This is a genomic window from Flavobacteriales bacterium, from assembly GCA_025210295.1.
Lineage (GTDB): Bacteria > Bacteroidota > Bacteroidia > Flavobacteriales_D > Parvicellaceae > S010-51.
The window spans coordinates 57,672-115,342 of the sequence record JAOASC010000028.1 but is presented as its reverse complement, the minus strand read 5'-3'; the positions used below and the strand labels follow the sequence as shown (position 1 = coordinate 115,342).

The following is a 57,671-nucleotide window of genomic DNA, read 5'->3' as shown; positions in this document are numbered from 1 at the left end:
TAAAGGACATTCCTAATAATAAAGTCGGGCTAGTTTTAGGCACAAGTAAGTATAATCGTAATGGTTATCTGAACTACTATTACAAATACAGAATAGATGCTGCAATTGCCTTATATAAAGCTGGCAAAGTGACTTCTTTCATTGTTTCTGGAGACAACAGTAGAAAGGAATACGATGAACCTACTCAAATGAGAGATGACTTAATGGCTGCTGGTGTTCCAGAAGATGCAATCTATTTAGACTATGCTGGCTTTAGAACATTAGACTCTATTGTTCGAGCTTTAAAAATTTTTGGACAAAAGGAATTTACTATTATCTCCCAAAAATTCCATAATGAACGTGCTATATTTTTAGGAGAAAGTTATGGCTTAAAAGTTATTGCTTATAACGCCAAAGATGTGAGTATGCGCTATGGTTTTAAAACGCACATTCGAGAGAAACTTGCTCGGGTAAAAATGTTATTGGATTTAACTTTTGGTGTAAAGCCTAAATTCTTAGGAGATCCTATAGTGATTAAATAGCCTTTTTTACATTCAAAACGAAGTCAAGACGGTATCATTTCTATACAAAAACACCAGTTCTACAATATAAACAGCTACTTTTAGCTTGTAAATACCAAGAGTTTTAATACTTTTGTTGTTGCGTTCATTTGCAACAAAATCTGGGGTCGTTTTTGGATTTGACAGCGAGCGTAACGTTATTGTAAGCATGTAGAGCTTTGTGAATAAATCTCTTAAAACTAAATTCTCAATCTCTTAATTGGAGAAAACAACTACGCGCTTGCTGCCTAATCACGAGATGTGATTCGGCTTAATCGAGCTACTAGGTAGCCGACAAGCACCCTGGTTATGACTCCCGTTCATCGGTTATAACTATATGGGTTCGTTGGTATGAACTAGGGTAATTAGTGTCTTTATGATTGCCCGAAGCTAATAAAGAATAAGCATAAAAATTGGGGGCTTCTCACCGGTTTTATGACGAAAATTAATGAGAAGATAAACATGTAGAAAGCTCTAGTGTGCCTTGTTTGGACGAGGGTTCGAGCCCCTCCGACTCCACTTTCGCCCTCCATAGTTATACAGCTATGGAGGGCTTTTTTTTTATACTTACCTCTGTTACCCTATCAATATTAACGACTGATAAATCGAAGAAATATGAATCTATTAGACATACAGAGCCCTCTGTCTAAAACAAAGCTTTTTCTAAAAAATAGCATTACTTCACACAATAAAAGACTAGGTATTCCTACCAATTATCCTAACGTAAAAAACTAGCCTACTTTGTGTTTTTTACTTAGTTACATTATTGGATTTGATTGAAATCAGGTATTTCAATTAGAAAAGACGGGAATAATGAACAGATATTTGCTGTGTAGTAAACAATAGATTTTACTACTTGGTGGAATCCGAAAAACCATGAAACAGAGTAGGAAAATCAATATTATAACTTATATATTATGCCAACGACAATCCCTTATGATCCGTCACTAGTTTTGGGAAATATTGTTCATCCCGATAGACTTCAAAACCTTTTAGAAATTAGTGCTGCTGAAGCTCCTGTTGATGCTGCTGAAGAAACGCTTAACTCATACATTGCTATGAAACGTAGCTTGGATATGACCATCCAAGAAATGGTAAATATGAAAATTGATGCTTCTGACTTAATGCAAGAGACCGAAAAAGTAGGAAAACAAGTCCAACAAGCAGCTGTTAATTTTGCCAATACTAAACTAGCAGCTGAGCAAAAAATCCAACCATTAAAAGCAAAAGTACAAGGCGTACATGCTAATGTAGAGAGCCCAGTAGATTATAATAAAACACAAATTAAGAAAATGCCACTTTCTGCAGATTCATTAAAAATGAACTGTCAATACTTTGCCTATGATAAAAACACACAAACTTCAGGCACTCACTCTGCTGCTGTAAGTGGATTTGCAGCAGATGAAGTATCTTGGTTTGGCGATAGTTATGGTGGACAAGTAAGCTCAAGCGTACAAGCCCAAATGAATAGCCAGCATTCTCGTCACAGTATAGCCGGAACGTTGGTTGTAAGTATTACTTGTACTCATAAAGAAGCCGCATTATTGGCCCCTTTCATTTTAGATGTTGATAAAGGGATCCGTGTTTGGAACTCCATCTATCCTGATGACATGATTAAAACCAATAGTATTACGAATATGGCTGAAACAGCTATGCTTTCGGCTACAGAAGGAGAAAAATCATTTTCTGTACTTTCTGGAGCTACTTATGGTTCATGCTTTATAGGTATGGTTCACATCCTAAATACTAGCCAAACAACTTCTAGTCAAGTCATGGATACTATGGCAGAGTCGATAAAGGCTCAATTTAAGTATGGAGGTTGGTTTGCCGAAGAAACTGGAAGTTTTGGTGTAGACTCAAGTTTTTCAAATGATGCTAAAAATTTATTGAGCACGCAGAAAATTTCGTCACATTGTTCGTTAGTTTCTATGGGATCCATTCCGTCTATTAAATCTAATCAAGTAGAAATGGGAGTTCAAGGATTTACGCAAGACGATGCTGCAAAATCAATGAAAGCTCTACAAGAAATGCAAAATGCCAATGCAGGAACAATGGACACTGTAAACTCAGCTGCTCAAAAAGCAAGAGATGGGAAGCGGTTAGTCAATATCCAAGCTACCAAGGTAAAATCAGTATTAAGCGGCCTACATCAAATTGACAAAGAGTCCAATAAGATGATTGATACCAACTCATTGATGGATGCTCTTCAAGACTACGTAAATAAATGTATCAAAGGAAACATTGGTGTACCTATCAACTATTACCTTAAACCAATCACTAAGTCACAATTAGCTGGAATGTGGATGACCAAATACTACCCTGATCAATACCAAAAAGTGAGTGGAGACGATAGCAAAACTTCATAATTGATCTACTCTTATGTTAATTCTTGTTTACATTGGTTTTCTGGTGTAAACAAGAATTCTACAACCTATTTAAATGCTACGCTCTAATTTTTAAAACTATTGTATATGCCTACTTCTATTCCTTACGACCATCCCTCATTTGTTTTAGGACATTTAATTGATACTAATTTATTACAATTCTTTCAAAAAATCGAAGCTCAACACAGCAAGATTAATGCCGCTCAAGATAAGATGAACGGGTTATTAACAATGCGTAGAAGTTTAGCAATGACGATCAATGAACTAGCTGATTTGGAAATCAATATCGACAATTTAAAAACAGAGATAGAAGCGCTTAATCAACAAATAACAACTGCTGCACAGAATTACCTTTCAATTCGAGTTGCAGGGGAAGCAACTATACAGAAAATCCGAACACAAATAGCCGACTCTCCAATAACTGAGCAACTGGAAAGTCCTGTCGACTATAGTTTAAGTAACATCACCTCTTTTCCTATTGCTTCAGAATCAATAAAATTAGACTCTCAATATTTTTCATACGAAGGCAGAGCAGAAGATGACCTCATGGCTGGTATCGAATCATACATTAAAGAAGCAACCAGTAATATTGGATCAAATTCAGCAGAATTGGGAAAAACAACTACTGCTCAAATTAGACAACAAAAACTGAATCATACACTTTCTGGAACGCTAATAATTACTGCTAGTTGCACACATGCAAACGCACGATTAATAGAACCTTGTTATATTGATGTAGAAAAAACTCTTCAAGCATGGAATGCTTATTTCCCCGAAGATCAACTAACTGAAGCGTATTTATCGTCCACAACAAATGCTAACTTACCCACGAGTAAAAACCAACTGACTTTTATCTCAGGAATGACCTTGGGCTCAAGTTTTATTGGAATGGTCCATTTCCTAAAAAAAGAAGAGTCCAACCTTGGACCAGTTAATGCTATAGCGAATGGTCTAAAAGAAAAACTAGAATTGGGTGGCTGGCTAGAAAACACAAAAGGAGGATATGGTATAGCCCCTGAAATACAAGAAGAAATTAATAAAATTATTAACGACAACATGGTTTCTTGCCATGTCAATCTTATCACCTTAGGTGCATTACCATCAATTTCTTCCAATCAAGTTGCCGAAGGCACTCGTCAAATTTTACAAAAAAACACCGTCAAAGAAACACTAAATCTAGTTGAACAAAAACAAGATTCAGAAGAAAAAAAGACTGTGGCATCTAGCGCTAATGCTGCTAGAACTGGACAACAAATATTAAAAATTCAAGAAGCAAAGACAAAAAGCTTAATTGAAGGGCTCGCCAATATTAAACATACAGAAAATCAAACAATAGATGTCAACTCTCTATTGGAAGCTTTTAAGAATTACCTAGAACTAATCAAGACCAAAGAATCAAACTGTGGATTCCCTATTGATTTCCATCTAAAAAAAATTTCCAAAACGCAATTAATTAAAGCTTGGAAAAATAAATACCATCCTAATAATAATACAATTCAAAAAAATAAGAAATGAGGCAATTCAACAATTTTGAGCAGAAAATCATTTCAGAATTAATTGCAACCTCGCACAGTGAAATGATTCGTATGACCGATTTTTTAAAACAAGTTTTTTTCACTTTACATGATCAGCAGTCCATGATTATTCAAACTAAAGCAAAATATGCTGTTTTTTATATCCCCGTTGAAACCTATTCTGATCATGCTCAAAAAAAGACCGCTGTTCAGAATTTATTGAATCTTATTTCGCTACTATCTTATTTACGTTCCAATGGCTATTTGACGGTATATATCGATGATGAAACAAGGGAAAAAACAATGTTTTTTATTAACGAGGGTTTTATTACCCCCAAACCTTCTACCAACAAAATTATATTAAACCCTGATGGAGATTACACCAACCAGCCTGAATTCATTAGAAACAATAAAGATGAAGTAATCTATAAAGGTGTAATATTTAATTCAGCAACTTACGAATTAATCGTTCATTTATTTACAGGAGTTTTATGTGTTTCCGACACATTAAAAGAGGCACTGAATCCAGATAAAACCCCAGCAATAATTCAACATTCAAAAAAAGTCAACTCTGATACACCTATAGAAGACCCCCACGTCAAACCTCAAAAACATGACACCTACTTTAAGTCAGGAATTGTTATTCTATTAGCCTTGTTATGTGGTATTACAACATTTACTTACTTTAAATCAACTTCACATGCTCATCAATTAACAAGTCTTCAATCACAACAACATATAACAACCTCTTTAGTTGATAGTACTCTAAAAAAAGTGACAACCACAGCTCAACTCCACCAACAACTAACTACTAACACTATAGATGATGAAAAACGTAAAAAATATTATGGCGTAGACCTCTCACGTTGGAATGGAAATGCCCTTGAGGAAATCACTTCAAAAGATAGTATTTCTTTTGTGATATGTAAAGCAACACAAGGAGTAAGCTATCAAGACCCAGACTTTGAGCACAACTGGAAAACTACCCGTTCCAAAGGATGGATTAGAGGGACTTATCATTTTTATATGACTAATGAAGACCCCATACAACAAGCTGATCATTTTTGGAATGTGATTCAAACAATAGACAGTACCGATATTGCTCCAATTGTAGATATTGAAGAAAAGAGTTTACCCGAACACCAAACAGTCGACCCTGTAAATTTACAAGTTGATTTACTACAATTTTTAAAACGACTAGAACAGAAAAGTGGTCGAACCCCAATTATTTATGCCGACTTATCATTTGCAAACAAATACCTTTCCAATGCATCTTTTGCGCAACACCCACTTTGGTTGGCAGAATATACACGATCAACAACACCAAAAATTCCCAAAACATGGGAGAAAAAAGGCTTTAAAATTTGGCAAAAATCTGATCATTATTCGATTGACTCACATCTTACTGACTTTGACATTTTTGTAGGAAAACGATCTCAATTATATGCAAAATAGAAGTTAACCTGTAGCTACGTTAACCCCTAATAAAAAGGTGGATCCCGAAAAACCAAATATTGAACAGAGTAGGGAAATTTAAAAATTAAAATTATGGCAAATTGTTTATCGTATGCAATCAACAGTGTTGCATTAAGAGGAACTGCACCTCCAGCAACATCTGTTTATCAACAATCCTATTGGATTGAATATCTTCAACCCAATCAAGATGGGAGCTCTAAAGGCCCAACAGGCCAAAACTGGACCGGATTAGCAGGGTGCTTGGATTGGCTAATAAATGTCAGTAATGACACTGCTAATGCCACAGCCATGATTAGTGAATTAACAGGAATAGGTTTTGAATGGCGTTCTAGAGGTGATGCCAACCCCAACCCTACTATTGATTCAGAAAGAGATGTAATTGTAGTCGGTAATTACAATGGAGGTGGAGGAATTCACTTCTTTTCAAGTCTAGCAAATTCTGATGTTTATATGGGAATACCGAGTGCTGATAGTGGAGGGATAACTGCTTATCTTGTTAATGTAAATGGCGGAAACGGTGGCCAATTCACTCAAAATACAGCTGGTGTACAAAAAAACGGCATCATAACAGGTTGGTTTCGTAGAATATAACTAACCTATCATTACCAACTGATCTAAATCAACCAATCGCTGCTGGGCTGCAAAAACAATCAGTCCAGCAGTATTTTTACAACCTGTCTTTACCAGCAAATTAGTTTTATGTGTTTCCACTGTCTTTACTGATATAAATAGTTTTTGAGCTATTTGTTTACCTGTATATTGCTGGCAAATTAATGCTAATACTTCCAATTCTCTTTTGCTTAGTTTATTATTACCAAATACCACAACTTTTTCAACGCGATTAGACACCTGTTGACGTAAAATTGCCACCTGATCAGCTGATAAATAATTTCCATCTTGCATCACTTTTTCAACAATAGTTACCAGCTCATCCAGGTCTGTTTCTTTTGATAAAAAAGCATTAGCGCCCAATTGTAATAAATGACCAGAAAAAGAAGGCTTATAGTAAGAGGAAAGGACAATAATTTTAATTGTAGGATAGGTTACTCTTAAAATATCCATCACTTCTATCCCCTCACCATTTTTCATTTTTAAATCCAAGAGAACTACATCAGGTAAAGTGTTGTTTTTTTCTAATTGTTTTATAAAGTCATTCCCACAATTAGCAGTAGACCATATTATAACATCACCTTTTTCTTTTAAATATTTACCTAACAACTGTACAACTATTGTATCATCATCTACAATCGCCAATTCAATTTTATCTTTCATCGTTGGATTTTTTTAATACCAGTAAAAATTTAGTTCCTTTATTAACAGTAGAGACCATTCGATAACTTCCTCTTAGAAGTTGACTGCGCACTTCAATATTCTGAAGACCTGCTCCTTTTTTTTCGGTACTCTTAAAGCCTACACCGTTATCTTCAACTCTTAAACAAATGTACTGCCTAGAAACTCTATACTGGATGTATAACATATCGGCTTGAGCATGTTTAATACAATTTGTAATTAACTCTTGTAATATTCTATACAAGTTAAGCTTGGAGTAATTAGATAAAATAGTATGATCAATAACTAAGAAATGTAACTGGATATTCAACTCTTCTTGAATTGGAGAAACATAATCATACACGATATCTTGAAAAGCAAGCCGTTCTATTAAAGGCGGAGAGAGATCGTGAGAAATATGACGTGCTGTTTGAATACTCTGGTTTAAAAGTTTACTTAGTCTTTTATCTTTATTTAGTAGTTTAATTCGATATAACTGACCAATTAAATTATCATGAATATTACCAGCTATTCTAATTCGCTCTTCTTCCTGAACTAGAAAGGTGTTTTGTAATATTGCATGATATTGTTCAGATTTTAATACAAAACGATGTATAAAGTTGAATCTATTTTTTTCAAATCTAAATAGTATAACACACAATAGAATAGTCTCAATTAATGTAATAATAAACAGCATAAATACTATTACATTAACTAGGGACATTCTAAATCCATAACTTAGGAGTAATAAAATAAGTGATCTTTTAAGAAAAATTAAGTGTAAAGCCTGAAGAATTTATCTCCTATAAGCGTTTCTATTCCATACAAAGGAACGAGTACCACAAAAGCACTTCAACGAATTATTTTCACTTTCTTTTCCTAAAGGGGCTAAGTTACTTCCCTTGATAAACAACCTCAACTCTTCTGTTTTTCTTTCTATTTTCTTCAGAAGTATTTGGGTATCTTGGCTGTGTTTCACCTTTAGCTTCTACATTAATTCTTTCTCCCGAAATACCTTTTTTAACAAAGTAGTCCATAACCTGATTTGCTCTATTTTTAGAGACTTTTAGATTTCCCTCCTCAGAACCGATATCGCAAGTATGTCCACTCACTAATACAGATAACTCAGGGTTCTCTTTTAAAACCTTAACAATTCCCTCTAACACCACTATACTTTCATTTGAAAATTGATTTCCAACATTGTAATCAAACAATATATCCATAGGCTTTTCAAAAGAAATATTTTGGTACTCTTTTTCAATAGGTTCTGGTTTCACCTCTTCTAACTTAGGCTCTTCAACCACTATTGGCTCTGGCTTTATTTCTTTTTCCTCTTTCAATACAGGAGGAGGAGAAACTTTTTCGACAGGAACTATTACCTCAGGTTCTGACTTTACAGGTTCAGGTATTTCTTCCACGATAGCCTTTTCTAAATCACTTGGCTTCTTTAGTTGAGGAGTCTTACAAAACTTAACTCCTAACATTATTTCATGTGAACCTGTTGAATAAGAAGATATATTTGCTCCTGAAAATTCGTAGGCATATCCTAAATAAACAAAGTCCTTTATATTTAATCCTAATCTTCCAATTACACCAACATGCGTTCTGTAACCAGCTCCAACAGACACCATTTTATTATAGGTTACCATTCCATTGAAATCAAATTGGTTCAAACCAGACTGCGCTGTTTTATATAGCATCGATGGTTCAACACTCCATTTTTCATTTAATTCCTCATCATATCCAGCATAAGCAACAAAATGCCTTTTACTACTAAAGCCATCCATCCCCTCAAACTGAAGTTCAGCATTCGTTTCAAAAACTTGAGGAATTGAAACCCCAAGTTCCAAACCTTTCAAGTTATAAAAAAGTCCAAACTCTGAATCAAAATTGACTCCACTTTGAGCTCCATTACTTACTATCTCATCTGTTACATCATTCACAACTGCATTTGTAGCATCCAAGTTAATTTGAAATAGACCAGCCGAAAGGCCAAACCTTAAATTATGCTCCTCTCCTAACTTTATTTTATAGGCGTACGAAACTTTAGCTGAAAATCTACTAATAAAAGAAGCTCGATCTAAAATCACTCCTCCTCCTATTCCCATATTTTCACCTATACCCGAATGAATGGAAAAGAAATTGGTATTAGGAGCCCTATCAATCCCAACCCATTGATTTAAATGACTACCATATAACTCCAAACACTGATTATAGCCTGAGTATGCAGGATTAATGTTATACTTATTAAATGTATACAAATTCGATTCTGGTAGTTGTTGAGCATTAATTGAAGAAGCTCCCCATACTACTAATACTGTTATAATTATTAACCTTAATTTCATAATCTACACTTTTTTAATGGTACTTACTTCTTCAATTTTAAAATACTTAAATCTCCTTTATACTTAACCTCTCCACCACATAAAATCACGTAATAGTACGCCCCATCAGGCAATGGTTTCCCCATATAGGTTCCTTCCCAAGTATTGTCATAATTAATTGACTCAAACACTTGTTTTCCCCATCTATTATAAACAATCACTTGACACCCTTCAATGTAGGCTGCTTCATTAATGATCCATTGGTCATTCTTTCCATCACCATTTGGTGTAATTAAATCACTTACAATTAAATCATCTATACAACCACTATTAGCGTCAGCATCAACCCTAACATTAAAAGTACATGAATCAATATTACCACTAGCGTCTTCAGCTATCAAAGTAACAGCTACTGTATCTAATTTCTCATAAACACTACCAGCGCTAGGAGTCTGCGATATACTCAAATTATCGTCACAATTATCATAAATTGTTCCTTCTTGAGTATAATCTGGTAATAGTACCTGGCAGTTTTCATCCAAATAAATGGCTTCATCAGCTAAACAGTTCACAACTGGTTTGGTTGTATCATTCAAACTTAGATTAAATGAACAGTTAACAGTATTTCCATTTCCATCATCAACAGTTAAAGTAATCAACGTATTAGCAGTTACTACAGTTCCAACAACAGGACTTTGAGTAACAACAGGCGCTCCACAATTATCACTAACAATTGCTAATGCTGTATAATCTAATAAAGTAAATTCACAATTACCATCAAAGCTATCTACTTGATCGACAGGACAAGTAATTGTTGGTATAATGCTATCCGCTACATTTAAATTAAATGTACAATTTCCTGCATTTCCATTAGCATCAGTTCCTGTTATCGTGATTACTTGAGTTCCTACTCCAACTACTGTACCTGCTACTGGACTTTGTGATAATGTAATATTAGATGAGCAATTATCTGTAGCGGTAACTAAAGCAGTATAATCAGGAACAGTAAATCCACAGTTAGCATCTACAAACTCGCTTTGATCTCCTAAACAAACTATTGACGGAGCTAAATTATCTGTAGGAATAACATCAAACGTACAGTTAGCTGTATTACCTGCTCCATCCGTTGCTGTTAAAGTAACAGTTGTTGTAGCGGTGATAATTGTCCCAACAGCTGGGGATTGTGAGATGCTTATTCCCGAGCAATTATCTGTTACGGTAGCTAATCCAGTATAATCGATCAACGTATAATCACAAGCTGTACTCAAATCTACATTTTGATCTCCTGGACAAGATATTGTTGGAGGAATTACATCTTGTAAAATCACATTAAATGTACACGTCGATGTATTTCCATTTCCATCATCTGCTGTAATGGTAACCGTTGTTGTTCCAGAAATTGTTGACCCTATTGCAGGACTCTGGGTTAAAACAGGAGATGAAGAGCAATTATCTGTTGCACTAGCCAAACCTGTATAATCAGGCAAAACAAAATTACAAAGTGCATCAGGATTTTCCGTTTGATCTCCAGGGCAAGTCACAATTGGAGCTAAAGTATCAAGGACTGTCACTACAGCGGTGCAATTATCAGTATTCCCTACCCCATCAGTTACAGTTAGCGTTACATTATTAGCTCCTAAATTAGAACAAGTAAATGATGTAATTGATGCACTAAATGATACTCCACTACAGTTATCGCTTGATCCTCCATCAATAGCTTGTGCTGCAATAGTTGCATTTCCAAGATTATCTAGGTAAGCATTGATATTTTGACATACAGCAGTAGGAGAAATAGTATCGATTACTGTCACAACAGCTATACAGTTAGAAGTATTTCCATTTCCATCTGTTCCTGTTAGCGTTACGTTATTAGCTCCTACTTGCGAACAATTAAAAGATGTAACTGATGCACTTAAAGTAACACTTCCACAATTATCTGTCGTTCCTCCATCTAAGTCTGTAGCTTGAATGGTAACACTTCCTGAATTATCCACATAAACATTAATGTTTTGACATACTACAATTGGAGCTATAGTATCCACAACTGTTACAACAGCAATACAACTATCTACATTAGCACTTCCATCTGTAACTCTTAATGTAACATTATTAGCTCCTAAATCTGCGCAAGTAAATGCTGTTTTACTAGCGACCAATGAAGCGACACCGCAATTATCTGTTGATCCATTGTCTATGTCTGATGAAGTTATCGTAGCGTTACCAGAACCATCTAAGAACACCGTAACATTCTGACATGTTGCTACAGGAGAAACAGTATCCAATACCGTTACTACGGCTGTACAATTATCTGTATTAGCATTCCCGTCTGTAGCAGTAAATATAACATTGTTTGCTCCTAAGTCTGCACATGTAAATGCCGTTTGTGATGCTCCAAAAACTAGCCCTGAACAATTATCAGTAGAGCCACCGTCTAAATCACTTGCTACAATAGTTGCATTACCTGAACCATCCAAATATGCATTGATATTTTGACATACAGCATTTGGAGCTATAGCATCATTCAATATTACATTAAATGTACATGTTGATGTATTTCCATTTCCATCATCTGCAGTCATAGTTATTGTCGTTGTCCCAGCAATAACAGTTCCAGCTACAGGACTTTGAGTAATCACTGAAGACGCTGTACAGTTATCTGTCACTGTAACTAACCCTGTATAATCTGGCAGTGTAAAATTACACGAAAGATCTGGGTTTTCAGTCTGATTCCCTGGACAAGTAATAACAGGAGCTATGGTATCTAACACTGTTACTACAGCCGTACAATTATCTGTATTTGAATCCCCATCAGTAACTGTTAAAACAACATTGTTTGCTCCTAAATTAGCACAAGTAAATGATGTCATTGATGCTGATAACGAAACAGTTCCACAATTATCTGTTGACCCTCCGTCTAGATCTGCAGCAGTAATTGATACATTTCCTGAAGCATTAAGATAAACACTTATATTTTGACATACAGCAGATGGATTGACATTATCTTCTACAGTAACAGCTATTGATACATTTGAAGATTCACAGCTTCCGTTATCTTCTGTAACATAATAGGTATAAGAACCATTAGCAAGAGGACCAAGATTAAAGTTTTGTGTTGTGACTCCTCCCATTGTAACTCTTCCTATTTCTGAAAAAGTATTATCATAAAAAACTAAATCTCCTGTTCCAGAACCGGTACCAGTAAGTATTACATCTTGACTAGAACATGAAGTAATCGGTGTAGTAACAACCGGATCTGATGGTAGACTCAACACTTCAACATTATCAGAATTATTATTGGCACACCCATTAACATCTGTATAAGCGTAAGTAATTGTATGTGTACCAATACCAGCAACCGATGGGTCAAAAGAATATGTCATCCCATTTCCATCATCAGTAACACCTGTCCCCGAATATACACCACCCGTAGGAGTTCCTCCTCCTAAACCAGCCTGTACACCATCATTTAAACATAAATCAGCTAATGCGACATAAGAAACGGTTGGCAAAGCATTGATTGTTACAGAAACATTAGAACTATTCGGACAGGTTCCAGAAGTCGTATAAGTCACCGTATAATTTCCTGGAGTAGACGAGGCAATATCTATTTCCCCTGAACTTCCATTAATAATTAATCCCGCTGGTGAGCTGGTAAACGCTCCTCCAGGCAAACCAGTTATCGTTGGTGAGGGATTGGTAGCATCCACACAATATGACGCTGCTCCATAATTAAACCCTGCGTTGTCTAATGGGGTGATGGTTACAGTAATTGTCATCACACTATCACAGCCATCGGAATTAGCGATAGTATCCATGTATGTACCACTACTTGTATAAGTTTCATCTCCACTTGGTACGACATAACTTCCACATGCTGTCTGTGAAAAAGAACTTGTCGTTTCAGAACAAGGCGCTCCAATAAACCCAAATGCATGATACCTCCCAACATTTGAATTCACAAGATTATATGCACCAGTTTGTGTATTCAATTCATATAATCTATTATAATTTTGAACCCAAGCTGTTGTAGAATTTAATATCGCTACCGCTTGTGTTTCTCCTGGGGGTGAAGTTGCATTTAACGTAGTTTGAGTACTTGCACTATAATTTATTTTATCAATATGATTGGGTTGACAAAGGTGAATAAGTTCATCTGAATAAGGATCATAACCTAGTGTATTTCCCCAGTCTCCACTTGCAGGAGAGATAAAAAATGTTGTTGCTGCTGTGGTTAGATTTATCGTTACTATATCATGTGTTGCTCCAAAATTCCCTATTACCCCATACAATGTTCCATCAGGAGTAAAAGTAATATCTGTTAAATTACCACTGTTCCCAATATCAGCGATCACATTTGTATTTAAATCCAAGATCCCTAGTCTACGAGCTCCTGCTCCCCCAGTTGACTGATACAAAAGATAAACATCTCCAGTAGATGGATGTTGTGAAATTCCATAAACTCCTTGAACAGGTCCAAAGGTAGATGTTACGGTTATTGAACTTGTTACAGAGAAAGCCAATCCAGCAGTATCAATTAAATCAATTTGAGATGGCGTACCTGAAAACCCTTGATATCCTGCATACAAGGTTGACGGAACTTGCGCTTTCATTTCATTTCCCAAAAAAGCTAAAAAAACAAGAATGAGTAATCCATTCTTTTTACAGCAATTCAATAAAGATATAATCATATTTAAATATTTTTCACCGGTCCAAACATATACAAATTATGTCATTTATCTAAAAAATTGTTGCAAACAACTAAAAAAATGTTGCAAACACATAAAAAACTGTTGTAAAAAAAAGCACAATTATTATTTCACCATTTCCACTGAGAATACTACTTAATAATTTGATTATTAAATTCACCTATTTTCGACGCATTATTCTATATTTGCTCCAATAATTAACGCTTTACACCTTATGGCTAACATCAAAAATCTCTTTATTTTTTTATTCTTTATCGCCAATATTATTGTTGGTTGTAGTAATGAAGAACATCGAGAAAAAGAGCTGGAACATTCCTCAATTCAATTCGATTTTTCAATTGAACTAAGCAAAGCTCATTCCTGTTTAGATTCTGCAATAATTGATGACTTTTTCTCTCCTCCTGTTGCTGCCAGAATATATATGTACCCTTTTTTAGCGGCCAATGAATGTTATCAATTAGCCACCAACCAAAAAGGTTATGTGCTAGATTCAGTGGATAGTAAAGCTATTAAATCAAAGGCTAAATCAAGTGCTAGTTCAATCTTCGCTTTTTACCACGTTAGTCAAGAACTTGTTTATACCAACACTTATCTAAAAAACGGTGTGCGTAATTTTGAACAAAACCTTCTACGATCAGGATATAGTCAAGAATCAATTGATCAAGTCAAAGTATATGGAGAGGCTGTAGCTCAACAAATAATAAAAAAAATTCAAACAGATGGTTATCTAGAAACAAGGTCCATGAAGATTTATGAACCACTTCAAGAAGTTGGACATTGGATACCTACACCTCCTGAATACGCCAATGCTTTGGAACCTCATTGGGAAGTTTTAACCACTATTTGTTTAGACTCAGCATCTCAATTTAGATGTCCTACACCACCACCCTATTCTTTGGATAAGAACAGTCTTTTTTATCAAGAACTCATGGAAGTTATAGAAAAAACAGCTAGTATAAAAGAGGTCAATGATCCACATATTGCCATAGCAAAATTCTGGGATTGTAATCCTTTTGTTCCTATACACCAAGGTCATGTTACTGTTGCTGAAAAGAAACTAACCCCTGGAGGACATTGGTTAAGAATTGCACAAAATGCAATGCAAGATCAAAAGCTTAAATTTTCTGATCGCTTAAAAATATACAACGTACTATCTATGGGAATTTACGATGGTTTTATTAGTTGTTGGGAAGCTAAATATCACTATAATTATATCAGACCAATAACTGTAATAAAAAAAGACTTTAATGAAAGTTGGGAAATACCATTATACACTCCTAACTTCCCTGAATACCCAAGTGGTCACAGCGTTATTTCTGGGGTTTCTGCTAAAATTTTAACCAATTATATTGGAGAAAATTATGCCTTTGTTGACAGTTCTGAATTAGCATTTGGAATGGCACCAAGAGCTTTCTCTTCCTTTAACGAGGCTAGAGATGAAGCTGCCATGAGCAGACTTTATGGAGGAATACATTTTAGATCAGCAATAGAAAATGGTGTTGATCAGGGAAGCTTAATTGGTGAATTTGTTCTTAGAAAATTTGAAGATGAATAAAACAACTCTCCCATACTTGCTTATCCTTTTTTCTCTATTGGCTTGTCAAAATGAAGAGAACAGTAATACAAAAGCGATTGCTCAACAAGAGCCCCCTGAGACTCATCAAACGAAAGCTTTATTCAAAAAGCTCGACAAAGATGAATCTGGTTTGTACTTTGAGAACCAGCTCATTGAAACAGCGGAATCAAACATCTTAAATTATGAATATCTCTACAACGGTTCTGGGGTTGCAATTGGAGACATCAATAACGATGGACTACCTGATATATTCATGGGAGGAAACTTTTTTGGAGGCCGTTTATTTTTAAATAAAGGAAACTTAAAATTTGAACAAATTTCCGAAAAAGCGGGAGTATTTTTTGAAGGATTTACAACAGGTGTCTCTTTTGTAGATATTAATAACGATGGATATGATGACATATACATGTGCAGATCCAAATCTGCTTCACCAAATGAGCGGAGAAACATTTTGTTAATCAATAACCAAGACTTAACTTTTACAGACCAAGCCAAAGAATATGGTATAGATGATCCTGGTTATTGTACCAACTCCATTTTTTTTGATTACGATAATGACAACGATTTAGATTTATACGTTTTAAATCATCGAACAGATTTCAAAAACGCAGTTGTTATACCAATTAGAGGAGCAGCACTCCCTTATACACAATCTGATGTAAACTATACTTCTGATAGATTGTATGAAAATAAAAATGGAAAATTTATAGATGTCACTCAAAAAGCTGGTATCGCTAACAATCGATTTGGGCTAGGTGTTTTTGCTGCAGACCTTAATGAAGATGGATGGCTTGATTTATATGTTGCCAATGATTTTAATGATAAAGACCAAATCTTAATTAATAACCAGAAAGGAGGGTTTGAAGATCAGATTGAAAATTACCTTGATCACATGTCTAAAAACTCAATGGGATGTGAAGTTGGTGATTTTAATAACGATGGTCTATTAGACATCGTAACACTAGACATGACACCTGAAGGAAATTACAGACAGAAGCAACTCAGTAACAGTACGACTTATGACATGTATCATCTGGGGCTTAAAAGAGGTTTAGGTCATCAAATTCTAAGAAACTGCTTACATCTTAACGATGGAAATGGTTATGCTGAAATAGGTCAAGCAGTTGGCATGTCCCATACTGATTGGAGTTGGGCTCCTATTTTAGCCGACTTTGACAATGATGGATTAAAAGATTTATTTATTTCGAATGGTTATTATCGAGACGTTACGGATTTAGATTACGTAAAACATGGATCTGCAAGTGTTATTAGTTCTTCTGGAGGTTTAAGTAGTAATTGGCAAATGCAAATGATTGCCAATGCCCAATCTACACCTATAGTAAATTACTTGTTTAAAAACAATGGCAACCTTGAATTTGAAGATATCTCTGAACAAAATTGGGGAGACGCTCCCTCTTTTAGTAACGGTTGTGTTTATGCCGACTTAGACCTAGATGGGGACTTAGATTTAATATGGAATAATCTTGACCAACCGGCAGCAATTTATGCAAACCAATCTGAATTATTAAAAAATAATTTTATTGCTTTTACGAGTGATGCTACCAAATGCAGAGTATATGTTTATCAAAATGGCAAAAAGCAAATGATAGACCTTAATCCCTACAGAGGTTACATGTCAAGCCACCATGCTATTGCACACTTTGGATTAGGAAATAATGCTCTTGTAGATTCTGTTGTTTTTATTCAAAACGGAAACGCACCTAAAGTCATTATTCAACCTGAGTCAAATCGATACTGGCATTTAACTGACAGCTTAGGTTCTTCTACGCATACTCCTCAAAGAAAGCTAAGTTCTCCTATTAAATTAGAGAAGGTCTTTTCCTTACTAGAAAACCATGAAGCAATCAAAACATACAATGACTTTAAACACGAACCTCTTTTATCAAGAAAAAATTCTTCGATAGGTCCTACTTATTGTAAAGGTGATTTAAATGGTGATGGACTGGAAGATCTATTTATAACTGGAGAAAGTGGAGTTGCTGGAAAGTTATTATTTCAGACTAGTCAAAAAGACTTCAACATAAAGATAGACCCTGCAATACAAGCGGACATCAATCAATGTGATGCTGGAGCTGCATTGTTAGACATTGACAATGATGGTGATTTGGACCTCTATGTCGTAAGTGGAGGATACCTTTTTCAGGCAGATGACTCCATGTATCAGGATAGACTATACCTCAATGATGGCTTAGGTAATTTCAAAAAAAGTCCTCTACCCCAAATAACCTCTAATGGGTCTAGTATTCTTATTCATGATTTTAATGATGACCAGCGAAAAGATATTTTGGTATTAGCAGGTGCAAAACCTAACAGCTATCCTTTAGAAGATCAATCTTTTATATTATTTAATCATATTGATAGTCTACAACTCACCAATCAGTTTCTCCCTAATAAAGGGCAATTGGGTATTTGTAATGACATTGAAAAACTCCTCATCAATAAAGAGGAAGTTTTTATTATAGCCAGAGAATGGAACAATTTATTAGCCCTCCAATGGAAAGATGGAAAACTTGTAGATATCAGTGATCAAATAGGTATAACAAATACCCACGGTATATGGAATGACCTATACAAAATAGACCTAGATAAAGATGGTCAACAAGATTTAATTGCGGGTAACGTAGGTATCAATGATTTTTTCAAGGTTAGTCCAGAAAAAGAAGCGTATTTAATTGCAGGTGATTTTTTCGGATCGAAAAAAATTGAAGCACTACATTTTTATCATTATAAAGACCAACAACCTTACAGTAAGCATAGTTTAGATCAACTATTAAAATCGAACCCTCTTTTTAGAAAGATTTTCCCAAAATATAAGGATTATTCTACAAGCACTATGGCAGACTTTTTACAACAACTTCCAACCAAAGAATATCAAGAGAATAAGCTACAAATGAAAAACTCGGTTTCACTATATAATAACGGGAGTAAACTTAGACCTCAACCTTTACCTAAAATGGCTCAATTTTCTGAAGTACATGGTGCTCTTGTTAAGGATCTTAATCATGACAATATTGACGATTTAGTTATTATTGGTAATAATTTTGATGTCGATATAAAACAAGGAAAACTAGATGCAGGTGGCGTTCAATTATTTTTAAGTAATGGAATTGCTAATAAAGCATTTGATTCATTTAATTATTATAGAATAGGTAAAGATGAATATCGAGAAATCATAACAATTGATGATCAAGTATTCATTCTCGACAAAGCATATAACTTATGGGAACTTCACTAAACCAACTCATCGTAAAAAGTACCACAGGTACTATTATAGCATTTTTCTTTATCCTTTTTTTTACAGCTGGTATTTCAGCTCAAGAAAAGGTGATTAAAGCTAAACCATTTAAAGTTAAATATACCTATAATGAAGATTCTATTACTATAGACCGTCAAGAGTTAAAAAAAATATGTGTTGCTTTTACAGCTTTTCATGAGGCTATATCTCAAAAAGATTATAAAGCCTATTTAAATGCACTCAGTGAACGTTCGAAAACAATGATTCCCAAAGAAAAATTAGAACGAAAGTTTCAGAAATTTATTGGCTACAATGTAAAGTTAGAGCGAAAAATAGAATTATTATTGATTTCAGAAAAAGGCAATCCCCAATCATTTGAAACAACCCCTTCTCTTCTTTTTATGATAAAGCTACCTCAAGGGCAAACCATCAATAAACGGGTAGGCTTTGACCCAGTGAAAGTCAAAAAAATAAAAAATTCAGAAAACCTTTTAGGACTGTACCTAGTAAAAGAAAAAACAGCCTACAAAGTAACCATCCCTTGGTGATTAACAGAACGCCTCTGTTACCTTTTGTAGATGATGCTTACCATCCATCTTAAATAGTAATACATCATCTGCTAGGTTTATCAGTACCTCTTTTCTATGTGAAGCTACGATTACTGTCAATTGCCTTTCTTGAACCATTTTTTTAATAATTTCAATCAAACTCATTGCTATTTCATCATCCAAAGAAGAAAAAGGCTCATCCATTAAAATTAACTTCGATTCTTGAGCAAAGGCTCTTAAAATAGCTGCTCTTTGTTGTTGTCCTCCCGATAGTTCAGACGGGTAACTATACATATATTCTTCAACACCTATCTGATTAGCTAACTGCATAATAAATGGTGGAATTTCATTATTTGAAGACGCATACAACAAATTTTGATAAACCGTCATATTAGGAAATAAGTTATAATCTTGAAATACAAAAGCTACAGATCGATCTCTAGGCAAAACGTTTATTTTTTTTGCAGATGAATACCAGACTTCATTTCCAACTCCTATTTCCCCCTTATCAGGTTTAACAATTCCAGAGATCAGTTTAAAAAAGCTAGACTTCCCTACTCCTGAGGGTCCATATACACCAGTTATTTTCCCAATAGCTATTTGATGTGAGAAAGAAAGGTCAACGACTCTATTCCCAGAGTTAAAATTGACGGAGGTATTAATTGTGATGTAATTGTCCACTTTTCTTCCTTGTTAAGTTAATAATAAAAATTAGTAAAAAACTAATCAGCAACAATACCAATGCATAATCCCCAGCTAGCTCAAAATTCAACATATTCATTTGATCATATATTTCGACTGAAGCAACTCTTGTATCTTCCATTTTACCACCAATCATTAAGATCAATCCAAATTCACCTAACGTATGAGCAAAAGTTAACATAATACCATTTAACAGAAACTGTTTAATATAGGGGAGCATCACTTTAGTTAAAATACTAATTTTAGACTTCCCCATGGTATCGGCAGCATAAAGTAGGTTTTTAGGAATAGCTCTAAACCCTTCTGTAATAGGTGTGATCATAAAAGGAAGACAATAAACAATGGAGCCGAAAAGAATCCCCTCGAATGAAAAAGCAAATGAAAAGCCAAAATAATCCTGAAAAAACATCCCAATTACTGAGTTAGGGCCCAAAAAGCTTAAATAATAAAACCCTAATACTGTTGGAGGCAATACAATGGGCAACATTATTAAACTTTCAAAGAGCACTTTAATGCGCCATTTACTAAAAGCAAAAAAGTAAGCCAAAGGAATAGCTATCAACAGTAGAATTAACGTTGTAAGCACTCCTAGTTTTAATGTTATGTATATTGGGATTAAATCCATCATTTATGTTGACGATAACCATAAAAATCAAGAATACGTAAGCACTCATTTGTGGTTAAAAAATTCATAAATTTATCTCTAGAATTTTCAGCTTCATTGTTTTCAGAAATAATAGACACAGCGCTCTGACGTATTTCAGAGTAAAGAGACTGCTCTATTTCAATGTAATTCACTGGTTTCTGATACGATTTTAAAAACGAATAACTTGTAAAAGCAGCATCTACAGCATTAGAAGCAAAAAGCTGATTGACCTGGCCTACACTCTCTCCAATTACAACTTTACTTTGTAAGCGCTCCTTTAAGCCAAGATTGATTAAAACCTCCTCTCCTGCTTTACCATAAGGGGCATTATCAGGAAAAGCTAAGGCTATTTTCTTTACCTCTGAACTTAAAAGCGTTTGATCTAAAGCTTGAATATTTACTTCTGGACGCAACACCAACACCAACGTTCCTAGCCCGTATACTTTTGGTTTATTTGCTAGTCCTTTTTCAAATAAATACCTTGGATAACTATTGTCAGCAGAAACAAAAATTCCATAAGGAGCTCCCTGCTCTATCTGCGAACATAAAGTCCCCGAAGCATTCGTATACAATTGACAATTAATCCCTGTTTTAGCATTAAAAATAGGTACAATTGAATCCATTGCTACTTTCATATTTGCTGCCACTGCAATATTCAATTTTTGCTGTTCAGAAACTAAATTCGAACAAGAAAAAAGACTAACAGACAATAGCGTTATAAACAATAATTTCATCAAACTTTTAAGTAGAATTCTTCAATAATTATTTTAATATAGAATGCTCAAACCAACCAATCTTTCCCTCTAAATATTCCGTTCAAACAAATTTTACGTTGGAAGAAAAGAAAACTAGTATTCTAAATACTGTACTCTTTTCATTATTTCTGAATACAAATATACAGCTCCATTTATCAAAATTGAAATTAACTCACAATATCTTTTCACTATTCGATAGTACAACGTTGGCAAACTAACGCAACTACCAGCATAATACACTGTCTATCAGTTCATTCCCATCCAACCAACAGATTTACATCTAATCATTTTATTAAAAAGCAACACTTTTACTACCCTTACAGATATAGAAAACCATATTAGTTCGATAAAAAAAAGACAACGACAACTATTTAAATATCAAATTTTTAGACTAATCTTTATTTACTTCGGGAATACTACAGGGAACTTTTAAGTTAAAATACCTATTTTTGCAATCATACTCATTTCATTATTCCCCTACACTAATATGAATAAAAAAAATACGCCCAGGTTATTTTTAGTACCTGCAATGTTAATTTTTTCCAGTGCAATAATGGCATTAGCTTGGCTTGGTCATCTCAAATATAAAGATGATTTGAGTTTTACAATGGCGACTTTATTAGCTTGGTTTTTAGTTCTTCCTGAATACATTTTAAATGTTACTGCGATTCGTTGGGGCATTGGTTTATATCAACCTAGTGAAATGGCTGCAATTAACTTGTCTTCTGGGGTTGTTTTTATCACATTAGTCTCTCATTTTATCTTAGGAGAGGAACTTACAATGCAAAAATATATTGGGTTTGGATTAATGATAGTCGCTATGGTTTTAATCTCAGAGCCAAAGTCTTCTCCATCTAATAACAACAACAATTAATTATGGAAATTTATTTAGTCCCATTAATGTTGTTTATCTCTAGTATCTTGATGGCTTTTGCTTGGTTGGGGCACATCAAATTTAAAGATAAAAAACTGATTATTGCTTTGCTTATAAGTTGGCTATTGGTTCTACCAGAATACTTATTAAATGTACTCGCTACACGTTTGGGAACAGGCATATACAAACCTAGTGAAATGGGAGCTATAAACCTTTGTACTGGGGTAATTTGCGTCGCTATTGTTTCAAAGCTATTTTTAGGAGAAAAATTGAGTACAAGAAAAGTAGTTGGTTTTGTCTTAATGGCAATTAGTGTCCTCCTCATTGTCTAATAAAACAATAAACGTTGATCGTAAATTTATTACACCTTTTGTTATCAATTATTTAAAAGATTTTCAACAAATAAATTTAGACAACTTCATCATTAATCAATAATGATATATAACCTCAATACTATATATTTGTCTTTTCTATTGACCTGTTAAAATCTTCTTTATTAAGTAATAGAACTATTTATACCTATTTAAAATGAAAATCCCTTCTTTTTATAAAATCTTATACATTTTTATTGGAGGCTGTGGTGTTTTTATATTTAACAACTATCTTTTCTTAAGCTTTTTTTTCCTCTTCAACTTACTCTTGTTTTTATTGATAAAAACAGAGCAAAAGAAATCCTTCAAGTTTTTAGATAAAGTAAAATGGTTTTTGCTACTTATTTTTTTAATGTCTGCTTTCACTGGAGAAAATGATTTCCCTATTCTACAGATTAAAAAGTTTACAATTGCTGTTAGTTATGATGGTATCATAGATGGTATACTCAAAGCTGGAAAAGTTGTAACGATGTTAATGATTACACAAGTTGTAAGATTAACCACCAAAGAGTCTGATTTTACCCATGGGCTAAAATCTTTTGGCTTGGGGAGTTCCACATCTGAATCCATTAATGAAATCATTGAAATTGTACTGGGAGAAAAACAGAAAAAGAAAAAAGGACAAGGCAAAAATCGAAAAGAAAAAGACAATAATAAAAGTACTTCCGCTTTTGATGCTCTTAAAGGAAAGGTAGGAAACTTACCCGATAAAATCAGAGCAAAAAATGAGTCAGCACGAGCTAAATTAAAATCCTCTAACAATAGTATTGCTGAAGCAGCCTTAACGATTACACTTATTAGAATGGTCAAAATAGCTCCAGGATTACCTTTAGCACCTGGCCATAAAAACATTTTAATTTTCCCAGTATTTATATACGGGATCAAAAAATCTGCACAAAAGTTTTCAGGACTAAAAATAGGGCTAACCTCAGGTATTATTCATTTTCTATTAGGTTTTGGGAAGTATGGACCATTTGGTATATTCCAATTTGCAATTATTGGATTATTCTTTGATCTTTTCTTTAGTATTTTCCCTAATAAAAACAAACTTATTCATCTTATCATTACTGGTGTTTTTGCTGGTATTTTGAGATTTTCAACAGAATTCTTTTTAGCGTGGATTCTAGGCTTACCTAAGCCATTTTATTTTCTATATTTGCCCTATATTATATCGCAAACCGCTTTTGGAGGTGGTTCAGCGTTTGTTTCAAAAAAGTTATTAGAGAAAACAAAAATAAATGAGTGATTTTATCAAAGATGAAGAGGGAAGAACACACCTCAACTCTAGATTTATGAGAGAATCTTTAGTAGATAAAAAACTACTAAATGATTCTGAAGTCGTCAATGAAGTAGCTATACTTCCCTATCTTAATTTTATTAATATTGGGGGAAAGAGTATAATTGACAGAGGGAAAAAAGCATTATTTCCAGTCATCGAAGAAGTTGTAGCATTAAAAGGTAAACACAAATTTGTATTGGGCGTTACCGGTGGTGCTCGAGTAGACCATACTATGGCAATTGGATTAGATTTTGGATTACCTATAGGAGGCTTAGCGATGGTTGTTGGTGCAGTTGAGGAACAAAACGCTAATATGGTTTATTCTTTAATGGCTAAACACGGTGCCATTAGACTAGCCAAAGATGGTTATGCAGAATTACCACATTACCTTGAAGGGGGTATGATTCCAATTTTAACTTGTAACCCTCCTCATCACTACTGGGAGAGACCGGCAAAAAAAGGTGTACTGCCTGAAAGTGGGGCTGATTTTGGAGCTTATATGACGGCTGAAGGACTTGGAGGCAGATCTATGATTTTTGTAAGAGATCAAGAGGGACTTTATGATAAAGATCCAGTCAAACATAAAGATGCTAAATTCATCAAAAGGATTTCTGCGCAAGAAATTTTATCTGGCGATTTTGAAGATTTAATTATAGATAGAATGGTTATTGAAATGCTAGCCAAAGCAAGGCACATTAAGCAAATTCACATTGTAAATGGTCTGGTTGAAGGAAACATTACAAAAGCTATTAACGGAGAAGATGTTGGAACGATAATTTATAAAGAAGAGCTATGAGTAAATTAAACGAGCTAAGCCATTTTATGCATACAGCATTAACTGATGCTGAAAGAAATTATCAAAATGACTTAAAAATATATCCCAAAGCAGTTGTCATGAAAATCGGAGGGCAAAGCATTACCGATAGAGGTCGAAAAGCTGTTTTTCCAATTTTAAATGAACTTGTAGAGAACAGAAAAAAACACGAAATAATCATCACTTCTGGTGGAGGAACGAGAGCAAGGCATGCCTATCAGGTTGCCATTGACTTAAATATGCCTGTGGGAGTATTAGCAGAGGTAGGTGGTGCTGTTACTGTACAAAATGCTAGAATGCTCCAAATGTTACTGGCAAAAGATGGCGGTATATTTTTGGATCATTTAGAGTTTGAAAAAATACCACTTTTTTTAAGAATGGGCTGTATTCCAATTATGCCAGGAATGCCTCCTTATAGTTTTTGGGAAGATATACCAGATAGCGGGTCTATTCCTATTCACAGGACAGATGCAGGAGCTTTTTTCACAGCAGAAGCTCTAGGCGCTGACACGGTGTTTTTTATCAAAGATGAAAAAGGTTTATTTACTGAAGATCCCAAGAAAAATCCAAAAGCTGAATTTATCCCTAAGATTCATGTGGATGATTTAATCAAAATGGACTTAGGTGACTTAGTTGTTGAACGAGCCGTATTGGACTACCTTAAAAGATCACGTTTTGTAAAGCGATTAGTCATTATCAATGGAACTCAGCCAGGTGAGATTACTAAAGCGCTAAACGGTGAGTATAACGGAACTGAAATTTATAGAGATTAATACTGTTTTTTTTATTCCATAACTTTTAGGAGTTATGGAATAAAAAAAGTCATTCCCCCACAAACTTTTAACTGGTTACTCTGCAATCTATTTTATGCAACTAAAAATCACTGTAATTCTCTTATTAATAGCCCATTCTATTTTGGGGCAAACCAAAGAGCATCAAGAAAAGTTTAGATCCTTAGAACCTGATGTTTGGCTGGGAATATGGGATCAAGAAAACTCTGACCGATCAATAGCTATAGATACTATTTACTACGATGATATTCCAAAGTATTTAGATTTTAGAGGCAGTGTAGTTGAGGCGTTACAATGGCAAGATAATGAAGGAGAGCATATCTTAATTCAAACTGTAACTGGACACTTCCTATGGAAAGACTATGAAGAAGGAGCTACTACCTATATGCTCCAAGACAAAGCAGAAATCTATGCTTATTTGTTTACCAAACCAAAAGGAGAAAAAAAATACCATAAAACATGGAGAATATACGACTATAACGAATGTTTTGGTGTCGATTGGTTTGCAGGGTTTGTTCCCAAAGCAACCACTATCACAGATTTAGATCATGATGGAATTACTGAGGTCTCAATACCTTATGTCTTAATTTGTAGAGGAGGAATGGATCCAGGGACCATGAAAATAATCATGTATGAGGGTAAAAACAAATATGCATTGAGAGGTTCTACAATGATTTGTAAGGGTGATACTCCCTATGGCGGAGAATATAAGCCTAGTCCCGCTTTAAAAGACTTGAAATTATTTAAAACGTTTTTAGAACAACATTGGCATAGACATCGATGCGAAAATGATAGGTTTTATTAACTTTTATCACTCCATAACCTCTTTATTAGAGAAGATATAATGACCACCAACATATATACGCTAAAAAAAATACAGCTATTGATGCTATTAATTGTTGCTTGGTATACGGCAGCTTGTCAAGAATATTCGAATACGAAAAATATGAACACCAAAGAAACATCCCAATCGAATAATCCCCTCTTGTGCGATCCTCAAACGGGGAGTTGTGAGGTTGACTATCACATTGAAAATGATTCGGCTTCAAACCATGAAGTTCAATTAACTGAGCAACAATTAAAAATTATCTACTTTACCGATCCTATTTGTTCTTCCTGCTGGGGTATAGAGCCTCAACTCAAAAGATTAAAATTAGAATATGGCGAACAGCTAGATATAACATATAGAATGGGTGGTCTATTACCCGATTGGAGCTATAATAGTGGCGGTATTAGCAAACCTTCCGATGTAGCACACCATTGGGATGAAGTGAGTGCATACTATGATATGCCTATTGATGGCGATGTGTGGCTAGAAGATCCGCTTGATTCATCTTATCCTCCATCTATTACTTTTAAAGCAGCACAGCTTCAATCTTCTAAAAAGGCATTGTTATTCTTAAGAGCAATTAGAGAAATGGTCTTTCTCAAAAAGGTTAATATTTCAAAACAAGAACATCTTTTAACAGCTGCAAAAAGTGTTGGTTTGGATGAGAAACAACTCCAAAAAGATATATTGGGAAAAGCGCTCCTTTTGTTTCAAGAAGACCTGGAGCTAGCCAGAAAATATGGAGTTAGAGGATTCCCTACCTTAATTTTCATCAATAAATCAGGCGTTCAAGAAATGATTTTTGGTGCGAAAGCATATACTGATTATGAAGCTGCTGTACAAAAGGCATTGCCTACAATTGTAAAAAACACTTACGACAAAGATTGGGAAACACTTTTTTCTAAATTTAAATCTCTTACCGCACGTGAGTTTTCAGAATTATCAGAGACTCCTAGAGCCCAAGCAGAACAAGTACTGAACACACTGACTCAAAAAGGATTTTTATTGAAGTTTAGTACTAAAAATGGTTCGATTTGGACAAAACAATAAATCCACCAGAATAGAGCTATACTCTAATCAATTTCATGCACTCATTCAATTATAAAGGTTAAAACAAAAACGCTTAATTCTATGATTAAGCGTTTTTGAAAGCTATGTCATAAAATTATTTTGGCAAACTCGCACTATTTCCAGATACTTGACTCGCGCATGCTGACCAATATAATTTTAATTTTTCACCTTTAGGTAAAGCTTTGATTGCTTCTTGAATTTTTTCATTCGAACGAATTAATTCAGATAACAAAGTAGCTTCCCCTACAGTTACAACATTCTTTTTACTCCCTATAACTCTTCTTCCCCAATCAGAAAGACTACCTAAATCATATAAGGTTAAGTCAGGGGCATTATCACCTCCTTTATATACAGCCATTGGAGGATTAATCAACTCATCTTTCCCACTATTTTCGTGGTGTAAAACCAGCTTTGAAATTAGCTGTTGCTTTATTAAAGCTTCGGCTACATCTGTCATTAATGTATATCCTACGGGTTGTAAGATGTATAAATCGATTTCTTCTGGAAGTTTGGTATTTTTTGCTCCTCCAGGATAGCTTCCGTGTCCTAAAAGGACTATATCTTTATTGGTTACTTGTACACTCATTTTTGTAATATTATTTGTTAATGTATTAAAAGCATAAGCTAATTATGCCCATTTAATTGTATAAAGCTCAGCAATGTTAATAGGTCTTGTTTCTTTTCCCTCCGACTCATCTTCTGTTGTCGATTTAGTAGCCGTATTTACAACTGTAGCAGTTCCTTCTTTTCCTGTAGGAATAGGCTTATCAAATGAGAAATTAAGTCCATGATGATGTTTAAGAAAAATATCTTTTTCTAATGTACTTACATTATCTCCTTTTATGACACCTTTTTCTGGTGAGGTTCTGTCAGCTGCATCGGGGTCAATTCCACTCCCATTATCCCATGCTCTGCTAAAGTATCCCCCCATATTAATTAGATATGGGTTCTTTGTTTCATCGTTGATTCCAAACCTGTTGTTAATTACAGACCTCAAGCGTGTATATTTATCTGTTAACTCTAGTACTCCATTACACAATGAAAGTTCTTCAGCAGGAGCATTATTTGTCGCTACATACTGTTTCCTTTCACCAATTATCCCATTTACGATACAGGGTAAATTCTCTAATGCAACCTCCCCTATATTTGCGTAAACTCTATTCACATAAATAATTGCTTTAGGCGTAGAACATTCAAGATGAATCTCAAGTTTTTTTGCCTCTTGATCGATATTGATTTCAAGAGCTATCTTTTTTTGCTCACCTGACTTTAACACTATTGTTTTAGTACTTGTTGAACATCCATCGCTAATGTAAAAAGTCAATTCAAAATCTACTGTAGCAGAAGACGGGTTCTGAACAACAAAACATGTGCTTACCTTTTGACCTAAGAGCTTGGCTTCCCATCTTGGGAATTCACTAATCACTTGTTTAAAGGTCATCATAGTATCGTCGCTACTCTTTTGAATAAGACAGGAACCAGTTCCTTCATCAAACCCAATTTCAGCATTTGCTCCTTTATCTTGATATAACCAACCATCAGGGTGATTATACCCCACAATATCATTTGAATCTTTATTGCTATAATAAAGAAAATTATAATTATATACGAGGTTGTGCTGTTGCATTGCAAACAACATATCTTTTGTTGAGATGTCCATAATTTTATTTTTTGTTGAATCCAAATTCAATTAATGAAACATAAAAGTCACCTCTAATGCTTTAGAGGTGACTTGATCATTAATGCTATTTATTTAGCCAATAAACTTTTAATTCGTTCATTAACTTGAGCAAGTGGCGCTTCAAGAGCGTTTGATGACCCTGCTTCTTCAAAGATGAATTTTTCACCTTCAATTCTTGCTATATACTCCTTTGAAGTTTGACCTCCTTCAAAAACGACTTCTAATGGTCCATGCACCTGATTTCCAGAGATCACCTCTCCTTTTTCTAAGTTGTTAAATAATGCAACATAATACTTAGGTTTTGCAGTAAACTGCGCACTATTTCCACTATAAACATCTTTTTTTACTAAAGCGATGTCACCATCCATACCAATGGCTAAATTCGCCAAACGCTCAGATTTATTGGTGATTAATAATTGCCCTTCAGTTGTAGATCCATCTTGAAACAATTGTTGAACATCATCTTTAAATTCACACTTCCATTTTTGGCCAAGGTTAGTATCTAACTTTTGTGTTGATTTATACACACCTTTTCCACCTATTTGCTTGTAATTTGCTAAGCAAGCTAGGTATTGGATGTTCCATTCAACTCCTGACTCTCCTTTTTTTGGCACTGTCGTTTGTTTCCATGATACACTATCTAAACCAGGTGAATCTGGAAGTTTTTGATACACACATAAAGTCCAAGTGTCTCCTGTCTCATTTCTAAAATCAATGTTGTAAGTTGTCATAATTTTTTTTTTGTTCTTACTCTGTTTAAATAGGCTTTTCAGATTACGCCTTTGTAACGAAAAAATAGTAGCTACTCTATTGCTCTTTTATTACACTACAAATATCAATAATGAGTACAAAAAAAATTAGCGTAGAAATACTCGTAATAAAAAAACAGGTATTAATACGCAAAACATAAACAACTATAAAACCTCCCTTATATCCAATACTAAATGCTTATTTTCATAAGCAGCAGTATACTTCACATTCTAAATATTAACTTAACTTCGATACTTTAAAAGTGATTTAGTTGAGGAACAAAGTTTATTCGTAATAAATGCACAACAGCATTCATACAATCAACTCTAACTTTGAACTTCCACTATTTTTTATTGACAGTCCATTAGCTACATTCTTACCGGTAAGCAACATTCTTTTCCCTGAGGTTCTATCAACAGTATATCGATTAAACGCTCTCTCAGAAGTCAATTCAAACCCTAAATTCAAAAATGCCTCACCACTCCCCCAATCTTTATCTACATAGGTCATTATATGATCTGGGGAATATTCTTTGATATAATATTTCAGAAGCTTATCTAATCCCCCTACGATTACCGTTCCATTTTTAGAACAAAAGCGAATCAATTCTGAAGAACGCCCTACAGCTAAATTTCGTTGAGCTGAAAAAGTTGCTACAGCAACCAAATCATTCTTATAAAACAAGCCTATTTTATGTTTGGCCTTGGTTGTTCCATAAATATGGTTTTCCTCTAAAAAGGCATTGGCAGTAGGCTTATCAATCTTTTTTAGTTTGGTTTTTCGGGCAAAAATCCGATCACTAGCTCCCATTAATGCTTTAATCTTTGAGACAACTACCTCTGGTTTTGCAACCCACCAGTCTTGATATACCTTAAACTTATTGGAAACGACATTAGTATTATAGCTTTCATAAGGAATAAACTCAACGGTTTCATCACACTGTACTCCCAGTAAGTTTTCTAAATGATTGTAAAACTGATATGTTGATGATTTTTTTTGCATAAAAAAGCCTCTAATGGACTCATTAGAGGCGATTCTTTATCAAGGTTCTTTTTATTAATTAGCTTTAGTCACTCTAATTTTTACAAATTGGAATTGCTCATACATCAATCTATTTTTCTCAAAGTCATTTTTGTAACTAGGTCCTTGTACTTTACAGTTTTCATTAAAAACAATAGCTTCGCTTATATCAATATTTTTACTTTTAAAATAAGCTTCTATTTTCTTACGAGGAACTTCAGCTCTTCTTTTTGCCAATCTAGTATTGGTTCTAAATGTACGAGTAGGAACTTTTGAAGCACTAGCTTCTATTTCTATCACAATCTTGCTCTCCTGTTTAATAGCTTTTTCTAAATTCGCTAAAAAGGTATTAAAACGAGCTTCATTTGTGATTTCATTTTGGTTATACCCAAAAAAGCGTTCAAAATTAGCATCAGCCATTTTAAACAGCTCAATTGGAATAGTATCTAGAATCACATTTACCAACTCATTTTCTGCTTTAAATTCTGGTTGATTCTCTATAGAAATGGTATTGGCATTATTATCAAAGTCAGAAGTTATTGCAAGCACATTAGCATTGTGTTGCCCTTCTTCATTCATTATTTTTTTCAACGCTATTAATTGAATTGAATTGATATCTCTTTCTTGCTCAGGAACAACTAATTCGTTTGAAAATGCCTGATGATCTTCTGTTCCATTTACATTAAACACATATGTTTTACTATTCTCTAAAACAACTTCATATTTTCCTGTTTTAGGATCAGGAGTAATTCGAGTCACCTCTTTGTTAGTTGTTTTATCGATGATAATAATTTCTGCAGCTGCTGGTGTTTGATCATTTTCATAAACAGCCAATCCTTCAAATTTCGTTTGATAAGGTTTGTAGAAAATTTCAAAAATATCCATATCCCCTATTGAACCATTCCTATTTGATGAAATAAATCCATGGCGTTCATCATTACTAATATCAATGAAAATATCGTCTGCTAATGAATTATATGGTTCAGGCATACGAACTGGTTCAGCATTTTCGTCTGTTAAATCCAACTTAAAGAAGTCAAATCCCCCCATACTATTATGACCTTTTGATGAAAAATATAATGTTTTACCATCTCTAGAAACAAATGGCCCGTCTTCATCAAAACGCGTATTCACTTTTGCTAAATTTTTAGGCTTTGACCATTCATTTTTCTCATTTTTTCTGGCGAAATAAATATCCTTTCCTCCTTCACCTGTAGTTTCTTTATGAGCAAAATAAAGGACGTTACCATCTGGTGAAAAAGAAACACTTGGGGTATGCTTAGAACCATCATTAACCAATTCAAACTCACTTAATGTTGTCCAAGCTCCATTTTCATAACGCTGCTGAAAAATTTTATTCTCTCTGTAAATGTATAAGTCTTTCTGACTTTCATAGGCAATGTAAGAATCATGTCCATCGGTATTTTCTATATCAAAAATAAAATCATGTTCTTCATCAGATAATAACACCCAATTGCTATCTCTTCGCTTACAAAAGTATATATCTTCATAATATTTATTGTCAAAAGCAAGCTCATTTGAGACACCAGGTCTTCTTGAAGTAAATGCTAACAAATCTAATTCCTCAACATAAACAGGAGCATAATCACCATATACACTATTCAAATCACTACTCATGTCTTCAACTCGTAAGCCATTTTTCAAACGCTCTTCATGCGCTAGGGCATTTTCAACCCATTGATATTCGACTTCTATCTCTGTACGTAGTGCATTCCCATCGTCATTATCTTTTAAAAAATGCTCAAAGGTTTCAAAAGCTGCTTTTGCTTTTGTAAACTCACCTTGTTCTCTGTATGAACGCCCTAGATAATAATAAGTCTCAGCAATAGTATCTCCATCAAAAGTATCAATAGTACTATTAAAATATTCTACAGCCTTAGCTAAATCTTTTCTCGATTTATAGTAAGAGAGTCCTGTAAGAAAATGATATTCACTATTGGTATTATTCATAGCAGTCAATTCCTCATATTTAAGTATTGCCTCCTCATAATTACCCTTTTCAAAAGCGGCAGTAGCCTTTTTATAAAGTTGTTTTTCATTATCTTCTATATCTCCTAAAAAAGAAGTCAAAAGTAATAAGCTCAAAGCAAGAGTTTTCATTTTTTCTTTTTATCAATTATTTAAACAATCTATATATTAGGGCCAAGTCTATATCTTAACTGACAAATATATGTATATTTATTTGTATTTTTACCAAAAACTACTATTATTCAATTGATTACATATTTTATTTATGAATAACTTCCAGGATTTTTTATATAATTTGTATCATTTATTAGGAAATAAACTACCTGGAGAAGATGCTCACTTAAAAATGGCTCCTTATAAAAGGGCAAATGCTCAAACCATTTTAAACTCTGAGATCGAGCCTAAAATAGCTTCAGTATTGTTATTACTTCACCATAACAATCAATCCATTAACTTTACATTAATAAAACGTCCTAACTATGAGGGGACTCATGGAGGGCAAGTTTCTTTTCCTGGCGGCAAATTAGAACATCAAGAAACAATTAAAGAAGCCGCAATAAGAGAAACAGAAGAAGAAATTGGAATCCCTAAACAAGCGATTAATATTTTGGGTGAACTCACACAAGTTTATATTCCTCCTAGTAATTTCTTAATTACTCCTTTTATTGGTTTTATCGACGCTCCTCCTGTATACATTCCTGACGAAAGAGAAGTTGATTTTGTTTTTGATGTTCCTTTAAATGACCTTATGAACGAAGATAATGTCAAAACAAAAAAAATAGCAATGAACAAATATGGAAAAGAAAAACTATACATCAATGCTCCTTACTTCGAATTAAACAACCAAACAGTTTGGGGCGCTACAGCACTAGTCTTAAGTGAGTTTAAGGAATTAATTCGCTCTATTAATTAATCAAAAAACTACTCTTCTATTCCTGCAATTATTTCTTTCAATAATTGATTAAAATCTAATGGTCCATCACTTGACAACCCGAACCTTACCACCACTAAATTCTTTGAGGGGATAATAAATACGCGTTGTCCTTGATAACCATCAGCAAAATACATATCTGAAGGTACATCTGGAAACTCCTCTTTGGTATGTAGCCAAAACTGCGCTCCATAAGCCCCAACGGAATTTGCTGCGGGTGTAGCCGTATATTTAGTCCAACCTTTAGGTAATATTTGCTTCCCATTCCACATTCCCTCTTGCTCATAAAGCATTCCATATCTGCACCAATCTCTAGCTGTAGCCCATGCATAAGAAGAGCCAACAAAAAGACCTTTTGGATCGGTTTCAAGCAACATACTTTCCATTCCTATTTTGGCAAATAAAGCTCGATATGGAAACAACCAATAATCTTCTTTATTTTGGAAATGAGCTCTAATTTGACCAGACAATATATTAGAAGAACCTGATGAATATTCATAATATGTTCCTACAGGATACTCCAACGAATTGCTTGTTGCTACTTTATAAATATCATCTTGAGTATAAAGCATTTTCGTGACATCAGAAATTGAACCATAATCCTCAACCCATTCGATTCCTGTTGACATCTGTAATACATTATTTAACGTAATGTGTTTTCGCTCATCATCTTTCCATTCTGGCATAATTAGAGGCCGTTCAATATCAACCCCTTTTTCTTTGACTAAAACGCCTACCAAAGTACTCATAATACTTTTAGCCATTGACCAACCTAAAAAACGGTTCTCTTTCGAAAAGCCTTTCGCGTATCGTTCTAAAATCAATTCATTATTATGAACAATGAGCAACGCTGTTGTATTCTTTTTGGGGGTACCTTCAACCTCAGTAAAATGGTGGTCTGCTGCTGTTTTTAGCGCTTCATTAGCCATTGAAGGACTCACCTTTAATACTTCATCTTTTTCATAATAAACTAACTCTTTCTTAAAATCAAGCGCTTTAAAATTGGTTATATTTTCTTCTAGATTAACCAAAGCACACCCTACTTTTTCATTGTAATAGGCTGTACGTGGCCTGATTCCCCAAAATGAAGAAGTTACAGTTTTTGCTATTGTATCTACTGAGTTCGTTGTTAATTTAATAAACGAAAAGTTCAGTTCATTTTCCTCGGCTTGTTCTACAGTTCTTCCTGAAACAAACACACAAGAACATAAATTTTTAGAAGCATACCCATTAATAATTGGTAACCTTACATAGAGGTAATAACTTCCATACATTACCGCTAATAATAAAACTATTCCAATATATTTTAAAGCTCTCTTCATGCTTTTTTAGAACTTTTCTCTAACTCATAAAATTCAGCCCAAAGCGGATCTTTTTGTGGAGGTGCTGCATGAATAGTCAGCGATTCTTTACTTACTGGATGTACAAACGCTAATGAACGTGCTAATAAATGAATTGAACCATCTCTGTTTGTTCGATTTGCTCCATATTTTACATCACCCTTTATTGGACAACCAATATGACTTAACTGTACTCGAATTTGATGATGTCGTCCAGTTTTAGGTTTAACCTCAACATAGAAGTAGTTCTTACTTCTTCCTGCCAATCGGTAACTCAGTTCGCTTCGTTTACTTCCTCTCACTTCATGATCATAAGATCTAGAGCGATTTTTCTCTTGATTCTTTTTCAAATAATGAACCAAAACTTCCTCGTTTTGTTTCGGTAATTGCTCAACTACAGCCCAATACGTCTTTTGAACTTTACGCTCCTGAAACAATTTATTCATTCTGGTCAGTGCCTTACTTGTTCTTGCGAAAACAACGACTCCTCCAACTGGTCTATCTAAACGATGAATAATTCCTAGATACACTTCTCCAGGTTTATTGTACTTCTTTTTGATATAAGCTTTCACCTTATCAACCAAAGGTTCGTCCTCTGTTTTATCTCCCTGCACAATATCACCTGCTTTTTTACTTACTGCGATTAAGTGATTATCCTCGTATAGTACTTCTAAACTCATTTCAATTGTATCTTTATAAACTTAATACTGCTCTGATTCATTTGGAAAATCCACATTTTTCACATCTTCAATATATTTTTCAAACGATCCTTTTATTTCATCAAATAAATTGTGATACCTTCTTAAAAAACGAGGTGAAAACTCTTTGTTAATTCCCAACATATCATGCATTACCAATACTTGTCCATCTACTCCCGATCCAGCTCCAATACCAATAACTGGTATACTTACACTTTTTGCAACTTTTTCAGCTAATTTGGCTGGGACTTTCTCAACTACAATTGCAAAACATCCTGCTTCTTCAAGCATTTTAGCATCTTCCATCAAACGTTGAGCTTCTGCCTCTTCTTTAGCTCTTACCGTGTAAGTTCCAAACTTGTATATAGATTGTGGGGTTAGCCCTAAATGTCCCATAACTGGAATACCTGCTGACAATATACGGTTGATTGATTCCAAGACTTCTCTCCCCCCCTCTAACTTCACAGAGTGAGCTTCAGACTCTTTCATTATTCTAATAGCTGAACGTAACGCTTCTTTTGAATCTCCCTGATAGGTTCCAAATGGTAGATCCACAACCACTAGAGAACGTTTTACGGCTCTAATAACAGAAGAAGCATGATAAATCATTTGATCCAAGGTAATTGGCAAGGTCGTTTCATGACCTGCCATGACATTAGATGCTGAATCTCCCACCAATATAACATCCATACCTGCCTGATCAACAATGGTAGCCATTGAATAATCATAAGCTGTCAACATAGAGATTTTTTCTCCATGTTCTTTCATTTCTAATAAGGTATGGGTAGTTACTCTTTTAACTTCTTTATGAGTTGACATAATTTAGAACTTAATTACGCTTCAACAGAAGCACTAGCTGTTGGAAATTTTCTATCGACTTTCTTGAATAAACCTTGTAAAACTTTACCTGGTCCTACTTCAGTAACAGATGCTGCTCCATCTGCAATCATTTGCTGCATGGTTTGCGTCCATTTAACAGGCGCCGTTAATTGAGCGATTAAGTTTTCTTTAATAGCTTCAGGATCGTTAACTGCACTTGCTGTTACATTCTGATAAACAGGACAACTTGGTGTATTAAATGTCGTATTTTTAATCGCTTCTGCTAACTCTTCTCTAGCTGGCTCCATTAATGGAGAGTGAAAGGCACCTCCAACTGGTAATAATAACGCTCTTCTTGCTCCTTTCTCTTTTGCCACTTCACAAGCTTCATTAACAGCTTCAAATGAGCCAGAAATAACTAATTGACCTGGACAGTTATAGTTAGCAGCAACCACAACACCTTCAACAGCATTACAAATTCCTTCTACAACTTCATCGTCTAAACCTAAAATAGCAGCCATAGTCGACTTTTGCAGTTCACAAGCTTTTTGCATTGCTAACGCTCTTTTTGAGACTAATTTTAACCCATCTTCAAACTCTAAAACTCCGTTTGCAACTAAGGCAGAAAGCTCTCCTAAGGAATGACCTGCTACCATTTCTGGCTTAAAATCATCTCCTAAAACTTTTGATAATATTACAGAATGTAAAAAGATCGCTGGTTGTGTTACCTTAGTTTCTTTTAATTCTTCTGCTGTTCCCTCGAACATGATATCTGTAATTCTAAAACCTAGAATTTCGTTTGCTTTCTCAAATAATTCTTTTGCTTCTGCAGAAGCTTCGTAAAGGTCTTTTCCCATCCCTACAAACTGAGCTCCTTGACCTGGAAAAACGTATGCTTTCATCTTTTTTTATTTTTAAAATCTATCCGGGAATTTATCTCCCTTATTCATTTTATGCTCGGCAAAAATAAAACAAAAAAGCATCTGTTTGAATAAGATGCTTTTTTATTTTGTTAATGCTTACTATATATCCCTAAGCTTTAAGTTGTTTTGATTAATCTCTACCACCAAAAATACGCAGTAAGAATAAGAACAAGTTTACAAAATCTAAATATAGATTTAATGCCCCCATTACAACCATCTTCTTAGTGTCTTCTGCTCCATCTTGTACTTGGTAACTCAATTCTTTAATCTTTTGTACATCATAAGCAGTAAGCCCTGTAAAAACTAATACTCCTACTATACTGATGATATAATCTAACATTTCACTCCCCAAAAACCAGTTAACAATCATGGCTATGATTATCCCAAACAATGCCATATACAATAGAGAACCAAACTTTGTTAAATCACTCTTTGTAGTATACCCTAATAAGGCCATTGCTAAAAAGGTTGCAGCTGTAATCCCAAAAGTCACATAAACTGTTGACGCAGTATACATTAATAGAATCATACCAATACTCAGTCCCATCAAGACAGAATAGACGATAAAAACCCCTGTTAAGGCTAAAGATGATAACTTTTTATATCCAAACCCCATCAACAATACTAGCCCTAGTGGCGCAAATTGAATGACCATAATTCCTATTGAGCCAATATTCAAATAAAATTCAGACGCTATTAACCAATAAGCAGCTGCTCCTGATATGGCTAATGCTAATGTCATCATTGCAAAAACATTAGATACAAAGCTAGATGCCACGCTTCTTTCTCCGACATGGTCACTCATCATTTCTGAAAAGACACTTTCTGACTCTTCTTTTTGTTCAAAATTATTGTGTAACATAATTCAATCTTTTTTAATTTTATTCTTCTCCAAAATATTCAACAAAGTTATTCTCTGTTTCATTTAACTTTACTTTATATAACGTGGCTCCCAACGCCTTAACCGCCTCCTCTAGCTCTTCCCATATCGCAATGGTAAGATTCTCTGTACTGGCCAATTTCCCTTTCATAAAAGGAACTTCTAAATTGATGTTTTTGTGATCCAAATGATTAATTACCCGTTCATTGATGACACGGCTTACCTCTTTTAAATCAACACAATATCCTGTTTCTGGATGCGGCACTCCTTTCACAGTGACAAACAATTCATAATTATGCCCATGCCAATTTTTATTGGAACACTTTCCAAAGACTTCTTCGTTTTTCTCATCAGTCCAATTGAAATTCCACATTTGATGAGCTGCATTAAAACGCTCTCTCCTCGTTACATAAACCGTTTTCATGTGTATCTTATTGCGAATATTGTTCCTTTCTATTTTTTATGACAAAATGTCTTAGATTTCATTATTAAAGCCCCTCCTTTAATTGTAACAATGTATTTTTAACATGTTGTAAGCGCTTAACAATTTCATGTTCCTGAATTGTTTCCGCTTTGTTGGCCTTCAATTTATCCTTAGCTCCTTGAAGTTTAAAGCCTCTTTCTTTTACAAGGTGATAGATCAAGTGAAAGTTCTCTACATCTGCTTTAGTAAATAAACGATTTCCCTTTTTATTTTTTTGGGGCTTTATCACATCGAATTCTTTTTCCCAAAAACGAATCAAAGAAGTATTGACATCAAACATCTTGGCTACCTCTCCTATTGAGTAGTAAACTTTTGTTATTTCTTTGGGTTTATAAGGCATTTGCTTTATTATTCTAAGGATAAAAGTAGTTAATACATCTAACACTTCAAAATGTAGTGAAATAAACTTTTACTGAATCCCCTTTACCTACATTGACGAAGTAGGTCTAGAAGCGATTTCTATTACTTTTTCGTATTCTTCAGGAGTTAAATCATTAAAGAAATAATGGACTGGGTCTACGGGGTTTCCATTTTTTCGAACCTCATAATGCACATGCGGTCCTGTCGATACTCCTGTATTCCCAAGTAAAGCAATTACATCTCCTTTTTTAACTTTTTGACCCACTTTCACTTTATACTCATGACAATGCGCATACCTTGTTTCATATCCAAATCCATGATCGATGATTACCAACTTTCCATACCCACTCATTTCACTATCAGCACGTACTACTACTCCATCTCCTGTTGCATAAATATTTGTACCTATACTAGCTGTAAAATCTAACCCTGTATGCATTTTTAAAATCCTATGAACAGGATGCATTCGCATTCCAAAACCTGAAGCCAATCGCGTTAAATCCTTATTAGAAATAGGTTGAATTGACGGAATGCATTTTAACATTTCCTCTTTACGTTTTACAAGACTAACGACTTCATCAAATGAACGAGATTGAGCCACCAAACTTTTTTCTAATTGCTCTATTTTTTCACTCACCTTTATGATTAAATCTTCATGTCTAGTTCCCTCAATATTTTTATACTTATTAGGGTTACCTCCAGTTCCTGCAATTCTTTTGTAATCTGGGTATGGATCGGCATTAAATAACGCTCTATATATTTCTGTATCTCTTTTTTCGATATCTTCTAATACCTCTTGAGCAAAAGCAACCTTTTTATTAAACTCCTCCAATTCTAGTTTATCAATATTCAAATCTCTTTCAGCTTCTTGTCTTCCCCATCTTTTAATGGTTGAATAGGATAGTAAGATTAAGATTATTGAAAAAACAACCCCAGAAACCAAATGGAAAGAGAGCTTTTTTAGTCGGGTTCCCCACGTTACTTCAACCTCATCATAACTCAGCGTATCAGGGTTATATTTATATTTTGTTTTTGACAAAAGTTTTTTATTGTTTTTAGTTCAAACGCCCGCTAATTTACAGCAAAAACACTAAATTTGCAACCTTAAAATGCTAGAACACCTTATAGGATAAGGTTTTTAACATTTTTTACAAGACCAAAATTTAGTTAACTATATTATAATATTTCAAACTAATGAACGCTAAGCAAATTAGACAAACTTATTTAGATTTTTTTGAGAAAAAAGGACATAAAATAGTTCCATCTGCACCTATGGTGGTTAAAAACGATCCAACATTGATGTTTAACAATGCCGGGATGAACCAATTTAAAGATTTATTTTTAGGAAATTCTGCCATTAAAGACCCAAGAGTTGCTAACTCTCAAAAATGTTTACGTGTTTCTGGAAAACACAACGACTTAGAAGAAGTTGGTGTAGATACTTATCACCACACGATGTTTGAAATGCTAGGCAACTGGAGTTTTGGTGACTACTTTAAAAAAGAAGCTATTGAGTGGGCTTGGGAGTTATTGACAGATGTTTTCAAAATTGATAAAGACCGTTTGTATGTTACCATTTTTGAGGGAGATCAAGAGGATGGATTAGCCATCGACCAAGAGGCCACTGACATTTGGGCGAACATTATTGATCCTAATAGAATTATCCCTAGTAACAAAAAAGATAATTTCTGGGAAATGGGAGAAACAGGACCTTGTGGACCTTGTTCTGAAATTCATGTCGATTTAAGACCTGATAGTGAACGTGAAAAAATAGATGGTAAATCATTGGTCAATGAAGACCATCCTCAGGTTATTGAAATCTGGAACCTTGTATTTATGCAGTTTAATCGAATGGCAGACAAAAGCCTTGTGCCTTTAAAACATAAACACATTGATACAGGAATGGGGTTCGAACGTCTAGCTATGGCGTTACAAGGAAAAACAAGTAATTATGATACTGATATCTTCCAACCCATTATTCAACACCTGGAGCGTTTATCAAACTTGGTGTATCAGACGAATGACCAATTAAAAAATGGAGAAGATACTGACATTAATATAGCAATGCGCGTTGTTGCAGACCATGTGAGAACCATTGCTTTTTCGATTGCTGATGGGCAAATTCCTTCGAACAATGGTGCAGGATATGTAATTCGACGTATTTTAAGAAGAGCAGTAAGATATGGATATCAGATCCTTAACTTAAAAGAACCTTTTATCCATGAGTTAGTCCCTACTTTGGTTAAAGAAATGGGAGAAGCATTCCCTGAATTAGCCAAACAACAGGATTTAATTACTAAAGTGATTAAAGAAGAAGAAGTTTCTTTTTTAAGAACACTTGCACAAGGAATAAAACGTTTGGATAATATTTGTACTCAAATAAAAGAAAACAACAAGACAACGATAGAAGGTCCAGCTGTTTTTGAATTATATGACACATTTGGATTCCCTATCGACTTAACAAACTTGATTGCTCAAAACTATGGTTTAACAATTGACGAAGAAGGTTTTAAAGTTGAGTTAGAAAAACAAAAAAGTCGTTCAAGAAAAGCTTCAGAAACCACTTCTGGTGATTGGGTCATTTTAAAAGAAGACGACAAAGAAGAATTTATTGGTTACGACTATACTGATGGCGAAGTATACATTACTCGTTACAGAAAAACAACAAATAAAGACAAAACAATATACCAAATTGTACTCAACAACACTCCTTTCTATCCAGAAGGTGGTGGACAAGTTGGTGACAAAGGACAATTGGTTGGAGTAAACGAGACGGTAGACATTTTTGACACCAAAAAGGAGAATAACTTAATCATTCACTTTACTAAAAAAATGCCTGAGTTTCCTGAAGTTAAATTTGTTGCTCAAATCAACACTGACAAACGAAGCTTAACAACGAATAATCACTCTGCAACTCACCTATTACACGAAGCACTTAGGAATGTATTGGGAACACATGTTGAACAAAAAGGGTCTTTGGTAAACGATCAATATTTACGCTTTGATTTTTCTCACTTTGGAAAAGTAACTAACGAAGAACTTATTCAAATTGAAGCCTTAGTAAATGATAAAATTCGCCAAGCTATTCCTTTAAATGAATTTAGAAACATTCCTATTGCAAAAGCTGAAGAGATGGGAGCAATGATGTTGTTTGGAGAAAAATACGGAGATACTGTACGTGTAATCCAGTTTGATAGTTCTATCGAATTGTGTGGAGGTATACATGTACAAAACACTGCTAAAATTGGCCAATTTAAAATCGTTAGCGAAAGTTCAACAGCGGCTGGAATCAGAAGAATAGAAGCCATTACATCTATTACTGCCGACAAATTTGTTCAAGATCAATTGGACACCATTACAGCAATTAAAGTAGCTTTAAAAAACCCAAAGAATATTGCTAAAGCTATCACCGACTTACAAGCGCAAAACAATGCATTAGCTAAAGAAATAGAAGCGCTTAAAGCAGAGAAAGCTAAAGGTGTTAAAAAAGATTTAATCAATGCAATTGAAAATAAAAATGGAGTTAACTTTCTAGCTCAGCTAGTAGATATCGACTCTAAATCGATCAAGGATTTAGCATTTCAATTAAAAGGCGAGGTAGAAAACCTATTTATGGTATTGGGAAGCAATGCCAACGATAAAACAACGATCTCTGTGGCTGTATCGGACAGTCTGATTAAAGATAAAGACTTACATGCTGGAAACATTGTAAGGGAATTAGCTAAGGAGATTAACGGTGGAGGTGGCGGACAACCATCTTTTGCTACTGCTGGTGGAAAGAACCCTAACGGATTAGAAAGTGCACTGAAGAAAGCTGAAAATTATTTAGCTTAAGGTTTTATTGGTAACACTAATGATATGATTTTAAGCTCCTCTTGATGAGGGGCTTTTTTTATTTTTGCTTTTTGATTGACAAAGGAACTTCAGGAAGTGGTCTATGTTGGCCCTCTATTTGAACATTAAAAGACAAGATCAACTTTAAAGAACCTAATTCAACCTTGTTGTCCTAATTATGCTATTTCTTCTTCAATAACCTCAGTAAAGGTCAATGCTAAATCAAATGATGAGCTCGACTTAAAATATTAATCTTATATTTGCACACACAATTCTAATAGTGGTTCACATTAATTTCAAAGAGCTACTTTATTTAAACAAAATATATGTCATTTAAATCATTAGGGTTATCCGACGCTATAGTTGATGCTGTCGCTAAAAAAGGATATACTAAACCCTCTACCATACAAGAAAAAGCAATTCCCGAAGTTTTAAAGGGGAAAGATATTCTAGCTTCAGCACAAACTGGAACAGGAAAAACAGCTGGCTTTACACTACCAATTTTGGAGTTACTTTCAAAACAACCACACTCCAAAGGAAAACGAAAAATTCGAGCTTTAATCTTAACTCCTACACGTGAATTAGCTGCTCAAATATTAGACAACATTAAAGATTACAGTGCTAATATTAACTTAAAATCTACTGTTATTTTTGGAGGAGTTAATCAAAATCCACAAAAAAGAGCATTAAATGCTGGTATTGACATACTCGTTGCTACTCCAGGTCGTTTATTAGATTTAGAACAACAAAAAGCCTTATCATTAAAACATATCGACTTATTGGTTTTAGATGAAGCTGACCGAATGTTGGACATGGGGTTTATCAGGGACATCAAAAAAATAATTACATTACTTCCTAAAAAGCGACAAAACCTTTTATTCTCTGCTACTTTCTCTAAAGAAATTAAAAAGCTAGCTAACGAATTTTTAATCAACCCTACACTTGTAGAAGCAACACCTGAGAACACAACTGTAGAAAAAATAAAACAACGCGTTATTCGTGTTGACAGAACTAGAAAAACAGACTTACTCATCAAATTGGTTAAAGAGGGTAATTGGAGCCAAGTATTGGTCTTCACCCGAACAAAGCATGGAGCCAATCGTTTAAGTCAAAAAATGGAGAAAAAAGGTATTACTTCTGCCGCCATTCATGGGAACAAAACTCAAGGAGCTAGAACTAGGGCCTTAAAAGGATTTAAAGAGAATACTATACGTGTTTTAGTTGCTACAGACATTGCAGCTAGGGGGTTAGACATTCCTCTTTTACCGCATGTTGTAAATTTTGAATTACCCAACATTCCTGAAGATTACGTACATCGTATAGGTAGAACAGGAAGAGCTGGAGCTAATGGTGAAGCCTTATCTTTGGTTTGTATTGATGAAAACGCTTATTTAAAGAACATTGAACGTTTAATCGACCTTTCCATTGACAGCAGTATGGTTAAAGGCTTTGAAGTTGATCCAACGATCAAAGCTGAAGCCCCTAATCCACAAAGAAGAAACCAACGTTCTGGTAAAGGTCGAAATTTTAAACCTCGCAATAAAAATTCAAAGCACCAAAAGAAAAAAGAACAAAAGAACGGAAATAGCATTTCAAAATTTAACAACAAGGGAACTGCTAAACCAAGAAGAAAACAATAAGCAAACTAATGAAAATAAAAAGCCTCACTTGTACACAAGTGAGGCTTTTTATTTATAATACTATTAAGTTATACCTTAGAAAGAAGGACAAGAGATTGTTCTAAACTTTGGTTTCTTAGGACGACAACTAAAGTTGATTCCCATAGACAACTCATGAGATCCTCCAGATGCTAAAGACAGTTTAGATACAGTAACATCATACGAGTATCCTATTTTGAAAAAATCTGTCTCAATACCAACAGAAGTAATGAATGCATCTTCATTTCTATACCAAATACCACCCGTTAAAGGTCCTTTCTTGATATAAACCCCCATATTTAATTGAGTAAATGTTCCTTGCTGTCTAAATAATATATTTGGCGATACTGAAGCATCAGAAGCAGCGTACTTACTTCCTCCTCCTATTGGAATAATTGCACCAGCATGTCCAGTAAACTTCATTGGCAACTTACTATCGTCTTTAATTAAAGATTCTTGAGGCTCTGTTAAGTGATGAGCTGCAAACCCAAAGAAAAAATTCTCTGTATATCCTATAGCTCCAGCTGAGAAATCTATTCCTGTTATAGCTCCTTCTCTTCTTACATCGTTGGTTTCATATACAAATCCACGTCTAGGGTCAATCATATCGCCAAAAGTTAGCTTATCCCAATCTATTGATTTTTGAAAAAATGTAGCTTCTAGCCCTACATTTATCGAAAACTTACGCGTAACAGCCTGATTGTAAGCATACATCCCACTAACTCTGGTTGTTTTCATTGTCTTTGCTGCGTTATCAGTCATCACCATTAATCCCAAACCACCAGAGATACTCTGAACCATTTGATCATAAGATGCACTAGTTGTGACAAAACTCCCAGATAAATTCGCCCATTGATTTCGGTGATTTAAAGCCACCCTAGGACAAACCTTAGACCCAGCAAAAGCGGGGTTTAGATACAAAGGATTGGAGTAAAACTGAGTAAACTCAGGATCTTGTCCAAAACTGGTCTTTGCTCCTAATAGAAACCCTAAAGTTACTAATAGGACAGATATGTTTTTATATAACTTCATACTCTAAAAGTATTTTTATTTTTTCCAATTGTTCTTTCTTCTCAAAAGATATCTAAAAGACAACTCATGAGTTCCATAAAATTGATTTTCTAATTTAGATTTAGCATAATCAAATCCATAGATTAACCTTAAATTACCTCCCTGAACACCTATATTTAGCTTATAAGCATCTGAAAACGAGCCGCCAATCCCCGCTAACAATCGTTTATACTTCAACACACTTCCAAGCCATAACTCACTGACTCCCTGTTGATAACGATAATTAACTTGAGGAGAAACCACCCATGCAGAATAAACATTTCTGCGATAATCTGTTCCCAATTGTATTGCGAATTTAAAAGGATTTATATATTCTACAAACTCATTTGCATTATTATTTTCATTTTTTATGTATTTTACGTTATCAAAATTGATTCCTCCATATACCATTTTACCATCATACCATAAAGCAGTTGAAAAAGAGTGGCCTATGTGAGCAAAACTACTTTGAGTCTCCCCCATTATTGAACTCACATAGTTTTGGGTGAGTTCTAAAGGTGCTTCACTTTGATTTCCATCTTGATAATTATGCATATTAAAAGCGTATTTAGCTCCTACACTTAATGATGTTTTTTCCTTTAACTGAATTCTTTGTGAATAGGTTACGCCCACAGAAGAACTATTATAATTTTGTTTAGTAAACTCAGTAACTTTTGCCTCAATTCCAACCCCAGCATTCAACTTACTAAAATAAGTATCTCCTGTGATAATGGCTTTATTTTGCTCATTAACAGATCCTCTCCACCTATTGGTTAAGCTTGTTTTTATTCTTGGCATTCCTACACCTCCAACTAACGCTAAATTATTAACTGTTGGATTAGAATTAGTCAACACAAAAACAGGATCATGTGTATTAATTAAAGCAATCTCTTCGTTCTTAAGCCTTCCTATTATTTTACCTCTTCGTTTTTGCCTTAATTTCGCTTTATCTTTATAGAACAACGTAGATATTATGGCAATATTTTCTAAATACTCTTTATTTCTACTTTTAGTTTTCACATTATCCTTATTTGCTTTTCGCTTTCTATTTGGACTTCTTTTAAATTCCAAAAAAGTATAGCGTTCATTAGTAGAATTAGTTTGGTAGTGATATGGACTGACTTTTCCTTCTGCTAACAATGATTGTAAAAATTTAGTTTCCTTGTTTTTTAATCTTCTTTTCGCCGAAGGTTTCACATTATTTTTCACTTTTCCAATTTGCTCCACCAACTTCTCTTCCCCCCTCTCATCACTTGTTCTAAAACCTTTATTATTTGATGTAAATGAAGTCGTAACAGGTGCATTATGTACTAACAATTCCTTTGGGTGTTCAACAACGCCTTGATCAACAGCTTTATTTTCTGTTGTTGTTTTGACTAACGAACTTATTTCTTCAGCCGTTCCCGCTTCTTCTCTTAAATCTTCTGAATCTTTCGCCTCAATTACAAAAGACTCCTGTTCCACTTTTTCTTCAGTTAAACTTGATACTTTATCTTCTTGAAAATACTCAGTAATCTTATCATCCAACATCAAGGAAGATAATTCTGGACTTTGATTTATCCAATGATACCCAAACACTGATAAGATTCCACCTAACAACAATACTCCTAAAGCAACTACAGTAGACTTTCTGTTAAATAGAGAGGCCTTATACAATCCTTCTGGCACCTCATATACTGGTACTTCCACATTATCATGGTAACTTTCTTTCCAAAACTCAAATTCCTCTTCGAATTGTTTATTCTTTTCCAGAAAGCGCTCTAGCTCGATTCGCTCATGTTGAGTTAAATTATCCTCAAAATAATCAAACATCCATTTTTCAATATTGTATTTATTGATAATCATGCTACTAGGACTGCTAAATCTTTTAAATAGTTCTTTACTTTTTTTCTAGCTCTAAATAAATAAACTTTAACTTGGGATTCATTAAGGTTTAGAATATTTCCTATTTCCTTATAATCATATCCCTCTGAATCTCTTAACAATAAAATTGATTTTTGAACCTGTGGCAATGTACTTAAAGCTACTTCTATTAAGTCTTGCAACTCATATTGGTTATCTTTAAAATAAGGTTCCTGATGAATTAAGTCCTCTCTACTAATCATTTTCTTTTTTTTAGTATGATTAACTAAGAGGTTATGAGCAGTTGTAAACAGCCATGACTTTGCCTTTTTATGGTCTACTTTTTTTCTGTTCTTCCATAACTTCTCAAAAACTTCTTGAACAACATCTTTAGAATAGGCTTCATTTTTAGACCACTTAAATGCGTACCTAAAAACTCTTTCAGAGTACTCCCCTACTGCAATATTGTATTGTTTTCTATTCAAAATTAAAGAATATTTTATGCTTCTTTTAAAGGTAGAACAATTTAAGGGAGTCAAAAGTTACAGGTAAGTTAAAACTTTTTTTTCAAACCCTATCCAATAATAACAACTTAATGTTTATTTTTATTTCTTCTAAACGAGAAAACATTCCTAAAAATTTTATATGTCAAAATGATTTATATATTTGTAAGTCAAGATTAAAATTTTTTACATGGAAAAGTATAATGAAATTAAAAGGATTTTTGATGTTCCTCAATTCCAATTAAAGCACTATCCTCAAGCTGAGGCTCTAGTTTCAAAAGTAAAAGGAAAATGGGTAAAAACATCTATCCAAGAATATATTGAACAAGCAAACTTAATCAGTAAAGGGCTCATTAAATTAGGGATACAACCAGGTGATAAAATTGCCGTTATTTCTAATAACAGAACAGAATGGAACATTTTAGACATCGGTATTTCTCAAGCCGGAGCGATTAGTGTACCTGTATACCCAACTATTACAGTTGAAGATTATGAGTATATTTTTAACAATGCAGAAGTAAAGTTATGTTTTGTTTCTGACAAAGAATTACATCACAAGGCTGTACAAACTTTTGATAAGGTTTCTACTTTACAAGAAATTTATTCATTTGAAGAAGTTGAGGGCTCAAAAAACTGGTCTGAGGTTTTAAAGTTAGGAGAAGATGGAGATCAAGCAGAAGTAGAAAAAAGAAAAGAAGCGATACAAGCGACTGATTTAGCAACAATGATTTATACTTCTGGTACAACAGGAAGACCAAAAGGTGTTATGCTTAGTCATCAAAATTTGGTTGAAAATGCTAAAGGAAGCCGACCTAGACTTCCTGTTTCTGAAGGAAAAGTTGCCTTATCATTTTTACCACTTTGCCATGTATATGAGCGTATGCTTATTTATTTGTATCAAATGACTGGTATTTCGATTTATTATGCTGAATCATTAGAAACAATAGTTGATGACATTACAGACGCAAGACCTCATGTATTTACAGCTGTTCCTCGTTTATTAGAAAAAATATATGATGGAGTAATGGCTAAAGGAGTTTTAGGAGGTGGAATAAAAGCTAAAATCTTTACATGGGCTATGGGACTTACCAAAACTTATGTTTATGGAAAACACCCTAGCTTACAGAGAAGAATTGCAGATAAATTAGTTTACAGTAAAGTTAGAGAAAAGCTTGGTGGACGAGTTTTAGCTGTAGCTTCAGGATCAGCTGCTCTTCAACCAAGGTTAGCTCAATTTTACCTAGCTATTGGTATTCCTGTATTTGAAGGTTATGGATTAACAGAAACCTCACCAGTTGTTTCAGTTAACTCTTCTAAAACAGGTGTTAAGTTTGGAACAGTAGGAAAAGTATTAGACAATGTTGAAGTTAAAATTGCTGAAGATGGTGAAATTTTAACAAAAGGTCCTTGTTTAATGATGGGATACTACAAGCAAGAAGAGAAAACAAAAGAAGTCATTGATGCAGATGGATGGTTCCACACTGGTGATATTGGAGAAATTGATGCTGAAGGATTCTTAAAAATTACTGATCGTAAAAAAGAAATGTTCAAAACTTCTGGTGGGAAATATGTTGCTCCTCAAGTTGTTGAGAACAAAATGAAAGAATCTCAATTCATTGAACAAATAATGGTTGTTGGAGAAGGTAAAAAACACCCTGCTGCAATCATCGTTCCTGCTTTTGAATTTTTATGTAATTGGGCTACTGACAATGACATTGATTATAATAGTAATGAAGACTTAATCAAAAACAAAGCAGTACTGGCTAAATTTAGTAGTGAAATTAACCATTACAACACTAGTTTTGGTAAATGGGAACAAATCAAAAAATTCGAATTATTGGCCAACGAATGGACAGTCGAAACTGAAGAGTTAACACCAACATTAAAGTTAAAGCGTAAAATAATACATGCTAATAACGCTGCTTTAATTGAGGGGATTTACAATTAAATTACAACCTAAGATGCAACCTAAGGCTAGGCGTTTTCGTCTAGCCTTTAATATTTAACTATACAACGTGTTATGAAACATTTTTTTCTTATTTCATTTATTTTTATTTCAATTAGTTTTTTTGCACAATCAAAAGAAACTCATGGAGACAGAACGATTAAGTATTCTATTGATCTAGACCGTTTAAAGTTTGAAGAACAAGAACTAAACATTGAAAAGGATCTTAAACAACTGGAGGGTGTCCAATCTTGTGATGTGGATGCACTGCACTATAAACTATACATTTCGGTTTTTGAACCTAAAGAAAATAATAAATCTATTGAAATTGATGACATTAAAATAGTTCTAGCTAATAATAATGTCGAAATAAAAAATTATACCCAAGAAGTAATTAAATAGCCCCTTCCCAAACCACTTTCTTATACTTGCCAACATGAAAAGAATATCTATTTTACTTTACTTTCTATCCTTGACAATTTTTAATTATGCTCAAGGAGATTTTTGTAATAACGCAGCAACAATTACCCCTACATATACCAACTGTACATGGATTGCTGGAACCTCCAACAATGCTACACAAACCGCTCCTGGATGTTCAGGAAACGCAGATGATGACGTTTGGTATACATTTGTAGCCAACAGTTCTACAATGTCTATTAAAGTAGACCCAACTGTCGGATATGATCCAGTTATACAAGTTTTTCCGGGTAATTCTTGCCCCAGCAGTTCAAATTCAGGAAATCCAATAGTATGCGTTGATGACAATGGTAATAATGGTGATGAAGAAGTCACACTAAATAACTTAACTAGCGGAAATACATATAAGTTTAGAGTTTATCACTATGGCGTTGGATCGGGGACATCAAACTTTAGTGTTTGTGTTACTGGATTAGCTCCAGCTACCAACAATACACCTTGTAATGCCTTTGCTTTACCAAGTGTTTCGCCTTCATGTAATTTTCAAACTTACACCAATTTAGGGTCAGCTGGTTCAAACATTGCCGCTCCAAACGGATGTGGAGGTTCTTTTCCTCATCAAGGAGGGTATTCAGGAGGTGATGTATGGTTTTCTGTTGTAGTACCTCCAAGTGGAGAATTAGATATTCATACACAATCAATTGGTTTCAGTGATGGAGCTATGGCTTTATATTCTGGATCTTGTTTTGCCCCTACTTTAGTAGAATGTGATGATGATGCTGGAATAGGAAACATGCCATATATCTACAGAACAGGCTTGACTCCTGGAGCTACGATGTATATTAGAGTTTGGGAATATGGAAACAATAATAATGGTCAATTTGGTTTATGTGTCTCTTCTCCTGATAATGATGCTTGTCAAAATGCCCAATGGATTTGTGACTTAAATGGTTATGGAGGAATCACTAGTTCTGCTTATACTATTGATCAGCCTGGAAACATGACTGGGACTGGTCAAAATGGAATTCCTAATTCAAATCCTTCTGCTCCATTTGGACAAAATTATACTGGAAGCAGCCCTACTTCACCTGTTCAAATTGATAACAACAGTTGGTTAGCATTTACTGCGAGTTCAACATCTGCACAACTCTTTGTTCAAGTACATTCTTGCCAAAATAACAACGGAATGCAAATGCAGATTTTCCAAGGAACTAACTGTAATAACTTTGTTGCTGTTTCTAACATGTTGGAAACTGGAAACTCACAAACAATTACAGCTACTGGATTAACTCCAGGTCAAACATACTACATCATGGTAGATGGATTTGCAGGTGACATTTGTTCATATACAATTTCTGCAACAAGTGGTGTGCAAGTTGTTGAAGCTATTCCTCAAGACTATTATATCTGTGCAGGGAATTCAACAAGTATTACGGCAAACGTATCAGGAAGTACAAGTGGATTAACCTACACTTGGTCATCTACACCTCCAGGAACTTATCCTAATACACAAACAATTAATGTAACACCTTCTACCAATACACTATACCAAGTTAGCGTTTCTGGACAATCCAACTGTGGGGGTATTACAACAACTGCAACTGCCTATGTTACTGTCGACCCTAATCCAACAGCAAATATTACCTCAACACCATCTCCTGCATGTGTAAATAGCCCTATCTCTGTTAGTGGGAATCCATCTGGAGGATCAGGTATATATATTAATCATGTTTGGACTGGAAGTGGAGCTCAATATTTAAGCAGCACCTCCTCTTCTTCTCCTACATTTACAGCCCCAAATCCTGGTAACTACACCTTAAACTACCAAGTGACTGATTTATGGGGATGTATAGGTACGGCTAGTACAACTATTTCTGTTTTACAAGCACCAAATGCCAACTATACTGTTGCAGCCAACAACCTATGTTCTGACGATACACCTGTAACGTTAGTACCAAGTACTGCTGGAGGAACTTTTTCAGCTTCTCCTAATACACCAAACCCAATTAATGGAAATACATTTGATCCGTCAATTGCTGGATCTGGAAATACTGTTATCACATACAATATTAGTGGCACAAGTAATTCTTGTCCAGCCAGTTCTTCTCAAACGGTAACTGTTAACCCAACTCCAGACGCAACCATTACTAGTCCTTCCTCATTTTGTACTAGTGATGCTCCACATACCTTAACAGCAGCAACTTCTGGAGGTATTTGGACAGGGCCAGGAGTTTCTAACGGCGTATTTTCTCCTGGAGTTGTTGGAGATGGAACCTATACAATTAATTACAATGTTACCGCTAATGGATGTAGCAATTCTTCTAGCTCAACCATCACTGTTTCAGGTTCATTGGACCCAACCATTACTTCTACTGGTCCTTATTGTCCAACAGGGGGAATTGTAGATCTTTCAGCTGTAGACGAAGGGGTATGGAGTGGACCGGGAATTGTTAATCCTGCTACTGGAGAGTTTGACCCAAGTGGATTGGCTGATGGAACTTATACGATCCAAAATTACTTAGCTGGAAGCTGTGGTGGTACTGACACTGAACAAATTACAATCTCAGCTGGAGCATGCGACAATGACAACGATGGAGTTTTAGATGCTGATGATCCAGACGATGATAATGATGGAATTTTAGACGTTGATGAAGATGCTAATTTAGATGGAGATAATAATCCACTTACCAACCCTACTGATACAGATGGTGATGGAGTTCCTGACTACTTTGATTTAGACTCTGATAATGACGGTATTGTTGATGTAATCGAAGCTGGAGGATCCGATCCTGATGGTGATGGAGTTATAGGAACAGGACCTATTACAGATGTGGATATGGACGGACTCGACGATAGTGTTGACCAATCACAAGGTGGAACACCGTTACCTAATCCTGATACAGATGGTGATGGTATTCACGACTTCTTAGACCTTGATGCCGACAACGATGGTATTGTAGACAATGTTGAAGGACAAAGTACTACAGGATACGTTCCGCCAACAGGACTAGACTCAGATAACGATGGTATAGACAATGCTTATGACGCTGACAATAATGGGACTCCTATAGCCCCTGTAAATTCAGACTTTACTGATTCACCTGACTATATAGATACAGATTCAGATAATGACGGTGATTTAGATATTTTAGAAGGTTGGGATACTGACAACGATGGAATTGCTGATACTACACCTACTGGAAATGATTCAGACGAAGATGGGATTGATGATGCTTTTGATGCAGATGCCACTTCTACAACCAACAATGGAGGTGCAAATAATGGAGGAACAACACCTAATAGTTTCCCTAATTTAGATGAAACTTCTACTCCTGAATTAGACTGGAGAGAACCACAAGATCATGACGGAGACGGTATTAACGATAATGAAGACCCTGATGATGATAACGATGGTATTTTAGATGTAGACGAAGACATTAATGGAGATGGAAACCCAATGAATGATGATACTGATGGTGATGGTATACCTGATTACTTTGACTTAGACTCTGATAACGATGGTATTGTTGATGTTATCGAAGGTGGAGGTGAAGATCCTGATGGTGACGGAATCATTGGAGATGGGCCATTTGTTGATGCAGACGGAGACGGCTTATCTGATCTTGTTGACCCATCTGAAGGTGGAAGTCCACTTCCTAACCCTGACACAGATGGAGACGGATTAGTTGATGCAATAGATTACGATTCTGATAACGATGGTATTGTTGATAATATTGAAGGACAAACAACAAATGATTACCTAGCTCCTTCTGGAAACGATTCTGATAATGATGGTATTGACGATACTTATGATATTGATAATGGAGGGACTCCAGTAGCTCCTGCTGATACAGATCTTGATAATTTACCAGATTACATTGACTTCGATTCTGATAACGACTTTGATGTTGATATTATTGAAGGATGGGATACTGACAATGATGGAACTCCAAATACAGAGCCAACTGGAAACGACTCTGATAACGACGGGTTAGATGATGCTTTTGATGTTGATGGAACTTCTACAGTTGATAATGGAGGGCCTACAAATGGAGGCAGCACACCAAACAGCTTTCCAAATTTAGATGACACTGAATCAAGTGAATTAGACTGGAGAGAGATTGAGGTAATTATCCCTAATATCTTTACTCCAAATGGCGATGGTCAAAATGATTTATTCATTGTACGTGGAAACTTTACTGAACTGAAAGGTACTATCGTAAATAGATGGGGTGCTACAATTTATGAATGGAACGGAATCAATAATAGTTGGGATGGAAGAACAAAATCAGGTTCTGAAGCTTCTGAGGGGACATACTTCTATATCTTTGACGCCAAAGATGCTGAAGGTATTTCTACCAACTATCAAGGTTCATTTATCCTAGAAAGATAAATTTTCTAAACACAATAGATAAAGCCATGTATTTTTATACATGGCTTTTTTATTTATATTTTTTTAACGCTAGTCTTGCTTTAGAATCTGTAATTTTGTTATTGCGCTCTATCTAAGGAGCCCACAAAATACCAACAATGCTATGCATAGAATAATTGCCTTAGTCGTAATACTAATTTCCTTTATTGGCTCTGAAGTTTTCTTTTATGTTTATTTAGCCAATGAAATTAACAGCTCAATATTGTACAAAATTCTTTATTTTGGAACGTTAAGTTTGTTTGTGGTGACTTTATTTAGTGCTTTCACAGATGATCAAAAAAATAGAGAGGGCATAAAAAGTTATACCAAAAACTTTCTATTTGGTTTAGCCTTTACCATTTTTGTTACTAAACTTACTTTTGTTCTTGTAGCATTATTAGGTGAGGCAGTAAGTGGTCTTCTCTACTTATTAGACATTGGTGATGTTATACAAAGAAGAACATGGATTAAAATCTTAGGACTAGTAATCGCAGCCTTTCCTTTTATTTCTTTTCTCTATGGTATCACAAAAGGTAAATACAATTATAAGGTTATTAAAGTTCCTTTATACTTTTCTGATTTACCCAAAGAATTTGATGGATATAAGGTGGTACAAATCTCTGATATTCACTCTGGAAGCTTTGACAGTAAAAAACAAGTTAAGAAAGGAATTGACTTAATCAATCAACAAGATGCTGACCTTGTTTTATTTACAGGAGATTTAGTCAATAACTTTGCTGATGAAATAGAACCATTCATTCCATTATTTAAGGAAATTCAAGCTAAAGATGGAAAGTTTTCTATTACAGGTAATCACGATTATGCCGACTATGTAAGATGGCATTCAATTGAAGACAAACAAAAAAACTTTCAGCAATTGGTTACCAACCATGGAAAAATGGATTTTAAAATCTTGATGAATGAGCATGTTAAAATTCAACGTGGTACTAGTGAAATTGCTGTAGTAGGAATTGAGAATTGGGGACTACCACCTTTTCCTCAATTTGGAGACCTCAATAAAGCAATAGAAAACCTTGCAGTTAATTCTTTTAAACTACTATTATCACATGACCCCAGTCATTGGGATGCTCAAGTTGTAGAGCATGCTGTTAACTTCAACCTTACCCTAAGTGGTCACACCCATGGTATGCAAGTTGGATTCGATATCAAAAAAATTATTAAGTGGAGTCCAGTTAAATATAAATATCCCAAATGGGCTGGTCTTTATGAAAACAATCAACAATACTTATATGTCAATAAGGGGTTTGGATTTTTAGGGTTCCCTGGAAGAGTTGGAATGTGGCCAGAGATTACTGTTTTTGAATTAAAAAAGCAATAAACATTGATAGATATTATTCTAAATTAAGTTTCAGCAACTAAATTAAAACTACCTTTGGCTACGAATGCAGAAATCTCAAAAACTTGGTACTGAAAAAATAGGAAAACTACTCGCTAGTCAAGCTATTCCAGCAGCTATAGGCTTTATGCTTATGTCTTTCAATATGATTGTTGACACTTTTTTTGTTGGACAGTATATTGGAAAATTAGCGATAGGAGCTGTGGGTATTGTTACTCCCATTGCTTTTTTAATGTCATCAGTTGGAATGGCTATTGGTGTCGGAGGAAGTTCGATTGTTTCTAGAGCTTTGGGAGCAAAAGAACATGAAAAAGTTCAATTGGCATTCAACAACCAAGTGAGTTTAAGTATTGTAGTCTCTGTCTTGTTTTCTCTTATCGGGTACCTCTTTATGGATGATATTCTAACTGCCTTTGGAGCGTTAGGAGACCTTAAAACTGATTCGGTCACTTATTATTCGCGTTTGCTAATAGGGATTCCTTTTTTATCCTTAGCCATGATGGCCAATAATAATCTAAGAGCTGAAGGAAAGCCTCAAATGGCTATGCTTGTTTTATTAGTTCCTTCTATTTTTAATATGCTATTAGATTATATTTTTATTCTTCTTTTAGATTACGGAATGGAAGGTGCAGCTTGGGCTACATCAATTTCGTATATCTCTTCTTTTGTTGGAGTTGCCTATTATTATATTGCGGGTAAAGGAGAGCTAAAAATAAATCTTAGTTTATTTAAGCCTGATTTAAAAATCCTTTCAGAGATTTTTTCTATTGGTTCTGTTAGTGTTGTGAGACAAGGAGCTATTAGTCTATTAACAATTATCATCAATAAAAAATTATTTTATTATGGTATGCAAGCAGGAATTAATGGTGAAGATGCCATCACAGTTTACACTATTGTTAACCGAATAGCAATGTTTGCCTTTTTTCCTTTGATTGGTATAGCCCAAGGTTTTGTACCTATCGTTGGTTATAATTATGGGGCTCAACAATATGATCGAGTTAAAGAAACGATCAGAATTGCTCTATTATACGGATTTTTTATCTCTGTACTCT

At 34.6% G+C, this 57,671-nt stretch carries 46 protein-coding genes and 1 other RNA gene (2 of these 47 cut by a window edge); 24 read left to right on the top strand and 23 right to left on the bottom strand.

The window, feature by feature from the left end; all coding sequences use genetic code 11:
* The 6 genes from N4A35_08740 to N4A35_08715 form a co-directional block, all read left to right on the top strand.
* Positions 1–521 carry the 3' portion of a YdcF family protein gene (locus tag N4A35_08740; GenBank protein MCT4581488.1) on the top strand. Its footprint begins 112 nt before the window's first position, so the window shows 521 of its 633 coding nt (coding positions 113–633); the start codon falls outside the window, past its left edge; it ends in the stop codon at positions 519–521.
* A 142-nt stretch (positions 522–663) separates the two neighbouring features.
* Positions 664–1,061: a transfer-messenger RNA gene (gene ssrA, locus N4A35_08735) on the top strand.
* 395 nt (positions 1,062–1,456) lie between these two features.
* Positions 1,457–2,905, top strand: a complete 1,449-nt coding sequence (locus N4A35_08730) for a hypothetical protein (GenBank protein MCT4581487.1) — start codon at positions 1,457–1,459, stop codon at positions 2,903–2,905.
* 105 nt (positions 2,906–3,010) lie between these two features.
* Positions 3,011–4,438, top strand: coding sequence for a hypothetical protein (locus tag N4A35_08725; GenBank protein ID MCT4581486.1), 1,428 nt, complete (start codon positions 3,011–3,013; stop codon positions 4,436–4,438).
* Positions 4,435–5,892, top strand: coding sequence for a GH25 family lysozyme (locus N4A35_08720; GenBank protein ID MCT4581485.1), 1,458 nt, complete (start codon positions 4,435–4,437; stop codon positions 5,890–5,892). The genes N4A35_08725 and N4A35_08720 overlap by 4 nt, the downstream gene beginning before the upstream one ends.
* A gap of 93 nt (positions 5,893–5,985) precedes the next feature.
* Entirely contained in the window at positions 5,986–6,504 is a 519-nt protein-coding gene (locus N4A35_08715; GenBank protein ID MCT4581484.1) for a hypothetical protein, read from the top strand.
* On the opposite strand, the gene N4A35_08710 is transcribed toward N4A35_08715, so the two are convergent.
* The 4 genes from N4A35_08710 to N4A35_08695 all read right to left on the bottom strand — a co-directional run bounded on the left by N4A35_08710 (position 6,505) and on the right by N4A35_08695 (position 14,194).
* On the bottom strand, positions 6,505–7,185 hold the full coding sequence (locus N4A35_08710) for a response regulator transcription factor (GenBank protein MCT4581483.1): 681 nt from the start codon (positions 7,183–7,185) through the stop codon (positions 6,505–6,507).
* Positions 7,175–7,879, bottom strand: coding sequence for an ATP-binding protein (locus tag N4A35_08705; GenBank protein ID MCT4581482.1), 705 nt, complete (start codon positions 7,877–7,879; stop codon positions 7,175–7,177). Before N4A35_08705 ends, N4A35_08710 begins: the two co-directional genes overlap by 11 nt.
* A 196-nt stretch (positions 7,880–8,075) precedes the next feature.
* On the bottom strand, positions 8,076–9,527 hold the full coding sequence (locus N4A35_08700) for a PorP/SprF family type IX secretion system membrane protein (protein ID MCT4581481.1): 1,452 nt from the start codon (positions 9,525–9,527) through the stop codon (positions 8,076–8,078).
* A 23-nt stretch (positions 9,528–9,550) separates the two neighbouring features.
* Positions 9,551–14,194: an HYR domain-containing protein gene (locus tag N4A35_08695; GenBank protein ID MCT4581480.1), complete on the bottom strand. Its 4,644-nt coding sequence runs from the start codon at positions 14,192–14,194 to the stop codon at positions 9,551–9,553.
* A 232-nt stretch (positions 14,195–14,426) separates the two neighbouring features.
* Between N4A35_08695 and N4A35_08690 the strand changes: the two genes are divergently transcribed.
* Genes N4A35_08690 through N4A35_08680 form a run of 3 tightly spaced genes read left to right on the top strand, consistent with a single transcriptional unit; the run spans position 14,427 to position 19,592 of the window.
* Positions 14,427–15,767 carry a vanadium-dependent haloperoxidase gene (locus N4A35_08690; protein MCT4581479.1) on the top strand — a complete coding sequence of 447 codons (1,341 nt, stop codon included), beginning with the start codon at positions 14,427–14,429 and terminating at the stop codon, positions 15,765–15,767.
* Entirely contained in the window at positions 15,760–19,044 is a 3,285-nt protein-coding gene (locus tag N4A35_08685) for a VCBS repeat-containing protein (GenBank protein ID MCT4581478.1), read from the top strand. The genes N4A35_08690 and N4A35_08685 overlap by 8 nt, the downstream gene beginning before the upstream one ends.
* Positions 19,029–19,592, top strand: a complete 564-nt coding sequence (locus tag N4A35_08680) for a hypothetical protein (protein MCT4581477.1) — start codon at positions 19,029–19,031, stop codon at positions 19,590–19,592. Before N4A35_08685 ends, N4A35_08680 begins: the two co-directional genes overlap by 16 nt.
* On the opposite strand, the gene N4A35_08675 is transcribed toward N4A35_08680, so the two are convergent.
* The 3 genes from N4A35_08675 to modA are packed head-to-tail and all read right to left on the bottom strand — an operon-like array spanning position 19,593 to position 21,674.
* Positions 19,593–20,273 carry an ATP-binding cassette domain-containing protein gene (locus tag N4A35_08675; GenBank protein MCT4581476.1) on the bottom strand — a complete coding sequence of 227 codons (681 nt, stop codon included), beginning with the start codon at positions 20,271–20,273 and terminating at the stop codon, positions 19,593–19,595. It lies immediately after the preceding gene.
* A complete protein-coding gene (gene modB, locus N4A35_08670; GenBank protein MCT4581475.1) occupies positions 20,251–20,922 on the bottom strand; it encodes a molybdate ABC transporter permease subunit in 672 nt (223 codons plus the stop codon). The genes N4A35_08675 and modB overlap by 23 nt, the downstream gene beginning before the upstream one ends.
* Entirely contained in the window at positions 20,919–21,674 is a 756-nt protein-coding gene (gene modA, locus N4A35_08665) for a molybdate ABC transporter substrate-binding protein (GenBank protein MCT4581474.1), read from the bottom strand. The genes modB and modA overlap by 4 nt, the downstream gene beginning before the upstream one ends.
* A 550-nt stretch (positions 21,675–22,224) precedes the next feature.
* On the opposite strand from modA, the gene N4A35_08660 reads away from it, so the two are divergent.
* The 7 genes from N4A35_08660 (at position 22,225) to N4A35_08630 (ending at position 27,703) form a co-directional block, all read left to right on the top strand.
* Entirely contained in the window at positions 22,225–22,569 is a 345-nt protein-coding gene (locus N4A35_08660) for a DMT family protein (GenBank protein ID MCT4581473.1), read from the top strand.
* Between the two features lie 2 nt (positions 22,570–22,571).
* Positions 22,572–22,901, top strand: a complete 330-nt coding sequence (locus N4A35_08655) for a DMT family protein (GenBank protein MCT4581472.1) — start codon at positions 22,572–22,574, stop codon at positions 22,899–22,901.
* Between the two features lie 196 nt (positions 22,902–23,097).
* Positions 23,098–24,186, top strand: a complete 1,089-nt coding sequence (locus tag N4A35_08650; GenBank protein MCT4581471.1) for a hypothetical protein — start codon at positions 23,098–23,100, stop codon at positions 24,184–24,186.
* Positions 24,179–25,015: a hypothetical protein gene (locus N4A35_08645; protein ID MCT4581470.1), complete on the top strand. Its 837-nt coding sequence runs from the start codon at positions 24,179–24,181 to the stop codon at positions 25,013–25,015. The genes N4A35_08650 and N4A35_08645 overlap by 8 nt, the downstream gene beginning before the upstream one ends.
* Positions 25,012–25,806 carry a hypothetical protein gene (locus tag N4A35_08640; GenBank protein MCT4581469.1) on the top strand — a complete coding sequence of 265 codons (795 nt, stop codon included), beginning with the start codon at positions 25,012–25,014 and terminating at the stop codon, positions 25,804–25,806. The genes N4A35_08645 and N4A35_08640 overlap by 4 nt, the downstream gene beginning before the upstream one ends.
* Positions 25,807–25,900: 94 nt before the next feature.
* Complete coding sequence (locus N4A35_08635; protein MCT4581468.1) at positions 25,901–26,629, top strand: hypothetical protein; 729 nt, start codon at positions 25,901–25,903, stop codon at positions 26,627–26,629.
* A gap of 141 nt (positions 26,630–26,770) precedes the next feature.
* On the top strand, positions 26,771–27,703 hold the full coding sequence (locus tag N4A35_08630; GenBank protein ID MCT4581467.1) for a DsbA family protein: 933 nt from the start codon (positions 26,771–26,773) through the stop codon (positions 27,701–27,703).
* 115 nt (positions 27,704–27,818) lie between these two features.
* On the opposite strand, the gene N4A35_08625 is transcribed toward N4A35_08630, so the two are convergent.
* The 5 genes from N4A35_08625 to N4A35_08605 all read right to left on the bottom strand — a co-directional run bounded on the left by N4A35_08625 (position 27,819) and on the right by N4A35_08605 (position 33,296).
* Complete coding sequence (locus N4A35_08625; GenBank protein MCT4581466.1) at positions 27,819–28,310, bottom strand: hypothetical protein; 492 nt, start codon at positions 28,308–28,310, stop codon at positions 27,819–27,821.
* A 42-nt stretch (positions 28,311–28,352) separates the two neighbouring features.
* Positions 28,353–29,384: a hypothetical protein gene (locus tag N4A35_08620; protein ID MCT4581465.1), complete on the bottom strand. Its 1,032-nt coding sequence runs from the start codon at positions 29,382–29,384 to the stop codon at positions 28,353–28,355.
* An 89-nt stretch (positions 29,385–29,473) separates the two neighbouring features.
* Positions 29,474–30,136 (bottom strand): hypothetical protein, encoded by a 663-nt coding sequence (locus N4A35_08615; protein MCT4581464.1) that lies wholly within the window; start codon positions 30,134–30,136, stop codon positions 29,474–29,476.
* A 331-nt stretch (positions 30,137–30,467) separates the two neighbouring features.
* On the bottom strand, positions 30,468–31,157 hold the full coding sequence (locus N4A35_08610; GenBank protein ID MCT4581463.1) for a hypothetical protein: 690 nt from the start codon (positions 31,155–31,157) through the stop codon (positions 30,468–30,470).
* Between the two features lie 54 nt (positions 31,158–31,211).
* The gene (locus N4A35_08605) at positions 31,212–33,296 is read right to left on the bottom strand and encodes a tetratricopeptide repeat protein (protein ID MCT4581462.1); all 2,085 of its coding nucleotides are present in this window, start codon (positions 33,294–33,296) and stop codon (positions 31,212–31,214) included.
* 133 nt (positions 33,297–33,429) lie between these two features.
* Here N4A35_08605 and N4A35_08600 point away from each other — a divergent pair, with 133 nt between their 5' ends.
* Positions 33,430–34,077, top strand: coding sequence for a CoA pyrophosphatase (locus N4A35_08600; protein ID MCT4581461.1), 648 nt, complete (start codon positions 33,430–33,432; stop codon positions 34,075–34,077).
* 8 nt (positions 34,078–34,085) lie between these two features.
* On the opposite strand, the gene N4A35_08595 is transcribed toward N4A35_08600, so the two are convergent.
* The 8 genes from N4A35_08595 to N4A35_08560 all read right to left on the bottom strand — a co-directional run bounded on the left by N4A35_08595 (position 34,086) and on the right by N4A35_08560 (position 40,638).
* On the bottom strand, positions 34,086–35,417 hold the full coding sequence (locus tag N4A35_08595; GenBank protein ID MCT4581460.1) for a beta-lactamase family protein: 1,332 nt from the start codon (positions 35,415–35,417) through the stop codon (positions 34,086–34,088).
* Positions 35,414–36,115 carry an RluA family pseudouridine synthase gene (locus tag N4A35_08590; protein MCT4581459.1) on the bottom strand — a complete coding sequence of 234 codons (702 nt, stop codon included), beginning with the start codon at positions 36,113–36,115 and terminating at the stop codon, positions 35,414–35,416. Before N4A35_08590 ends, N4A35_08595 begins: the two co-directional genes overlap by 4 nt.
* Positions 36,116–36,136: 21 nt before the next feature.
* Entirely contained in the window at positions 36,137–36,952 is an 816-nt protein-coding gene (gene panB, locus N4A35_08585) for a 3-methyl-2-oxobutanoate hydroxymethyltransferase (protein ID MCT4581458.1), read from the bottom strand.
* Between the two features lie 14 nt (positions 36,953–36,966).
* Positions 36,967–37,854, bottom strand: a complete 888-nt coding sequence (gene fabD / locus N4A35_08580) for an ACP S-malonyltransferase (protein MCT4581457.1) — start codon at positions 37,852–37,854, stop codon at positions 36,967–36,969.
* A gap of 151 nt (positions 37,855–38,005) precedes the next feature.
* On the bottom strand, positions 38,006–38,737 hold the full coding sequence (locus tag N4A35_08575) for a Bax inhibitor-1/YccA family protein (protein MCT4581456.1): 732 nt from the start codon (positions 38,735–38,737) through the stop codon (positions 38,006–38,008).
* A 19-nt stretch (positions 38,738–38,756) separates the two neighbouring features.
* Entirely contained in the window at positions 38,757–39,179 is a 423-nt protein-coding gene (locus N4A35_08570; GenBank protein ID MCT4581455.1) for a 6-carboxytetrahydropterin synthase, read from the bottom strand.
* A gap of 64 nt (positions 39,180–39,243) precedes the next feature.
* Positions 39,244–39,579: a MerR family transcriptional regulator gene (locus N4A35_08565; GenBank protein MCT4581454.1), complete on the bottom strand. Its 336-nt coding sequence runs from the start codon at positions 39,577–39,579 to the stop codon at positions 39,244–39,246.
* A gap of 87 nt (positions 39,580–39,666) precedes the next feature.
* Positions 39,667–40,638: a M23 family metallopeptidase gene (locus tag N4A35_08560; protein MCT4581453.1), complete on the bottom strand. Its 972-nt coding sequence runs from the start codon at positions 40,636–40,638 to the stop codon at positions 39,667–39,669.
* Positions 40,639–40,793: 155 nt separating this feature from the next.
* Between N4A35_08560 and alaS the strand changes: the two genes are divergently transcribed.
* Together alaS and N4A35_08550 are read left to right on the top strand one after the other, a co-directional pair.
* The gene (alaS, locus tag N4A35_08555) at positions 40,794–43,433 is read left to right on the top strand and encodes an alanine--tRNA ligase (protein ID MCT4581452.1); all 2,640 of its coding nucleotides are present in this window, start codon (positions 40,794–40,796) and stop codon (positions 43,431–43,433) included.
* Positions 43,434–43,759: 326 nt separating this feature from the next.
* Positions 43,760–45,073: a DEAD/DEAH box helicase gene (locus N4A35_08550; protein ID MCT4581451.1), complete on the top strand. Its 1,314-nt coding sequence runs from the start codon at positions 43,760–43,762 to the stop codon at positions 45,071–45,073.
* 75 nt (positions 45,074–45,148) lie between these two features.
* On the opposite strand, the gene N4A35_08545 is transcribed toward N4A35_08550, so the two are convergent.
* Genes N4A35_08545 through N4A35_08535 form a run of 3 tightly spaced genes read right to left on the bottom strand, consistent with a single transcriptional unit; the run spans position 45,149 to position 48,468 of the window.
* Positions 45,149–46,123 carry a type IX secretion system membrane protein PorP/SprF gene (locus N4A35_08545; protein MCT4581450.1) on the bottom strand — a complete coding sequence of 325 codons (975 nt, stop codon included), beginning with the start codon at positions 46,121–46,123 and terminating at the stop codon, positions 45,149–45,151.
* 15 nt (positions 46,124–46,138) lie between these two features.
* Complete coding sequence (locus tag N4A35_08540; GenBank protein ID MCT4581449.1) at positions 46,139–47,986, bottom strand: type IX secretion system membrane protein PorP/SprF; 1,848 nt, start codon at positions 47,984–47,986, stop codon at positions 46,139–46,141.
* On the bottom strand, positions 47,983–48,468 hold the full coding sequence (locus tag N4A35_08535; protein ID MCT4581448.1) for an RNA polymerase sigma factor: 486 nt from the start codon (positions 48,466–48,468) through the stop codon (positions 47,983–47,985). The genes N4A35_08540 and N4A35_08535 overlap by 4 nt, the downstream gene beginning before the upstream one ends.
* Positions 48,469–48,676: 208 nt before the next feature.
* Between N4A35_08535 and N4A35_08530 the strand changes: the two genes are divergently transcribed.
* From N4A35_08530 to N4A35_08510, 5 genes are all read left to right on the top strand, one after another.
* The gene (locus N4A35_08530) at positions 48,677–50,434 is read left to right on the top strand and encodes a long-chain fatty acid--CoA ligase (GenBank protein MCT4581447.1); all 1,758 of its coding nucleotides are present in this window, start codon (positions 48,677–48,679) and stop codon (positions 50,432–50,434) included.
* Between the two features lie 72 nt (positions 50,435–50,506).
* Positions 50,507–50,833 carry a hypothetical protein gene (locus N4A35_08525; GenBank protein ID MCT4581446.1) on the top strand — a complete coding sequence of 109 codons (327 nt, stop codon included), beginning with the start codon at positions 50,507–50,509 and terminating at the stop codon, positions 50,831–50,833.
* A gap of 34 nt (positions 50,834–50,867) precedes the next feature.
* Entirely contained in the window at positions 50,868–55,244 is a 4,377-nt protein-coding gene (locus N4A35_08520) for a gliding motility-associated C-terminal domain-containing protein (GenBank protein MCT4581445.1), read from the top strand.
* A 142-nt stretch (positions 55,245–55,386) separates the two neighbouring features.
* Positions 55,387–56,601: a metallophosphoesterase gene (locus tag N4A35_08515; protein MCT4581444.1), complete on the top strand. Its 1,215-nt coding sequence runs from the start codon at positions 55,387–55,389 to the stop codon at positions 56,599–56,601.
* A 64-nt stretch (positions 56,602–56,665) separates the two neighbouring features.
* On the top strand, positions 56,666–57,671 hold the 5' portion of the coding sequence (locus N4A35_08510; GenBank protein ID MCT4581443.1) for an MATE family efflux transporter. Its footprint extends 353 nt past the window's final position; the window shows 1,006 of its 1,359 coding nt (coding positions 1–1,006); the start codon lies at positions 56,666–56,668; its stop codon lies off the right edge, out of view.

Excerpts from the sequence above, each read along its gene's own strand:
- N4A35_08730 (MCT4581487.1), top strand. The coding sequence starts at position 1,457 with ATGCCAACGACAATCCCTTATGATCCGTCACTAGTTTTGGGAAATATT.
- N4A35_08725 (MCT4581486.1), top strand. The coding sequence starts at position 3,011 with ATGCCTACTTCTATTCCTTACGACCATCCCTCATTTGTTTTAGGACAT.
- N4A35_08720 (MCT4581485.1), top strand. The coding sequence starts at position 4,435 with ATGAGGCAATTCAACAATTTTGAGCAGAAAATCATTTCAGAATTAATT.
- N4A35_08715 (MCT4581484.1), top strand. The coding sequence starts at position 5,986 with ATGGCAAATTGTTTATCGTATGCAATCAACAGTGTTGCATTAAGAGGA.
- N4A35_08710 (MCT4581483.1), bottom strand. The coding sequence starts at position 7,185 with ATGAAAGATAAAATTGAATTGGCGATTGTAGATGATGATACAATAGTT.
- N4A35_08705 (MCT4581482.1), bottom strand. The coding sequence starts at position 7,879 with ATGCTGTTTATTATTACATTAATTGAGACTATTCTATTGTGTGTTATA.
- N4A35_08700 (MCT4581481.1), bottom strand. The coding sequence starts at position 9,527 with ATGAAATTAAGGTTAATAATTATAACAGTATTAGTAGTATGGGGAGCT.
- N4A35_08695 (MCT4581480.1), bottom strand. The coding sequence starts at position 14,194 with ATGATTATATCTTTATTGAATTGCTGTAAAAAGAATGGATTACTCATT.
- N4A35_08690 (MCT4581479.1), top strand. The coding sequence starts at position 14,427 with ATGGCTAACATCAAAAATCTCTTTATTTTTTTATTCTTTATCGCCAAT.
- N4A35_08685 (MCT4581478.1), top strand. The coding sequence starts at position 15,760 with ATGAATAAAACAACTCTCCCATACTTGCTTATCCTTTTTTCTCTATTG.
- N4A35_08680 (MCT4581477.1), top strand. The coding sequence starts at position 19,029 with ATGGGAACTTCACTAAACCAACTCATCGTAAAAAGTACCACAGGTACT.
- modB (MCT4581475.1), bottom strand. The coding sequence starts at position 20,922 with ATGATGGATTTAATCCCAATATACATAACATTAAAACTAGGAGTGCTT.
- modA (MCT4581474.1), bottom strand. The coding sequence starts at position 21,674 with ATGAAATTATTGTTTATAACGCTATTGTCTGTTAGTCTTTTTTCTTGT.
- N4A35_08660 (MCT4581473.1), top strand. The coding sequence starts at position 22,225 with ATGTTAATTTTTTCCAGTGCAATAATGGCATTAGCTTGGCTTGGTCAT.
- N4A35_08655 (MCT4581472.1), top strand. The coding sequence starts at position 22,572 with ATGGAAATTTATTTAGTCCCATTAATGTTGTTTATCTCTAGTATCTTG.
- N4A35_08650 (MCT4581471.1), top strand. The coding sequence starts at position 23,098 with ATGAAAATCCCTTCTTTTTATAAAATCTTATACATTTTTATTGGAGGC.
- N4A35_08645 (MCT4581470.1), top strand. The coding sequence starts at position 24,179 with ATGAGTGATTTTATCAAAGATGAAGAGGGAAGAACACACCTCAACTCT.
- N4A35_08640 (MCT4581469.1), top strand. The coding sequence starts at position 25,012 with ATGAGTAAATTAAACGAGCTAAGCCATTTTATGCATACAGCATTAACT.
- N4A35_08635 (MCT4581468.1), top strand. The coding sequence starts at position 25,901 with ATGCAACTAAAAATCACTGTAATTCTCTTATTAATAGCCCATTCTATT.
- N4A35_08630 (MCT4581467.1), top strand. The coding sequence starts at position 26,771 with ATGAACACCAAAGAAACATCCCAATCGAATAATCCCCTCTTGTGCGAT.
- N4A35_08625 (MCT4581466.1), bottom strand. The coding sequence starts at position 28,310 with ATGAGTGTACAAGTAACCAATAAAGATATAGTCCTTTTAGGACACGGA.
- N4A35_08620 (MCT4581465.1), bottom strand. The coding sequence starts at position 29,384 with ATGGACATCTCAACAAAAGATATGTTGTTTGCAATGCAACAGCACAAC.
- N4A35_08615 (MCT4581464.1), bottom strand. The coding sequence starts at position 30,136 with ATGACAACTTACAACATTGATTTTAGAAATGAGACAGGAGACACTTGG.
- N4A35_08610 (MCT4581463.1), bottom strand. The coding sequence starts at position 31,157 with ATGCAAAAAAAATCATCAACATATCAGTTTTACAATCATTTAGAAAAC.
- N4A35_08605 (MCT4581462.1), bottom strand. The coding sequence starts at position 33,296 with ATGAAAACTCTTGCTTTGAGCTTATTACTTTTGACTTCTTTTTTAGGA.
- N4A35_08600 (MCT4581461.1), top strand. The coding sequence starts at position 33,430 with ATGAATAACTTCCAGGATTTTTTATATAATTTGTATCATTTATTAGGA.
- N4A35_08595 (MCT4581460.1), bottom strand. The coding sequence starts at position 35,417 with ATGAAGAGAGCTTTAAAATATATTGGAATAGTTTTATTATTAGCGGTA.
- N4A35_08590 (MCT4581459.1), bottom strand. The coding sequence starts at position 36,115 with ATGAGTTTAGAAGTACTATACGAGGATAATCACTTAATCGCAGTAAGT.
- panB (MCT4581458.1), bottom strand. The coding sequence starts at position 36,952 with ATGTCAACTCATAAAGAAGTTAAAAGAGTAACTACCCATACCTTATTA.
- fabD (MCT4581457.1), bottom strand. The coding sequence starts at position 37,854 with ATGAAAGCATACGTTTTTCCAGGTCAAGGAGCTCAGTTTGTAGGGATG.
- N4A35_08575 (MCT4581456.1), bottom strand. The coding sequence starts at position 38,737 with ATGTTACACAATAATTTTGAACAAAAAGAAGAGTCAGAAAGTGTCTTT.
- N4A35_08570 (MCT4581455.1), bottom strand. The coding sequence starts at position 39,179 with ATGAAAACGGTTTATGTAACGAGGAGAGAGCGTTTTAATGCAGCTCAT.
- N4A35_08565 (MCT4581454.1), bottom strand. The coding sequence starts at position 39,579 with ATGCCTTATAAACCCAAAGAAATAACAAAAGTTTACTACTCAATAGGA.
- alaS (MCT4581452.1), top strand. The coding sequence starts at position 40,794 with ATGAACGCTAAGCAAATTAGACAAACTTATTTAGATTTTTTTGAGAAA.
- N4A35_08550 (MCT4581451.1), top strand. The coding sequence starts at position 43,760 with ATGTCATTTAAATCATTAGGGTTATCCGACGCTATAGTTGATGCTGTC.
- N4A35_08545 (MCT4581450.1), bottom strand. The coding sequence starts at position 46,123 with ATGAAGTTATATAAAAACATATCTGTCCTATTAGTAACTTTAGGGTTT.
- N4A35_08540 (MCT4581449.1), bottom strand. The coding sequence starts at position 47,986 with ATGATTATCAATAAATACAATATTGAAAAATGGATGTTTGATTATTTT.
- N4A35_08530 (MCT4581447.1), top strand. The coding sequence starts at position 48,677 with ATGGAAAAGTATAATGAAATTAAAAGGATTTTTGATGTTCCTCAATTC.
- N4A35_08525 (MCT4581446.1), top strand. The coding sequence starts at position 50,507 with ATGAAACATTTTTTTCTTATTTCATTTATTTTTATTTCAATTAGTTTT.
- N4A35_08520 (MCT4581445.1), top strand. The coding sequence starts at position 50,868 with ATGAAAAGAATATCTATTTTACTTTACTTTCTATCCTTGACAATTTTT.
- N4A35_08515 (MCT4581444.1), top strand. The coding sequence starts at position 55,387 with ATGCATAGAATAATTGCCTTAGTCGTAATACTAATTTCCTTTATTGGC.